The following is a 57,671-nucleotide window of genomic DNA, read 5'->3' as shown; positions in this document are numbered from 1 at the left end:
CGGGCACGGCGGGGCATCGGCCACGTCACGGCTGCGCCGCCGCTACCGCACCCCGGCGCCATCATCCCCGACCCGCGCGGAAGCGACTCCCACGGCACCCAGGACTCCTGCGGCTCCCACGGCGCCTACTGGCCGACCTCGAAGGACCGCTTCTCGATGAGCTTGCCGCCCTTGAAGCAGAAGCGGAACACCGGATCCGCGTTCCAGCTGTCTCCCGTCTCCGACGACAGCAACGTGAGGCACTCCGCGCCCTCCGGCTCGGGCGGCCCCTTGCCTTCGAACTCCGAGGTCATGAACGAGTCGCCGGCAGGCAACTTCGCGCGGACCTCGGCCTCCGGCTGACCCGCCTTCACCGCCTCGTAGTCCTCGCGGTCGATCATGGCTCGGTCCACTTCCTGCATCAGCTCCGCCAACCCCCAGACCGCAACGACCCCCAGCCCCAGCACGATCGCCACCACGACGCCGCAGCCGAGGGCCAACCCGCTGACCCGCCTGCCGCTGCTGCTCATCGCCGCCGCGACCTCCCTCTGCGCACCGGTCCAGTCGATGACCGGTCCACCGTCCCCCGGAGCGCCGGTCAGGTTCTGCTCCCGGAAGTCGCCCGCCGCATCGACGAAGGTCTCCGGCGGCCGAACACCCCCCGCCTGCCCCGCCTCAGGCCCGGCCCCGGCCTCGGCACCGGCACCGGCACCGGCACCGGCACCAGCCGACGAGCCGTCGTCCGGGCCGTACGGCAGAACGCCCGCGAGCCGGAAACCGCCGTTCGGTGCAGGCCCGGCGTGCACCATGCCACCGATCAGACGGGCTCGCTCCTTCAGGCCCGTGAGGCCCTGCCCGCCGCTCACCGCGGCTGTGCCGCTCCCGCTGCCCGTGCCCGCCCTCACGGGCCCGTTGGCGACCTCCACCACCAACGAGTCCGGCTCGTACCGCAGGCCGACCGTGATCGGCGCGCCCGCCGCGTACTTGTGAGCATTCGTCAGGCCTTCCTGGGCGATGCGGTACGCGGCGTGGTCCGCAGCCGGCGCCAGCGCACGCGGCATCCCCGAGCGCCGCAGCTCCACCGCCGCACCCGCCGCCCGCGACGCCTCGGCCAGCTCCTCGATGCCGGCCACGCCCCGGGACACGGGCCGCGCGTCCTCCAGGGGCCGGGTTCCCTCGGCACCGTCCCGCAGGATGCCCACGACCTCCCGCAGTTCGTGCATCGCCGCCACCGAGGCCTCCCGCAGCACCCCGACCCCCTCGCGCTGTCGCTCGGTCAGCTCGGAATCGACCTCAAGAGCTCCGGTGTGCACGGCGATCAGGGCGAGCTGGTGGCCGAGGCTGTCGTGCATGTCCTGGGCGATCCGCTGCCGCTCCCGCATCCGCGCCTGTCCCGCGACCATCGCCCGCTCGCGCAGCAGCTGCGCATTGTGCTGCTGGAGGGTGTGCAGCAGGGTGCGGCGCTGCGTCCAGTACCGGCTCGCCAGGCCGGGGACGACCGTCGTCGCCAGGAAGAAGACGACGGAGAAGACGATCGTCGCCAGGGACGAGAACTCGGGGTACTCGGTGTAGGCGACGTACGCGGTCAGCGCCGTGTGGAGCGCGAACGCTGCGGTGAACGCCCCGAGCGCCCGGCCCACCCGCGTCACGGCCCGGCCCGCGGACCAGCCCGCCACCATGAGCAGCATCACAAAGCCGCTCATGACCCCGGCCGCCGCGCCTGTGACGACCAACACAGTCGCCGGCAGCACCCGCCGCAGCGGGGAGAGCACCGCGACCACCAGCGCGGTCGCCACCACCCGCGCGGGGCCGCTGCCCTCCAGGTCCTCCAGTCCCGCCGCTGACAGCGACAGGACCAGGGACAGCACCACTTCGCCCGCGATCCGTCGCGGGGGCCACGACCCCGGTACGACCAGGCGCCGCCACACCGCCCGGGCCCGCTCCCTCCCAGTCACCGCCTTCACGCGGCACACGCTAAGACCGGCCCGCGGGACGGCGCACTCCCCCTTCGTCGCGCCCCTCGGCGACGAAAGTCGCGCCCCCCTCGGGAGCAGCCGGTCCGGCAGGACAGCGACCGAGTGACCAAACGAACACACAAAAAGCTCCGCAGGCCTGAGACCTGCGGAGCCGATGGTGCGCGAGGGGGGAGTTGAACCCCCACGCCCTTACGGGCACTGGAACCTGAATCCAGCGCGTCTGCCTATTCCGCCACCCGCGCATGGGTGTTGCCGCCCGGTTCTCGCACAGCCTCCGGACCGTTCTGTCCGGGTCGTGTGGAGCGCCTGCCGACATCCAGAAGATTAGCACGCTGGCAAGGGTGGGTTCACACGGCTTTCCCGGCCCCGCACAGCCTGTACCCGCACCTTTCCACCCGCCTCGGACCAGGGACGCGGCCGATTGCGGGACACTGTGCTGGGGGAGCCCTCTACGATCCGATGTGAGCGGCGCTCTGTGCCGTCTCCCGGGCCCGCTCCCCGCAGGCCCGTTACAGGCCTGTGAGAGGCGACACTCGACAGCCGGGGCAGGAAGTGGAACCACGTGTGTTTGCCGCTCGTGGATACGATCAGTAAGCAGTACCAGGACGACTTCGAGGACCGCATCAGGGAAGGAGGTGCCCCGTGGGAGTACTGAAGCGCTTCGAGCAGCGTCTCGAGGGTCTCGTGAACGGCACCTTCGCCAAGGTGTTCAAGTCCGAGGTGCAGCCCGTCGAGATCGCCGGAGCACTGCAGCGGGAGTGCGACAACAACGCCACCATCTGGAACCGCGACCGGACCGTGGTCCCCAACGACTTCATCGTCGAGCTGAGCGCACCGGACTTCGAGCGGCTGAGCCCGTACTCCGGCCAGCTCTCCGACGAGCTCGCCGGCATGGTGCGCGACTACGCCAAGCAGCAGCGCTACACCTTCATGGGCACGATCAAGGTGCACCTGGAGAAGGCCGACGACCTCGACACCGGCCTGTACCGCGTGCGCAGCCGCACGCTGGCCACCAGCGAGTCCCAGCACCCGCAGGGCCGCCGCCCCGCCGCCGCGGCACGGCGCCCCGGCGGCCACCCGGCGCAGCCCGCGGGCGCTCCACCGATGCCCGCCTCGCCGCCGCCCGGCGCGCGAGCGGCCGGCCCCTCCCCGGTGACCCAGCTGCCCGGCGCGGCCGCAGGCCCGATGCCGAGCACGGTCACCCGCCGCTGGATCGAGATCAACGGCACCCGGCACCAGATCTCCCGGGCGACCATGGTGCTGGGCCGCAGCACCGAGGCCGATGTGCGGATCGACGACCCCGGCGTCTCCCGCCGGCACTGCGAGATCCGGACCGGAACGCCCGCGACGATCCAGGATCTGGGATCCACCAACGGCATCGTGGTGGACGGACAGCACACCACCCGCGCTACGCTCCGCGACGGCTCGCGGATCGTCGTGGGCAGCACCACCATCGTGTACCGGCAAGCCGAAGGGTGAAGCGGGGGCAATGTCAGAGCTGACCCTGACGGTCATGCGGCTGGGCTTTCTCGCCGTACTGTGGCTGTTCGTCATCGTGGCCGTACAGGTCATCCGCAGCGATCTGTTCGGCACGCGCGTCACCCAGCGCGCGGCCCGCCGGGGGGAGGCCCAGGGCCGCTCCGCCGCGGGCAGCCGGCAGCCCCCGCAGCAGCGCTCACAGCCGTCCGGCCGCGGCGGCGGCCGGCAGCGGCGCGGCGCCCCCACCAAGCTGGTGGTCTCCGAGGGCACCCTGACCGGCACCACCGTCGCGCTCCAGGGTCAGACGATCTCCCTCGGTCGCGCCCACGACTCGACGATCGTGCTGGACGACGACTACGCGTCCAGCAGGCATGCCAGGATCTACCCGGACCGTGACGGCCAGTGGATCGTCGAGGACCTCGGGTCCACCAACGGCACCTATCTCGACCGGACCCGACTCACCACCCCGACACCGATTCCGCTGGGCGCGCCGATCCGCATCGGCAAGACCGTCATCGAGCTGCGGAAGTAGTACCAGAATGAGCGAGCGGAGCGAGCGGGCCGAGGCCGCGTCGGCAACCGGGCCGACACACGCCAGCGCGCTCCCGACCGGAGGGTGGGCACCGTGCGGATGTACCCCGAGCCGACCGGCGAGGTGCGCATGAGTCTGTCACTGCGTTTCGCCGCCGGATCGCACAAAGGCATGATCCGCGAGGGCAACGAGGACTCCGGCTATGCCGGCCCCCGCCTCCTTGCCATCGCCGACGGCATGGGCGGCCAGGCCGCCGGCGAGGTCGCCAGCTCCGAGGTGATCTCCACCCTCGTCCAGCTCGATGACGACGTGCCGGGCTCCGACATCCTCACCTCCCTCGGCAGCGCCGTACAGCGCGCCAACGAGCAGCTCCGCGTCATGGTCGAAGAGGACCCCCAGCTCGAGGGCATGGGCACCACGCTCACTGCCCTGCTGTGGACCGGCCAGCGCCTCGGCCTCGTCCACGTCGGCGACTCCCGCGCCTACCTCCTCCGCGACGGCGTCCTCAGCCAGATCACCCAGGACCACACCTGGGTCCAGCGGCTGGTCGACGAAGGCCGGATCACGGAGGAGGAAGCCACCACCCACCCGCAGCGCTCCCTGCTGATGCGCGCACTGGGCAGCGGCGACCACGTCGAGCCCGACCTCTCCATCCGCGAGGTCCGGGCCGGTGACCGCTATCTGATCTGCTCGGACGGCCTCTCCGGCGTGGTCAGCCACCAGACGCTCGAGGACACCCTCGCCGGCTACCACGGCCCGCACGAGACCGTGCAGGAGCTCATCCAGCTCGCACTGCGCGGTGGCGGCCCCGACAACATCACCTGCATCGTCGCCGACGTCCTCGACGTGGACGACAGCGACACCCTGGCCGGGCAGCTCAACGACACCCCCGTCGTCGTCGGCGCGGTGGCCGAGAACCCGCCGCACCTGGGCGACCACGGCGCCATGCAGACCCCGGCCGGCCGGGCCGCCGAACTCGGCCGCGGCGTACCGCCGCAGGCTCCCGGCTCCGCGGCGGACGGCTTCGGCCCGCCCGGCAGCGGCCACCCCGGCATGGCCGACTTCTCCGGCGGCTACGGCGTGTACACCGAAGAGGACTTCATCAAGCCCGCCCGCCGCGGCACATGGCTCAAGCGCTCGCTGCTCATCACGCTCGCGCTCGGCCTCGTCGGCGCGGCCTCGTACGGCGGCTACCGCTGGACCCAGTCGCAGTACTACGTGGGCGCCAAAGGCGAGCACGTCGCCCTCTACCAAGGCATCAGCCAGGACTTGGCCTGGATCAGCCTCAACGAGGTCCACGAGGACCACCCCGAGATCGAACTCAAGTACCTCCCGGCCTATCAGCAGAAGCAGGTCAAGGAGACCATCGCGGTCGGCAGCCTGGGCCAGGCCGAGGACAAGGTCCAGGAGCTCGGCAAGCAGGCCTCCGCCTGCCACAAGCGCGCCGAACAGGTCAAGGCCGAGGAGCAGAAGAAGGAAGAGGAGCGCCAGAAGGCACAGGACCAGCAGGCCGGGAAGCAGCAGGGCGAGGCAGGCGGCGAGGCAGGCAGCCGGCCCGCGACCCGCGCCGACGGCAGCAGCACCGACGTCACCAGCGGCAGCACTCCGACGCCCGGCCCCACTTTGTCGGAGGAAGAGCAGCAGCTGGCCAAGGCGTGCGAGAGCACACCGCAGTAGCTAAGGGGCCATCCACACCATGAGCAGTAGCACCAACCCGACCCACACCTCCACGATCGGCGCGATCGGCACCCCGAGCCGACGCAACACCGAGCTCGCGCTGCTCGTCTTCGCCGTCGTGATCCCGGTCTTCGCGTACGCCAACGTGGGCCTCGCCAAGAGCGGATCCATCCCGGCCGGTCTCCTCGGCTACGGGTTCGGCCTCGGTCTGCTCGCCGGCGTCGCCCATCTCGCGGTGCGAAAGTTCGCGCCGTACGCCGACCCGTTGCTGCTGCCGCTCGCCACCCTGCTCAACGGCCTGGGTCTGGTGCTGATCTGGCGGCTCGACCAGGAGCCGTCCATCAGCACCGTCGCGCTGGGCGGGGCCAAGGCCCCGGGCCAGCTGATGTGGTCCACGCTGGGCATCGCGCTCTTCATCGCCGTCCTGGTCTTCCTCAAGGACCACCGGGTGCTGCAGCGTTACACCTACATCTCCATGGTGATCGCGCTGGCGCTGCTGATCGCCCCGATGTTCTTCCCCGCCGTCAACGGCGCCAAGATCTGGATCACGATCCCCGGTGTGGGCGGCCTCCAGCCCGGCGAGTTCGCGAAGATCATCATCACCGTCTTCTTCGCCGGCTATCTCATGGTCAAGCGCGATGCTCTCGCACTCGCCAGCCGCCGGTTCATGGGCCTGTACCTGCCCCGCGGCCGGGACCTCGGGCCGATCCTGGTGATCTGGGCGCTGAGCCTGCTGATCCTGATCTTCGAGACCGATCTGGGCACCTCACTGCTCTTCTTCGGCCTCTTCGTGATCATGCTGTACGTCGCCACCGAGCGCACCAGCTGGGTCGTCTTCGGCCTGACCCTGAGCGCCGTCGGCGCCGTGGCCGTCGCCTCCTTCGCCGGCCACGTCCAAAGCCGGGTGGACCAGTGGCTCAACCCGCTGGCGCTCACGGAGGACGGCCTCGTCCAGGAGCCCGCTCAGGTCATGTACGCCTTCGGGTCCGGCGGCATGTTCGGCTCCGGCCTCGGCCAGGGCTTCTCACGACTGATCGGCGGGCTCGGCGCCAAGAGCGACTACATCCTCGCCACCGTCGGCGAGGAGATGGGCCTCACCGGCATGATGGCCGTCGTCATCCTCTACGCGCTGATCATCGAGCGGGGCGTACGGACCGCCCTCGCGGCGCGCGACCCCTTCGGCAAGCTGCTCGCTGTCGGTCTGTCGGGCGCCTTCGCGCTCCAGGTCTTCGTCGTCGCGGGCGGCGTCACCTCGCTCATCCCGCTGACCGGAATGACCATGCCCTTCCTGGCCCAGGGCGGATCCTCGGTGATCGCCAACTGGGCGCTCATCGCGGTCCTGCTGCGGATCAGCGACACGGCCCGCCGCCCTGCTCCCGCCCCGGCCCCGTCCACCGATGCCGAGATGACCCAGGTGGTCCGACCGTGAACAAGCCCCTCCGCCGGGTCGCCATCTTCTGCGGCCTCCTCGTCCTCGCCCTGCTGGTCCGCGTCAACTGGATCCAGTTCGTCCAGGCCGACGAACTCAGGACCGACCAGCACAACCGCCGCGTCGCCATCGCCCGTTACAGCCAGGAGCGCGGCGACATCATCGTCGGCGGGAAGGCGATCACCGGTCACACCGAGACGAACGGCAACGACTTCAAGTACAAGCGCACTTACAAGAACGGCGCGATGTGGGCTCCGGTGACCGGCTACGCCTCGCAGGCCTTCGGCGCCAACCAGCTCGAGCAGATCAACGACGGCATACTCACCGGCGACGACGACCGGCTCTTCTTCAACCGCACGATCGACATGATCACCGGCAAGGAGAAGGCGGGCGGCGATGTCGTCACCACGCTCAACGCCAAGGCGCAGAAGGCCGCTTTCCATGGCCTCGGCACCAAGAAGGGCGCTGTGGTCGCTCTCGACCCGCAGACCGGAGCGATCCTCGCCCTTGCGAGCGCCCCGAGCTACGACCCGTCCATCTTCGCCGGCAACTCCAAGTCCGACTCGCAGGCCTGGGTCGCGCTCAACAAGGACAAAGACAAGCCCATGATCAACCGGGCGCTGCGCGAGACGTACCCTCCCGGTTCGACCTTCAAGGTGGTCACGGCGGCCGCGGCCCTGGAGAACGGCCTCTACACGGACATCAACGAGCCGACCAAATCGCCGCTGCCCTGGAAGCTGCCGCTGAGCACCAAGAACCTCGAGAACCACGGCAACATCCCCTGCAAGAACGCCACCCTCCTGGTAGCACTGCAGTGGTCCTGCAACACGGTCTTCGGCAAGATCGGCGATGACCTCAAGCGGGACAAGATGGTCGAGCAGGCAGAGAAGTTCGGCTTCAACGAAGAGGTTTTCACCCCGATTCGCGCCAATAAGTCCGTTTACGACACGAAGATGGACCGGCCGGGCAACGCCCTGTCCTCGATCGGTCAGTTCAACACCGCCACCACCCCGCTCCAGATGGCGATGGTCGTCTCTGCCATCGCCAACGACGGCAAGCTCATGGAGCCGTACATGGTGGAGCAGTTGCGGGCTCGGAATCTCAACGTGATCGAGCAGCACACGCCCAAGGAGATGAGCCAGCCGCTCTCGCCGGAGAACGCCCAGAAGCTGCAGGAGATGATGGAGACTGTCGTCTCTAAAGGCACCGGCACCGACGCGCGGATCCCGGACGTCACGGTCGGTGGCAAGACCGGTACCGCCCAGCATGGCGTCGAGAACAGCGAGAAGCCGTACGCCTGGTTCATCTCGTACGCCAAGGACGACAACGGCTCCCCGGTCGCGGTCGCGGTCGTCGTCGAGGACGACGAAGCAAACCGCGACGACATCTCCGGCGGTGGCCTGGCAGCCCCGATCGCCAAGCAGGTGATGGAGGCGGTCATCAGCGGCAATTAGTGACGCCGGTCACCTCCTGAACCGATCCGCGCACGTGGACGTACCGGTCCGGTATCAGGTAGCGGCCGCTAGCCAGGTCCCCCACGGCGTGGCGGGTACGGTAAGCCCGAGCAGCACATCGCCGGATCCCACACCGGTGCGTCGGGAATGACGGAGAGGGCTGGAGAAGCTATGGAAGAGCCGCGTCGCCTCGGCGGCCGGTATGAGCTGGGCTCGGTGCTCGGCCGCGGAGGCATGGCCGAGGTCTACCTCGCCCATGACACCCGCCTGGGCCGCACCGTGGCTGTGAAGACACTGCGGGTGGACCTCGCCCGCGATCCGTCGTTCCAGGCCCGGTTCCGCCGAGAGGCCCAGTCGGCCGCCTCGCTCAACCACCCGTCGATCGTCGCGGTATACGACACCGGCGAGGACTACGTCGACGGGGTCTCGATCCCGTACATCGTGATGGAGTACGTGGACGGGTCGACCCTCCGCGAGCTGCTGCACTCCGGCAGAAAGCTGCTGCCGGAGAGATCTCTGGAAATGACCGTCGGCATCCTCCAGGCGCTGGAGTACTCGCACCGGGCCGGCATCGTGCACCGCGACATCAAGCCCGCGAACGTCATGCTGACCCGCACCGGCCAGGTCAAGGTCATGGACTTCGGCATCGCCCGCGCCATGGGCGACTCTGGCATGACCATGACGCAGACGGCCGCGGTCATCGGCACGGCCCAGTACCTCTCCCCCGAGCAGGCCAAGGGCGAGCAGGTGGACGCCCGCTCCGACCTGTACTCGACCGGCTGCCTGCTGTACGAGCTGCTGACCGTCCGGCCGCCCTTCGTGGGCGACTCCCCGGTCGCAGTGGCGTACCAGCACGTGCGCGAGGAGCCGCAGCCGCCCAGCACGTACGACCCGGAGATCTCTCCGGAGATGGACGCGATCGTCCTCAAGGCGCTCGTGAAGGACCCGGACTACCGCTACCAGTCGGCCGACGAAATGCGCGCCGACATCGAGGCGGCCCTGGACGGCCGGCCCGTGGCAGCCACGGCGGCGATGGGAGCGGCGGCCTACGGGGCGTACGGCCAGGACCAACCGACGACCGCCCTGCGCACCCAGGACGCGTCCCCCCAGACCTCCATGCTCCCGCCCATGCGCGAGGACGACGGCGGATTCGGCTACGACGACCGTCCGGACCGGCGCCGCGGCGGAGGCGGCAGGAAGAACAACACCTCGACGATCCTGCTGGTGATCGCAGGCATCCTGGTGCTCGTCGGCGCGATCTTCATCGGGCGGGAGATCTTCGGGAGCGGCAAGCTCTCCGGCGACACCCCTGTGCCGAACCTGATCGGCAAAACCCTGAAGGACGCCCAGGAGAATGGCGTCAACGGGGGCTTCGAGGTCGTGAAGGCCGGCGAGAAGCCGTGCGACAACGTCAAGAAGAACCAGATCACGGCACAGAACCCCAGGCAGGGCGCCACGGTGGAGAAGAACGGCGAGGTCAAGGTCACCCTGTGCTCGGGGCCCGAGCTGATCCCGGTTCCCAACGTCGAGAACATCCCTATCGGAGAGGCCAGGAAAATCCTGGAGGAGAAGGGCTTCGACTCCGAGAAGATCCGGACGAAGTCGCTCGAGTCGGACCGTGAGCCCGGCCTGGTGCTCAAGCAGACCCCGGAGCCGCAGACCAAGCGGCCGAAGACGGCAACGATCACCCTCACCGTCGCCAAGGAGAAGGAGATGATCGTCGTCCCGCCCGTCACGGGCAAGTCAGTGGAGGAGGCGCAGGGTCAGCTGGAGGGCCTGGGCTTCGAAGTCGACGTCCAAGAGGAGGAGCGCGATGACGCGGTCCCGGGCACGGTCGTCGCGCAGAACCCCGAGGGCAACACGGAGGCCAAGGAAGGGTCGACGGTCACGCTGACGGTCGCCGCGGAGTCCGAGTCGTTCCAACTGCAGAACTTCCAAGGTCAGAAGCTGAAGGACGTCAGGAAGGCACTCGAGGACGCGGGCCTGGTCGTCGGCAATGTCGGCCCGAACACAGAGGACGACGCCATCGTGGTCGCGTCGGACCCCGGCGCGGGCTCCGAGGTAGAGGAGGGTGACACCATCAACCTGGTTACCTCTCCGCCTCAGGACGGCGACGGTGAAGGCGACGGCGGCATCTTCGGCGGCCCGACCGGCAGAGGCCGGAACGGGGACTGACGCCCGTACCGCGCACAAAGCGAGGCCCCGGCACCCACTCCGCGTGGGACGCCGGGGCCTTCGTGTGCCCGCCCTGCTCCGCTGCCGACCCGGCAGGGATGCGGTGAGCGGGCTAACGCAGTTCCTTCGGGGGCGTACGGCGCACGTCCACCTTCTCCGTGCGCTCCAGCTCCGCCCACACGATGTAGCGGTAGTTGGAGGTGTAGACAGGCGTGCACGTCGTCAGCGTGAGGTAGCGGCCCGCCTTCTTCTTCCCCGACTCCCTCGGGACGGCGTCGAGCACATCCACGTTGAACTTCGAGGTCTCCGGCAGCTTTGCGTAGACCTTGTAGACGTACCAGGTGTCCCGAGTCTCGAAGACGACCGCGTCGCCCTCGTCGATCTTGTGGATGTTGTGGAACTGCGCGCCGTGCCCGTCGCGGTGGGCCGCCAGGCTGACGTTGCCCTTCGTGTCCCACGGCATCGCGGACTTCACCGGCTTGGTGTAGTAGCCGGCCACTCCGTGATTGAGCTCCTTCGTGCCGGTGCCCTTGGTGATCAGGATCTCGTCGCCGCTCATCGCTGGGACGTGCAGGAAGCCGATGCCGTCCTTGGTGTCCAGGGGGCCGGGTCCGTCCGCCCAGCGGTTGCGCACCTGGTCGCCCTTCCGTGCCGCATCCCGATCGGCCAGGATGTTGGTCCACCACAGCGAGTAGACGACGAACAGCGCGAGGACCAGACCCGCGGTGATCAACAGCTCACCGAAGACGCTGACGGCCGCGGCCACCCGGCCCAGCGTGCGGCGCCTGGGGGCGCCCGGGCGGCCCGGGCCTTGCGGTGGATGCGCCTCGGTGCCGGTTCGTGCGTGCTGAGTCGCTGCCACCGCGTCGTACTCCGTTTCCGATGTTTCTGCAGATCGATGTTCCGAGGGGCCTAGCCGACCAGGGCGTCCGGCTTCCCCTTGCTGCGCGGCCGCTCCTCGACCATCTTGCCCCAGACGATCATTCGATACGTGCTGGTGAACTCGGGGGTGCAGGTCGTGAGCGTGACGTAGCGCCCCGGTTCGGTGAAGCCGGAACCCGGTGGCACCGGCCCGATCACACCGACGTTCGACGGCGACGTCTGCGGCAGGATGCTCGCCATCTCATACGTGTAAAAGGTGCTCTGCGTCTCGACGATGATCTCGTCGCCCGGCTTGAGCCGGTTGATGTAGCGGAACGGCTCGCCGTGCGTGTTGCGATGCCCCGCCACGGCGAAGTTGCCCTTCTTGTCCCAAGGCATCGCGGTCTTCAGCTTGCCGTCGGCATAGTGGCCGACCATGCCGCGGTCGAGGACCTTGTGCTTGTCGATGCCCTCGGCGATCGGGACCTTCACATCCAGCTTGGGGATGTACATGATCGCGAAGCCCTGGCCGGGTGAGAAGGCGCCCGCCTTGCGGTCGGCGCCCTCGCCCCACTGCCACTCCAGATTGCTCGCGGCACCGCCCGCCTGCTGCTGGGCGAGAACGTTCGTGTACCAGAGCTGGTAGGTCACGAACAGCAGCATCAAGACGCCGACCGTGATGAACGCCTCACCCACCAGCCGACTGGCGATGACACCGGGCGGCTCCTTGCGTGCCCGGGCCTGGCGCCGGGCCTCGACGCGGGAGCGGGGGGGCTGGTCCGTGAGGGGCGCGCCGGACGTGGCCGCGCGCCGTCCTCCTCGGCCCCCGCGCTTGGCCGCACGCCGCCGCGCCGCCCGGCCGCCGACAATCGGCGTGCCCGTCGATTCGCCGACCTGGGTAGCGACCGAGGCGGACGACGGCACCCGCAGACCGACGGTCTCTTCATCGAAGGCTGGTTCCACGACCGGAGGCACGACGACGGTTGCACCCCCGTCAACGTGCTCCGCGACCTGATGGACGGCGCGTTGGGCAGCCTGCTGGACGGCTTGTTGAGCGGTGGCCTCCTGAACGGCTCGACGCGCCGCAGCCCGGGCGGCAGCGACCTGCTCGTCCGTCGGCCCCGCAGGCGCTCCGCCGACGCCGCCCGGTGGCGCCTGCCAGGCGTGGCCGCCGTACTCCGCCTGGGGCTCGTGCACCCCGGCGACTCCCGAGGCGGAGCGCGTCTCGTACATCGGGGCGTCCACGGCCCAACTGGGGGCGCGTCGGCCCTCCGAAGGCCCGGACGCGTACGGCTGTGGGTCCTCCTGGCCCGGCGCATAGGCCGAGCCCCCGTACCCGTATCCGTAGTCGGCCCCGTAGTTCTCGCCGTACGACGCCGACGACGGGGACTGGGGGTTCACCGATGAGGTGCGGGACCAGGGTGAGCCAGCGGCGTCCTGCTCCGGCTCATGTCCGGGTGCGCGGCCGGCCCCCTCCACGGGCCCCTGACCGAAGTCCTGGCCGGACTGCCGCCCGAAGGCGCTGCCGAGCGCCCCGCCCCGCTGGTCGCGGACCTGTCCGGGCAACGGATCGGTCAGCGGATCCTCCAGCCGCCCGACAGCCGCCTCGAACGCGTCTGCCTCGTCGTACGACTCTCCGTACGACGAGGCGGCGTCGCGTTCGGGGCGGAGCGCGGTCACGCGCCGACCCTGCCGACCACTGGCGCGAGCCCCGCCGATCGCTCCACTGCGCCTTCGTCCCCGCATGCCACCAGCCAGTTGGCCAGCATCCGGTGCCCCCACTCCGTGAGCACCGACTCGGGGTGGAACTGCACGCCCTCGACCGGCAGATCGCGATGGCGCAGCCCCATCGCGATCCCACCGGGCGCACCGAAGTCGCCGGTCCAGGCGGTGATCTCCAACTCGTCCGGGACCGTGCCGGGTTCAACGGCCAGCGAGTGGTACCGGGTGGCGGTGAAGGGCGACGGCAGTCCCTCGAAGACCCCCGTGCCCTTATGGGTCACCAGGGAGGTCTTGCCGTGCAGCAGCTCAGCAGCCCGGTCGACGACACCGCCGTAGGCGACCGCCATCGACTGCATCCCGAGGCAGACGCCGAAGACCGGCACCCCGGTGTCCGCGCAGTGCCGCACCATGTCGATGCAGACACCGGCCTGCTCCGGCGCGCCGGGGCCGGGGGACAACAGCACGCCGTCGAAGCCGTCCTGGGCGTGCGCGAGCTCGACCTCGTCGTTGCGCACCACCTCGCATGTCGCGCCGAGCTGGTAGAGGTACTGGACGAGGTTGAAGACGAAGCTGTCGTAGTTGTCGACGACCAGAATCCGTGCGCTCATGAGGCTGACCGGCCTCCGTTGTCGACCGTCACATCGTTGAACGGAAGCAGTGGCTCCGCCCACGGGAAGACGTACTGGAAGAGCACGAAGACGATCGCCAGTACGAGCACGAGCGAGATCAGCGCCCGCACCCAAGTGTTCCCCGGCAGATGCCGCCAGATCCAGCCGTACATCCTGTCCCTACTCGCCGATGAAGGAGTCGATTGCAGCACCAGACTAAGGGGCGGGGGCGGCAGAGGTGGGTCAGCTGGGCAAAGCATCCGGCTTACCCTCTTCCACGGGCTGGGTCGCGTCCAGATGCGCCCAGGCGATCAGGCGGTGGCTGTGCCCCCACTCCGGCTCGCATGTGGTCAGGGTCAGATACCTGCCGGGCCGGTCGAATCCGGCCTTGGCCGGAATGGGGTCGATGACCGCGGTGTCGGACGGCAGCGTGCGGTACGGCCTGCCGACGATGCGGTACGTGAACCAGCTGGCGCCGTCGGTCAGCAGCACCGGGTCCCCCGGGCGCAGCTTGGGGAAGTCCTTGAACGGGTCGCCGTACGTGCGGCGGTGGCCGGCGACGGAGAAGTTGCCGGTGTCGCCGAGGCGCGCGGTACGGACGTAGTGGCCGAGGCCCTTCTTGAGCGTGTCGGTGCGCGTGCCCTCCAGCACCGGCTTGGCCCAACTGCTGCCGAAACGGGGGATGTACATGACGGCGAAGGGCTTGCCGTCCTCGTAGGGGTCCTGCCGGGCCGCGGGCGGCGAAGCAGAGCCGGATCCGGACTGCGGCTCCGTCGGGCCTGGCGTGGGCTGCGGGTGCCCGACCGGACCGCTGGACCACTGCTCCTGGAGCCGGTCGATCTCGTGCTCCATCGCGCTGTCCGCCCGTACCCCGGTCCAGAACAGCACGTAGCCGACGAACAGCACGATCACGGTCCCGACGGTGACGCAGAGCTCGCTGGATGTCCTGACGATCAGCCGCACCGTCCGGACCGTCCGCACCGACACCCGCGGGCCCTCCCTCCCGTCGCCGTCACCGCTCCAGTGGCTTGGAGTACCGGAGATCCACTGTGCCGGAGTAACCGGGCAGCGTCATCGCCTTGTGCTGGTCGACTTTCCAGCCGAGTCCGTATGCGTTGACGTACAGCTGGTAGTTCTGGATCGCCGGGGAGCCGGCCAGCGCCTTCTGCAGCCGCGCGGTGTCGCCGACCGCGGTCACCTTGTACGGAGGCGAGTAGACCCGGCCCTGCAGGATCAGGGTGTTGCCGACACAGCGCACCGCGCTGGTGGAGATCAGCCGCTGGTCCATGACCTTGACGCCCTTCGCGCCGCCGTCCCACAGCGCGTTCACCACGGCCTGGATGTCCTGCTGGTGGATGACGAGGTCGTCCGGCTCGGGCTCGGGGTATCCGGGGAGGCGAGCGGTGGCGTCCGGCGGCGCGTCGGTCAGGGTGACGGTCACGCCCCGGCCGGTGATCCTGCTCGTGCCCGCGGACTTCTCCAGGTCCTCCAGCCTGCGGTCCTCGGCCGCGCTGCTGCCGCTGTCCCGCCGGGCCAGCCGGTCGACCTCGGAGCGCACGGCCGCCGCCTGGTCGTCGAGCTCAGTGTTCTTGCGGCTCCGCTCCTGAATGAGGTCGGACAGCCTGAGCATCGAGTCGTCGGTGCGCAGGTTCGTGCCCTGGGCCGTGTCGAAACTGATCCAGAAGATGAGGCCGGCCAGTGCGAAGATCCCGGCCGTGAGCAGGCGCGCCGGTCGCAACCGGCGGCGCTCCGGGGAGGTCCCGGACGGCACGGGCCGGTCGGCGGGGGAGTCCGCAGAATTGCTCACCGTACCCTTATCTCCTTCGACGCCGCGGAAGCACTACGCTAACGGACGCCCGGGGTAATGATGTGGGCCTTCATTGCTCCCGGCCCCGGAGACAGAGACCAGAATCCCTGCGCGGTCACGCAGCGCATCGACAGGAGAACCCCTCGTGCCGAAGTCACGTATCCGCAAGAAGGACGAGTTCACGCCGCCGCCCGCGGCCAAGCAGCAGACCACCAGCATCAATCTGTCCAGCGGTCGTCGTTGGGTGGCCCCGCTCATGCTGGCCCTGTTCCTGATCGGTCTCGCCTGGATCGTCGTCTTCTACGTGACCACAGGCGATATGCCGATCGGAGCCTTGGGCAACTGGAACATCGTGGTCGGCTTCGGCTTCATCGCAGCGGGGTTCGTCGTCTCGACCCAGTGGAAGTAGCGACGGTCGCGGGTGCCTGAAGGCGCGCGGCGCAAGCCTTGCCCCAGGATTGCCCACAGAGTTATCCACAGGTCCTGTCCACATGGGGAAAAGGTCGCATGATCTGTGGATAACCCCTCGGCGGTTGACGCCGGTATGACAGGTGGTACGTCCTACGACCCCGCCCAAGGTCCTGATTGTGCAGGGAAAACGCAGGTCAGTGCGATCGCGGACATACGTTCCCCACGCCATGCACAAGATCCGACACCCGCTGTGGACAACTGGCGGTCGCAGTGGCCGCCGGGCTGCTCAGCCGGCGAGTTGCAGGGTCCGTACCCACACCAGAGCGACGACCGCCAGCAAGGCCACCAGACACGTCCCGCGCTGCACGAGGGCCCGGTGCTCACGCGGAGCGTGCACCATGCCGTACGCCACCGCGGCACCGACCACCAGGCCGCCGATGTGCGCCTGCCAGGCGATGTTCGCCCAGGTGAAGGTGAAGACCAGGTTGAGCGCGAGCAGGACCAGGACCGGGCGCATGTCGTACTTCATCCGCCGCATCAGCACGGCAGTGGCACCGAGCAGGCCGAAGATCGCGCCAGAGGCGCCGAGCGAGGGCTGGGCAGGCACCTCGAGGTAGTAGGTCAGGGCGCTTCCGCCGAGGCCGGACAGCAGATACAGCGCTATGAAGCGCACCCGGCCGAGCGCTGCCTCCAGCGGGGGGCCCAGCCACCACAGCGACAGCATGTTGAAGGCGATGTGCATGATCTGCTGGTGCAGGAACATCGCGGTGACCAGCCGGTACCACTGCCCCTCGGCGACGCCCTCCGTGGCGAAGGGGCCGGGCACCCACTGACCGAGCAGGACGAAGTCGCGGACGAACGCGTCGCCGAGCGCGAGCACCGCGATCCAGACCGCCACATTGATGACGATCAGGACCTTGGTCACCAGGCTGGGATCCTGGGCGATCGTGCCGCCGGCGATGGTGCGCGGCCGGGTCGCGTACGCCGCGTGGCCGGTGCCGGATCCGGTCTGTACGCACTCCGGGCACTGGAAGCCGACGGAGGCGCTGACCATGCACTCCGGGCAGATAGGGCGCTCGCAGCGGGTGCAGCTGATGCCGGTGGCACGGTCGGGGTGGCGGTAGCAGCCGGGGGTGCCGCCGGCGTCGGCGGGAGTCCCCGGGCTTCCTGGCGCCTGATCCATCGGTCCCTCGTCTCCCTCCGCATCCGGACACCCGGCCCGGGGATCGTATTCGGGCAATACACCGCCCCGCCCGTCATACGACGGGCGGGGCCGGGTTGGTTCCCGTTCGGTCAGCCCTCGCGGGTCACCACGGTCACCGTCTCGATCTCGACGTCCTGCACCGGTCGGTCAGTGCGCGGGTTTGTCTTGACGGCGGCGATGGCGTCGACGACCTTCTGGCTCTTCTGGTCGACGACCTCGCCGAAGATCGTGTGCTTGTTGGTGAGCCACGCGGTGGGGGCGACGGTGATGAAGAACTGCGAGCCGTTGGTGCCCGGACCGGCGTTGGCCATGGCGAGCAGATACGGCTTGCTGAAGGAGAGGTCGGGGTGGAACTCGTCGCCGAACTCGTACCCCGGGCCGCCGGTGCCGTTGCCCAGCGGGTCGCCGCCCTGGATCATGAAGCCGCTGATCACGCGGTGGAAGACCGTGCCGTCGTACAGCCTGTCGGTGGACTTCTTGCCGGTCGCGGGGTGCGTCCACTCGCGAGTGCCCTCGGCGAGCTCGACGAAGTTCTTGACCGTCTTCGGCGCGTGGTTCGGCAGGAGCCGGATCTCGATGTCGCCGTGGTTGGTCTTCAGGGTGGCGTAGAGCTGCTCAGCCACGATCTGCCTTCCGTAGTTTTCTCTGACGTTCACCGATCCTCGCACGGACCGCCCGTCCGCCGCCCGACCGCTGCGGCTGATCGTGCTCGCCCAACCTTTCCGGAGGGTGCGGCGAACCCACCAGGGTAGCCACCGAATTGGTACGTACTTCGTCGACGGCATGCCCTCTTCGGAAGAACCTTCTGGCGGAGAATCTTGGGTCGTCGTGGTCGAGCGTGACCCGGATGCTCGTCCGCACATGCCGTACGGCCAACAAGCGGGCATGATCTCTTATCGGGTGGAAAGGCGAAAATCGTACGCCACCGAGGAGGAGGATCCCGTGACCCGCATCGACAGCGTGCGCGCGGCCACCGGCACCGCGAGGGACAGCGTGCTGCACGCCGCGGAGGTGGTGGCACCCTACGCCGGCACGGCCAAGAACCAGGCTGTGCACTACGCGCACGAGGCCCGCCTACGGCTGGCCCCCAAGGTGTCCCACGCCGCACAACAGGCCCGTGACACCGCACACGTCCAATACTGTGCGCACGTCCAGCCGCGCCTTCGGCAGGGTCTCCGGCAGGCCCGCGGTTCCCTGCCACCGAAGGTCGACCACGCCGCTCAACGCGCCGCCAAGGGCGCCCGCAGGGCGGCACGACAGGCCGCCGACTACACCGTTCCCCGAGTCGGGCACATGGCGGCCGCCGCCGAGCCGGTCCGCGAGGAGGCAGTGCAGCGCACCACGGCGGCGCTCGCCGCGCTCCGCGGGCGGGTAAGGCCCGCGGAGATCGACAGGCTGGTGAGGAAGCGTCGCCGCCGGGCCGCGGGCGGCCGCGCGGCGAAGCGGCTGATGGTGTTCGGTCTGCTGGCGGGAGGTGTCGTCGCCGCCTGGAGGTGGTGGGACAAGCAGGCCCACCCGGACTGGCTGGTCGAGCCCCCGGAAGCGACGGAGCTCGGCGACCGGCCGCCGCTAACGTCGGTGGACGGCAACGAAGCCCCTCTCGACCCGGAGGTCCAGGCGAAGCAGGCGGAGCGGCGCGGCGACGAGGGCTGACCCACTCAGCACACTGGCACCAACAGCCGGGCGGCGGGAGACCCGATGGTCTCCCGCCGCCCGATTTGCGCACACGTGCCATACCACAAAGCCCCCTGAAGCTGCGTTTCCACAGTTCAGCAGACATTTAGCGGGTGGAGCCTAGGGGAGTCGAACCCCTGACATCTGCCATGCAAAGACAGCGCTCTACCAACTGAGCTAAGGCCCCAAGGGTGGATGGCCGAGCCACTGCGCCATCGCGCCGGGCCGACCGCCGCAGACCAGAGTACCGGGTGTTCCGGAAGATCTCACAAACGGATCAGGGACTCCCGATCGCCCATCACTCTCCGTAGGATGTCGCGCGCGAGGTTCGCAGCAGCGAAGGGGAGTCGTCATGGACGCAGCACAGCAGGAAGCCACCGCCAGAGCCCGTGAGCTGCAGCGCAGCTGGTATGGCGAACCGCTGGGCACTCTCTTTCGCCGACTCATCGACGACCTCGGGCTCAACCAAGCACGACTGGCCGCTGTGCTGGGCCTGTCCGCCCCGATGCTGTCGCAGCTGATGAGCGGTCAGCGAGCGAAAATCGGAAACCCAGCTGTCGTCCAACGGGTGCAGGCCCTCCAGGAGTTGGCGGGTCAGGTCGCTGACGGCAGCATCAGCGCCGCCGAGGCCGCACACCGCATGGAGGAGATCAAGAAGACCTCCGGGGGTTCCGTGCTGAGCACCACCACCCAGTCCACGTCCAGCTCCGGTGCGCCGACCGTACGGCGCGTGGTGCGCGAGATCCAGTCGCTGCTGCGGTCCGTCGCGGCAGCGGGGGACATCATCGAAGCGGCGGACGTGCTCGCCTCCACCCAGCCGGAGCTGGCAGAGTTTCTCCGGGTGTACGGCGCCGGGCGAACCGCCGAGGCTGTCGCCCACTACGAGGCACACCAGAGCTGAGTATCGAGGGGCGACGAGGGGCGGACACGGCGCAATGGGTGAGGTCTTCGCCAGCCGGTACGAACTGATCGATCCGATCGGGCGAGGAGGCGTGGGCGCCGTCTGGCGCGCCTGGGACCACCGGAGGCGGCGCTACGTCGCGGCGAAGGTACTGCAGCAGAGCGACGCGCACTCGCTGCTGCGGTTCGTGCGCGAGCAGGCGCTGCGGATCGACCACCCGCATGTGCTGGCTCCGGCGAGCTGGGCGGCGGACGACGACAAGGTCCTGTTCACCATGGATCTCGTGAGCGGCGGCTCCCTCGCTCACCTCATCGGGGACTACGGCCCCTTGCCGCCCCGCTTCGTCTGCACGCTGCTCGACCAGTTGCTGGCGGGTCTCACCGCCGTGCACGCCGAGGGCGTGGTGCACCGCGATATCAAGCCGGCCAACATCCTCCTCGAGTGCACCGGAACCGGGCGGCCGCATCTGCGGCTGTCCGATTTCGGCATTTCGATGCGCAAGGGTGAGCCCCGGCTGACGGAGACCAACTATGTGGTGGGCACGCCCGGTTACTTCGCGCCCGAGCAGATGATGGGCGCCGAGCCGGACTTCCCCGCCGATCTGTTCGCGGTTGGCCTGGTCGCGCTGTATTTGCTGATCGGCAGGAAGCCCGATTCCCAGGCGATCGTGGAGCACTTCGCGGCGCATGGGGTGCCGAGCGCGCCCGAGGGCGTGCCGGATCCGCTGTGGCAGGTGATCGCGAGCATGCTGCAGCCGAACCCGCAGGCCCGGTTCCGTACGGCCACGGGGGCGCGTAAGGCGCTCACCGCCGCCGTCGACATGCTGCCCGACGCCACCATCGAGGACGAAGTGGTCGAGGTCTTCGACCACTTGGGACCGCTGCCTGCCGGCTTCGGCCCGGATGGCCCGGTCCAGGAAGAGCCCACGCAGGGTGGGCCGGTGCAGGACGAGGGGGTGCCGGGCGGGCCGTACGCGGCAGCCGATGCCGGCCCACCACCAGCCGCCGCACCCCCTTCGATGTCGCAGACCGGCAGCTTTCAACTGGCGCCTCCCGCGCCACAACCCAACCCTCCCGAGCAGCCCGGCACCCCACCGACGCCCACCCCCACGCCGGCATCTCCTCACGCGTACGAGCCCGCTGCTTCGCATCCCCCCGCCCCCTTTCCGATGGCGACGCCCGCGACGCCGGACGAGTCCCGGACGCCGACCACCGCGGTGCACCACGATTACGCTCCTACTCGTCCATACACCGCCCAGGGCCAACAGGTTCCCGTCCAGGCCCCTTCCTCGGCGTCCCCGACGCAGCCCGCCCCGCAACGCCGACCGGGACCGCCCCCGAAGGTGGCGATCCCGGTGCTGGTCATGGCACTGCTGTGCTTCGCGGTCGGCTTCTGGGCGCTGGCCGCGAGCTGACTCACCAACCGCCCGGCGGCCCGTATCGTTGATCCTGCGGCTCCGGCCGGCCCTGTTGCGGCGACTGGTGCATCTGGTGCGGCGGCTGGTGAGGTTGGTACGGCTGCGGCTGCGGCTGACGGGGCTGTCCCGTGTGTACGGGCGCGCCGGCCGCCGGTGCGCGCCGCCGGGCCAGGAGCGTCCATGCGCCCAGCCCGAGCAGCAGGACCGTCCCGGCCCCGAGACTCACGACCGCGACGAGCTGCAACCTGTCGCTCCTCGCGGCGTCCTCGGCGGTCAGGCCATGGTCGGCCATGTCCTGGTCCTTCGTGGTGACTCCGAATCCCGCCCGGACCTCATCTCCGCGGTAGTCGGGACCGCGCTGCGGGTCGCCCTTGACGTCGACGCGCAGGGTGAGATCGGCCCCATCCTTGAAGAACTGCGCCATGTCGGGGTGCAGGGAGACGGCGAGGTAGTACCAGCCGGCGAAGCGCATCGCGTTGGTCCCGCTCGTGCTGCTGAAGCGGTTGCCGTAGTCCGCAGGCGCGGTGAAAAGCCCTGCCGACTCCTGCTCTCCGTCGTACGAGGTGAAGTTGTCGCCCTTCACCAGACCGCGTGCCGGGTTGTACGCGGTCAGGCCGAGCGCATCGGGTACGAAACCGGTGGACGGATCCTCCGCGTTGGGGGAATTCGGCAGCTGCGCACTCACATTGAGCTGCTGACCCCAGTCCACGGGCACCCGGTAGAACCGCGTCTCACCCGGCCTGATCGTGTCTCGCCAGACACCCTTGCCGACCGACCCCGCGTCGTTGAAGCCGGTGCCGCCCTTGGCCTGCATCTTCGTGGGGCTGGTGAGCGGCGCGGGCGTCGCCGAACTCCAACTGCCCTCGCCCGGCTCGGCTGGTGCGGCGCCCTTCAGACCGGGCTCGGACATGTAGTGGATCTCGATCGGCCACGCACCGGGGGCGGAGGCGACGTCTCCCTTCCGTTCCACCTTGAAGACATACGGGCCCTCGGTCTGACAGTCCGTATCGGTCCCGCCGATCATCCGGGAGGCGTAGTCGGCGATCGGATACGCCATGCCGTCACCGCCGAAGGTCGCGTCGCCGCCGGTGTCGCACTCGGTGCCGTGGATGTCCTCCAGCGTCACCTTGAGTCCGTCGCCGTAGTCCGCGACGTTGGTCCCGGGCCTGGGCGCGGCCACGGCCGAGATGAAAGCACTGGACTTGGCATCCAGGTTGACGCTGTAGTACTTCTCCTCGCCCTGCTTGATGGTGTCGGTGTACGTGCCGGGGTTGAGCGGGGGCCCGTCGGTACTGCTCGCCGCACCCTCCACCCGCTCGGCGCCCTCGGCCGTCCGGTACGTCGGCAGCCGTTCCGGCCCGTCGGCCATGGCCTGCCCCGGCAGCGCCGCCATCGTGCACAGCGCCGCCATCGCCGCCAGGCCGCTGCCTCCCCACCCGCGCCGCGTCACCACGAGCCACTCCTCATCGCAGTCGTGCTCCTGCTCTTCCTCCACGCCACCCACGTACGCCGACGCGAGGCCGGGCAGGAGCGCAGTGCCCGTGCCGCCCCTTCCGCCCGCGACGGCAGCGATCTGCGGGCCAATCGCAATCCTCCACTCCCGCCCTCCCCGTTGTCTCCCGAGGTCCGTAAATCGGCCGTCTCCCAGGGCGCGTTGTGCTGTGGCCCGCTCTTCTCCTGGCCGAGGACGACGACGCCCCCGCAGACCCGTAGCTCGACTTTGCTCAAGCAAGCTACAGATTCGCTTACGCAAAGACAAGGCGGGGCGCGTCACAGCCTCGAAACAGCCGGTCCGGACAGCACGAAGCCCCGGCCGCATAGCAGCCGGGGCCTGTCAGCTCTTCGTCTCACACGCCGGAACCTGACGGCACGGAGTCGGTCGCCTCCGTCCACAGATCCTGCTCGGCGCGATCCGCCTGGATCTGGCGGTACACGAGGAGCCCGCCGATGGCGGCCAGTGCGACCAGGAGAAGCTTCTTCACCGCGCGACCTCGTCTTTCTATGACGTAGGGGACCTCTGGCGCCCGACTATACACACCGACCGATACCGTTCGGTGACCTTTGCCCGGCCCACCTCGCAGACCACTGCGGGCGGCCGTCCGCCCGATCACCGTCCGTCGGCCCCGGCACCGATCCAGCACGCTGCGGGCCTGGCTCAGGTGCACCTGCGGGCAGTAAAGGAAGGTCGACCTACCTGCCCAAGAATCACGGGGAGGTTGTCTTAAAGGGAGGTGGCCAGAAGGCCGACAGCAGTCAGGAGATGGGCAGTTCGCATACTGCGGGGCATGACAAACAGAGCCCCGCACCGCCGAACGGCTGGTGCGGGGCCCTGCGTTACGCGTCAGATAGCGAAGGCCGGGGTGTGTCCGTGGGCCTTGATCTGGACGTAGATCTTGGTGCCGTCAGGGAACTTGACGGACTTGTCGAAGTCCCACTCGGTCCGGTAGACGTGGCTGATCTCGCCGACGTACTTCGCCTTCTTCCAGCCGCCCCACGGCTTGGCCTTGTGGTGAGGCTTCTTGACGATCTTCCGCATGTAGTAGGTGCCGCCCTTCTTGGGGGCGGTGTAGTCGCCGGAGAGGTCGTAGAGGCGGTTGGTCTTCTTGTCCGCCACGACCAGCGTTGCCTTGGTGTGCGCCTTGTTCGAAACGCTGTAGAACTTCTTCGCCGCGTAGGCGGCAGGACCAGTGAGCAGGGCGGCGGCGGTCATACCGCCGACCAGCAGGACACTGACAGTGTTTCGGGTGATACACATGGTCATAGAGTGTTTTGTCTCCCCGTGTGCCGCGCATCCCAGCGGAGCCCCGTGCCCCGGGTGTCGCGGCTATCAAGATCTAACCTAGTGGTCGCCTCTGACAGCCACGTACTCCGGGACCCCGAGCTCCGCACGGTGCAGCACCTGGGCGCCGAGTGCTACGACGAACGCCCTGCGGCTGACCAGTGAACACCGAAGCCCACTCAGCGGCCTGTTGGGGGGCGAAAAGCCATCGGGTTGACGTAACGCGCAGACGTCAAAGACCCCCAGCCGTGATCGGTTGGGGGTCTGGGAGCTGGTGGGGCTAACAGGACTTGAACCTGTGGCCTCTTCCTTATCAGGGAAGCGCTCTAACCGTCTGAGCTATAGCCCCGCGCTGCACCGAAAGGTTAGCGCACCTGCGGCCATGTCCCAAAATCGGTTCCTCTGGGCCGCTGATCAGCGTTACTCGTCCTCTGCCAGGGTGAGCTCGACGCCACCGACGAATCCCGCGGAGAGGTTGTAGATAAACGCCCCGAGCGTGGCGAGTGCCGTGGCCAGCACCACGTCGATGACGGCGATGATCGAGGTGAACATGAGCACGCGCGGCAGAGACAGGAACGACTGCAGGTCGAAACCGTTGCTGTCATTCGACCCCGTCGCCTCGCTGATCGTCGCGCCGACGGTGCTGAAGACGCCCATCGCGTCCATCACCACCCACAGCACGGCGACGGCCACGATCGTGCATATTCCCAGCGCGATGGAGAGCAGAAAGCTGACCTTCATCACCGACCACGGGTCCGCCTTCGCCACACGAAGCCGCGCCTTGCGTGTCCGCGGCACCGTACGAGCTCCGGTTCGCGGCCGTCGTACGGCCTGCTGGCCTGCGTCGCCCGGCCCACCGACCGCAGGGGACGGGTACGCCTGCGGCGGGTGGTACGGGTAGCCGCCTTGAGCCTGCGGCTGTGACTGCTGCTGCCCTTGTGGCTGAGGCTGCGGCTGGGGCTGCACTGGCAGCTCAGGCTGCGCTTGAGGCTGAGGCTGGGGCTGCGCGTTCGGTTGTGGCTGTGCGGACCCGGCAGCCGCGCCACGGGCGCCCTCCGTCACGGTCGTGGACCTCGAGGACGCGTGCCCCTCGACTCCCGGACCGCCCGACTCGGCGCCCGTGGCTCCACTCACGACTTACTCCTCGTGCTCGTCGGCCTCGGACAGTGCGCCCTCGGCCGCCTCCAAAGCGGCCACTTCGGCTGCGTCGGCCAGTTCCTCGACCTCTTCAGCCTCACGACCCGCCTCGGCGTTCCGGGCGATGCCGACCACGGCATCGCGCTTGCTGAGGTTGATCAGTTGGACGCCCATGGTGTCACGGCCCGTCTCCCTGACCTCATTGACCCGTGTCCGGATCACACCGCCACTCAGCGTGATGGCGAGGATCTCATCGGTCTCCTCGACCACCAGAGCGCCGACCAGTGACCCGCGGTCCTCCACGATCTTGGCGGCCTTGATTCCGAGGCCACCACGACCCTGGATGCGGTATTCGTCGACGTTCGTCCGCTTCGCGTACCCGCCGTCGGTGGCGGTGAACACGAACGTACCGGGCCGAACGACATTCATCGAGAGGAGTTCGTCACCCTCCCGGAAACTCATGCCCTTCACACCCGAGGTAGCGCGCCCCATGGGCCGCAGGGCTTCGTCCGTGGCCGTGAACCGGATCGACTGCGCCTTCTTGCTGATGAGCAGCAGCTCGTCGTCGGCCGACACCAGCTCCGCACCGATCAGCTCGTCCTCGCGGCCGTCCGCCATCTCCCGCAGGTTGATGGCGATCACCCCGCCCGAGCGCGGCGAGTCGTAATCCTTCAGCGAGGTCTTCTTCACCAGACCCGACTTCGTGGCGAGCACCAGATACGGGGCCACCTCGTAATCCCGGACCGCCAGGATCTCGGCGATCTGCTCATCCGGCTGGAACGCCAGGAGATTCGCCACATGCTGCCCGCGCGCGTCCCGGCCGGCGTCCGGCAGCTCGTACGCCTTCGCGCGGTACACCCGTCCCTTGTTGGTGAAGAACAGCAGCCAGTGGTGGGTCGTGGAGACGAAGAAGTGGTCGACGATGTCGTCCTGCTTCAGCTTCGTGCCCCGCACGCCCTTGCCGCCGCGCTTCTGCGAGCGGTAGTCCTCGGTCTTCGTCCGCTTCACATAGCCGCCGCGGGTGATCGTGACGACGATGTCTTCCTCGGCGATCAGGTCCTCCATGGACATGTCGCCGTCGAAGGGCACCAGCTGGCTCCGCCGGTCGTCGCCGTACTTGTCGACGATCGCCGCCAGCTCCGCGCTGACGATCTGCCGCTGCCGCTCCGGCGAGGCCAGGATCGCGTTGTACTCGTTGATCTTCGACTGCAGATCGTCGTGCTCCTGGACGATCTTCTGACGCTCCAGAGCGGCCAGCCGCCTCAGCTGCATCTCCAGGATCGCGTTCGCCTGGAGCTCGTCGATCTCCAGCAGGCCCATCAGGCCCCCACGCGCCACCTCGACCGTCTCACTGCGCCGGATCAGCGCGATGACCTCGTCGATGGCGTCCAGCGCCTTGAGCAGACCGCGCAGGATGTGCGCCCGCTCCTCGGCCTTGCGCAGCCGGAACTTGGTCCGGCGGACGATGACCTCGATCTGGTGCGTGACCCAGTGCCGGATGAAGGCGTCCAGCGACAGCGTGCGCGGCACCCCGTCGACCAGCGCCAGCATGTTGGCACCGAAGTTGGTCTGCAGATCGGTGTGCTTGTAGAGGTTGTTCAGGACGACCTTCGCGACGGCGTCCCGCTTCAGCACGATGACCAGGCGCTGACCGGTACGCGAAGAGGTCTCGTCGCGGACGTCCGCGATCCCGCCGATCCTGCCGTCCTTCACCAGGTCGGCGATCTTCTGCGCCAGGTTGTCCGGATTCACCTGGTACGGCAGCTCGGTGACCACCAGGCACTGCCGGCCCTGGATCTCCTCGACCTCCACCACCGCGCGCATGGTGATCGAGCCGCGCCCGGTGCGGTACGCCTCCTCGATGCCCTTGCGGCCCACGACCAGCGCTCCGGACGGGAAGTCCGGCCCCTTGATCCGCTCGACGAGCGCGTCCAGCAGCTCCTCGTGCGAGGCGTCCGGGTGCTCCAGCGCCCACTGCGCACCCGCCGCCACCTCCCGCAGGTTGTGCGGAGGGATGTTGGTGGCCATCCCGACCGCGATCCCGGCCGACCCGTTGATCAGCAGGTTCGGGAAGCGGGACGGCAGAACCGTCGGCTCCTGGTTCCGGCCGTCGTAGTTGTCCTGGAAGTCGACGGTCTCCTCGTCGATGTCCCGGAGCATCTCCATGGACAGCGGAGCCATCTTGCACTCGGTGTACCGCATGGCGGCCGCCGGGTCGTTGCCCGGCGAACCAAAGTTGCCGTTGGAGTCCACCAGCGGCATGCGCATGGACCAGGGCTGGGCCAGGCGCACCAGGGCGTCGTAGATCGAGGTGTCGCCGTGCGGGTGGTACGTACCCATGACGTCGCCAACGACGCGGGCGCACTTGTAAAAGCCGCGATCAGGCCGGTAGCCGCCGTCGTACATCGCGTACAGCACACGGCGGTGCACCGGCTTGAGACCGTCACGGACGTCGGGCAGCGCACGCGACACGATGACGGACATCGCGTAGTCGAGGTAGCTGCGCTGCATCTCGGTCTCGAGACCGACGGGCTCGACGCGCATGCCCACGCCCTCGACGGTCGCAGGCGTGCCCTCGGGCGTGACGGTGGTCTCGGGGATGTCAGGAGTAGGAATGTCGTCGGCCATTGCTGGTCAACGTCCTTTCGAGGTTCGGGCCCGTGCCTGGCGCAGGCCGGGAGGTGCAGGCCGACTCAGATGTCGAGGAAGCGGACGTCCTTGGCGTTGCGCTGGATGAACGAGCGGCGCGCCTCGACGTCCTCGCCCATCAGCACCGAGAACAGGTCGTCGGCCTGGGCCGCGTCGTCCAGGGACACCTGGCCGAGGACGCGGTGGTCGACGTCCATGGTGGTGACCCGCAGCTCCTCGGCGTTCATCTCGCCCAGACCCTTGAAGCGCTGGACGGAGTCGTCCCTGATCCGCTTGCCGTTCTGCCGCCCCAGCTCGATCAGGGCGTCACGTTCCCGGTCCGAGTACGCGTACTCGAAGTCGTCCCGGCCCCACTTGATCTTGTAGAGCGGCGGGCGGGAGAGGTAGACGTGCCCTGCCTCGACCAACGGCCGCATGAAGCGGAAGAGGAACGTCAGCAGCAGGGTGTTGATGTGCTGGCCGTCGACATCCGCGTCCGCCATGAGAATGATCTTGTGGTAGCGGAGCCTGGAGATCTCGAAGTCCTCGTGGACGCCGGTTCCGAAGGCCGAGATCAACGCCTGGACCTCGTTGTTCTGGAGGATCTTGTCGACGCGCGCCTTCTCGACGTTCAAGATCTTGCCCCGGATCGGCAGGATCGCCTGGTACTCCGGGTTGCGGCCGGACTTCGCCGAGCCGCCCGCAGAGTCACCCTCGACGATGAAGATCTCGCACTTGGTCGGGTCGTTCGACTGGCAGTCGCTCAGCTTGCCCGGCAGCGAGGCGCTCTCCAGCAGACCCTTCCGGCGGGTCAGATCGCGCGCCTTGCGGGCCGCCACACGGGCCGTGGCCGCCTGGATCCCCTTACGGATGATGTCCGCGGCCTCGTTGGGATTACGGTCCAGCCAGTCGGTCAGATGCTCGTGGACGATCTTCTGGACGAAGGTCTTCGCTTCCGTGTTGCCCAGCTTCGTCTTCGTCTGGCCCTCGAACTGCGGCTCGCCCAGCTTGATCGAGATGATCGCGGTCAGACCCTCGCGGATATCCTCGCCCGTGAGGTTGTCGTCCTTCTCCCGCAGCAGCTTCTTGTCCCGCGCGTAGCGGTTGATCAGACCCGTCAGCGCGGCGCGGAAGCCCTCCTCATGAGTGCCGCCCTCATGGGTGTGGATGGTGTTCGCGAAGCTGTAAACACCCTCGCTGTACTGCGAGTTCCACTGCATCGCGATCTCCAGCGAGAGCATCCGCTCAGTGTCCTCGGCATCGATGGAGATCACCGAAGGATGGACCAGATCGCCCTTGCGGGAGTTCAGGTACTTCACGAAGTCGACGATGCCGCCCTCGTAGAAGTACCGGACCGAGAGCGGCCTGCCGTCCTCGTCGACGTGGTCCGGGCGCTCGTCCGTCAACGAGATGGTCAGGCCCTTGTTGAGGAACGCCATCTCCTGGAAGCGCCGCGACAGCGTCTCGAAGGAGTACTCAGTCGTCTCGAAGATGTCGGAATCCGACCAGAACGTGACGGATGTCCCCGTGCTGTCGACCGCCTCGTTCTTCGCCAGCGGCGCCGTCGGCACACCGAGCTTGTAGTCCTGCGTCCACCGGTGACCATCCCGCCGGACATCGACCGACACCTTGCTCGACAGCGCGTTGACCACCGAGACACCGACACCGTGCAGACCGCCGGAGACGGCGTAACCGCCGCCCCCGAACTTGCCGCCCGCGTGCAGGACGGTCAGCACGACCTCCACGGCCGGCTTCCCCTCGGAAGGAACGATGTCCACCGGGATCCCCCGGCCGTTGTCCACAACGCGGACCCCACCGTCGGGCAGGATCGTGACGTCGATGGTGTCGGCATGCCCGGCCAGGGCCTCGTCGACGGAGTTGTCGACGACCTCGTACACAAGGTGGTGCAGGCCCCGCTCACCGGTCGACCCGATGTACATGCCGGGTCGCTTACGGACTGCGTCCAGCCCCTCGAGGACCGTGATCGCGCTCGCGTCGTACAACGGCTTCTCGGGGGTGGCAGCGGTGTTGTTCTCGTTGAGGTTGCCGGAATCGGCCACGAAGCGCCCTTTCTGGCACAGCACAAGCCGTCTCCGGGCATGCGGGAGCGGCTGCGTCGTTCGGTGCTGGTCGACGTGTCCCGCCAGCTGGGCGGGATTGCCCCTAGTCTACCGGTACCGCCGACATGAATGGGGGTTTGCGGGCGCCTGAGTCCGCATGTGCCGCCCTGAACCGCCATGCGCCGACTCCCCATATTCGGCCCCGGGCTCCAAGAGGCTCACAGCGGCGTCCAGCGCTTCCGTGTGTCAACCCTCCACTACAGTGAGGGACACCCCGGAGAATGCGGCCTTCGCGCGGTACCTCCACATCTCCGCGCGGCCTGATCCAACCCCTCCGTGTCCGGAAGTTGCCGATATCACACCACGGCCCGGTAGCACCCGGGTCCACTCACCCATAGGTATCGCCAGGACCCCGGCTGCCCGGGGCACGCAGCGGCCCGAAGCGCTGCTGCGGCCCGCCCGGCCCCAGCACTTTGATCAACTTCACGGTCCCCTGGCCGAGATCGGCATTGAGCCGCGCGACAAGCTGCGGCGCGAGGAGTCGAAGCTGCGTGGCCCAGGCTGTCGAATCGCACTGCACGGTCAGCACCCGCGCATCCTCGTCGTACCGCTGCGGCTCGCAGTGCTGCGCCACCTCCGGACCCACGATCTGCGGCCAGCGGCCCATCACCCCACCCACCGCCGCCGGCGTCTCCCAGCCCCGCTCGGTGATCAACCGGCTGATCGCCGCCCCCAGCGGCAGCGGATCCCGGCCGTCCGCTCGCGCCCCGGACCGCAACCCGCCACGCCGCGCCTGCTTCTTCTGCTGCGCGGCGGCGCCACGGGCGCGCGCCTGCTCCTTCGCCGCGCGCAGCGCGACCCGCGCCAGATCCACGCCCGAGGGCTCGGGCTGCTCACGGGACCCAGGGGCCTGCTCGGTCATACCCGCTCCACCGCACCGTCGGCCACGGTGAACCGGGTCCCGGCCAGTACCCCGGGCACATCGTCGTCCACCGCCGCCGTCACCAGTACCTGCTCGGCCGGCGCGACCAGCTCGGCCAGCCGCTCCCGCCGCCGCTCGTCCAGCTCGGCGAAGACATCATCCAGCACGAGCACCGGCTCACCCGGCCTCCCCCCGCCTTCCACCCGCGCCGTCCCGGGCCCGCCACCCGCCTCAAAAGCAGGCTCCCCGCGCCCCATGGGACCCTCGGCACGGAGCAAGTCGTACGAGGCCAGGCGCAGCGCCAGCGCATACGACCAGGACTCGCCGTGGCTGGCGTACCCCTTCGCCGGCAGCCGGCCGAGCTGCAGGACCAGATCGTCCCGGTGCGGACCCACGAGCGTCACCCCGCGCTCGATCTCCTGCTTGCGCGCCGAGCCCAGCGCACCCAGCAGCAGCGCGTACAGCTCCTCCCGGCCGCCCGCGTCGGCGAGTTCCTCGCCCACCGAGCCGCGATAGTCGAGTGCCACCGGACCACCGCCCGGCGCCAACTGCTCGTACGCCTTGTCCGTGAGCGGCTGCAGCGCGGCGATCAAGTCCAGGCGCTGGACCAGCAGCTCGGCGCCCGCACGCGCGAGGTGCTGATCCCAGACGTCGAGGGTGGACAGATCCGCCCCCGAGCGACCGCCGTGCCGACGGGCCATCGCCGCGCTCTTGAGGAGGGTGTTGCGCTGCTTGAGCACGCGGTCGTAGTCGGACCGCACGCCCGCCATACGCGGGAAGCGGGCCGTGATCAGCTCATCGAGAAAGCGGCGGCGCTCACCGGGGTCGCCCTTCACCAGGGCGAGGTCCTCCGGCGCGAAGAGCACGGTACGCACGATGCCCAGCACGTCGCGCGGCCTTGCCTGCGAGGAACGATTGATACGAGCGCGGTTCGCCCGCCCCGGGTTGAGCTCCAGCTCGACGAGCTGCTGCCGCTCACCCTGGACGACCACCGCCCGTATCACCGCACGATCGGCGCCGATGCGCACCAACGGCGCGTCGGAGGAGACCCGGTGGCTGCCAAGGGTGGCGAGATAGCCCACGGCCTCGACCAGATTCGTCTTCCCCTGCCCGTTGGGACCCACAAAAGCCGAGACGCCCGGGCCGAGCGGGACCTCGACCCCGGCGTACGAGCGGAAGTCGGCGAGCGAAAGATGCGATACGTGCATTGCGCGCTGCGGCCTGCGCCGCCGGCCCTCCCTCGGTGCTCTTGCTGCTCTGCGTCGCTGTTATGTCTGCTCGACCGCGTGGCCACCGAACTGGTTGCGGAGCGCGGCGACCATCTTCATCTGCGGGGAGTCCTCCTGGCGAGAGGAGAAACGTGCGAAGAGCGAGGCGGTGATCGCGGGCAGCGGTACGGCGTGATCGATCGCCGCCTCCACCGTCCAGCGGCCCTCGCCCGAGTCCTGTGCGTAGCCGCGCAGCTTCTCCAGGTGCTCGTCGTCATCGAGCGCCTTGACGGCCAGGTCCAGCAGCCAGGAGCGGATGACGGTGCCCTCCTGCCAGCTGCGGAAGACCTCGCGTACGTCGGTGACGGAGTCGACGGCCTCGAGAAGCTCCCAGCCCTCGGCGTAGGCCTGCATCATCGCGTACTCGATGCCGTTGTGGACCATCTTCGCGAAGTGGCCCGCCCCGACCTTGCCGGCGTGCACGGACCCGAAGTCGCCCTCCGGCTTGAGCGCGTCGAAGATCGGCTGGACCTTCGCGACGTGCTCGGCGGCACCGCCGTACATCAGCGCATAGCCGTTCTCCAGACCCCAGACGCCACCTGAGACACCGCAGTCGACGAAACCGATGCCCTTGGCGTTCAGCTGCTCGGCGTGCCGCTCGTCATCGGTCCAGCGGGAGTTGCCGCCGTCCACTACGACATCACCCGGCGACAGGAGCTCGGCCAGTTCATCGATGGTCGTCTGAGTGGCGATACCGGCGGGGACCATGACCCAGACGACGCGCGGCCCTTTGAGCTTGCCCACCAGCTCGTCAAGGCTGTGGACATCGGCGAGATCCGGGTTGCGGTCGTAACCGATCACGGTGTGACCTGCGTGGCGGATGCGGTCGCGCATATTGCCGCCCATCTTGCCGAGGCCGACGAGACCGAGCTCCATCAGTGATCCTTTGTGACGTATGAGACGTAATAGCGGCGTTGGTGCCTGTCGTCGAGCCTACGCCCGTGCTCCCCGGTGCCTTCCACCCGCGGGGGTGCCCTACCGGAGGCAGAGGGAAGTGTGCCCCCGGACGCCCATCTGCGGACTCCGACCGCTCAGCCGCTCAGCCGCACGGGCATGATCAGGTACTTGTACGCCTCGTCCGCCTCGGCATCCAGGGCCGGCTTGCCACTCAGCAACGCGGGCTTGGTGGAGGTCGTGAAGGAAAGCTGGGCGACCGGAGAGTCGATCGCACTCAGGCCCTCCAGCAGGAATCCCGGGTTGAAGGCGATCGAGATGTCGTCGCCCTCGAGCTGGGCGTCCACCCTCTCCACAGCCTGTGCATCGTCGCTCGACCCGGCCTCGAGGATAAGGACGCCCTGCTCGAAACTCAGCCGCACAGGGGTGTTCCGCTCCGCGACGAGCGCGACACGCTTCACCGCGTCGACGAACGGAGCCGTCTCGATCACGGCGACCGAGTTGAACTCGGTGGGGAAGAGCGTGCGGTACTTGGGCAGGTCGCCCTCGAGCAGCCGCGTCGTCGTCCGGCGCCCCGCACCCTCGAAGCCGATCAGGCCCTCACCCGCGCCCGAGCCCGCCAGAGCGATGCTGACGGTGTCACCGTTGGTCAGCGACTTGGCGGTGTCGAGCAGCGTCTTGGCGGGCACCAGGGCGACGGCGGAGACATCCGGCGTCTCGGGCTTCCACAGGAACTCGCGGACGGCGAAGCGGTAGCGGTCGGTCGCGGCCAGCGTGACCGTGTCCCTCTCGATCTCGATCCGCACACCCGTGAGCACCGGCAGCGTGTCGTCACGGCCCGCGGCGATGGCAACCTGTGCGGCCGCCGCGGCGAAGACCTCACCGGGAACGGTGCCAGTGGCGGTCGGCATCTGCGGCAGCGCCGGGTACTCCTCCACAGGGAGGGTGTGCAGTGTGAACCGGGAAGAGCCGCAGACGACGGTCGCCCGCACGCCGTCGGTGGAGATCTCCACAGGCCTGTTGGGAAGTGCACGGCAGATGTCGGCGAGGAGCCGGCCGGAGACCAGGACGGTGCCGTCCTCCTCCACATCCGCCTCGACCGAGACCCGGGCCGAGACCTCGTAGTCGAACCCGGAAAGGCTGAGGGTGCTCTCCTCCGCCTTCAGAAGCAGGCCCGCGAGGACGGGCACCGGCGGACGGGCCGGAAGGCTACGTGCTGCCCAGGCCACCGCCTCCGCGAGTACATCGCGCTCCACCCGGATCTTCACCGTCAGCCGCCTCCTGCTGTTGCTGGCTCGCCCTGCTGGCCTTCGTCGTCGGCACGGGTCTCCCGCCGACGGCAGGGGAACGTTGCCGGAGACCAGTCTGACGCACACCACCGACAGTCGGTGGCGGTCGGGGTCAAGTCGGTGTCCGGGGTGTCGGGCGGTCCCGGGCTGGGTTGTGCACAGGGCCCGTTTCGAGAGGAGTTTCCCGGTAGATCTACGTGGTCGTAGTAGTAGGCCTTGTGGAAACCGTGGATAACCGCTTCAGGGCAGGTCAGCAGCGAGAATTTGTCCACCGACCCTGTGGGCGCGCACCGTGGACAAGCCGGTCGCGCTGTGGACACCGAAAAGTTCTGCACACCCGGTGCACAGCCCGGGCTCGGTTCTCCCCAGTGCCGTCCCCAGGTTTACCCACGTTCTCCCCAGCCCAACCAACCTCGTTGGTGTGACGGCTTTCACTCGGCACGGTGAGCACGAGTGTCTCGTTGCCGAACAGTGGACAGGGGTGTGGAGAAGCTGTGCACAACTGATCTGGTCCTGTGGGCGGGCAGTGGACAACGGATCGCGGCCACTGTGGGTGTACCGGCCGTCCACAGTCTGTGGAAGCCGGTTGGACACATTTCCCCATCCGGCTGACCTCCCTGGACATGCTTTCCCCCGGCCCCGCTGTGGACATCATCTGGACAACTTGACAGTCCCCAGGGTGTGGACGGCGAGGCGGCGGCCGAACTGTGGAGAAGGCAGCAGCCTCGCTGCGGATTCGAACACCCGTCGCCGCGCGATGACGAAGGGCGCCCCGGGAGGTGTCTCTCCGGGGCGCCCTCTGGCGGGTCCAGTACGACCGTGCGGACTCGTGTCAGCCGTTCTTGATGCGGTTCGTGAGCTCGGTGACCTGGTTGTAGATGGAGCGCCGCTCGGCCATCAACGCGCGGATCTTGCGGTCCGCGTGCATCACCGTCGTATGGTCGCGCCCGCCGAACTGTGCGCCGATCTTCGGCAGCGACAGGTCCGTGAGCTCCCGGCACAGGTACATGGCGATCTGCCGTGCTGTCACCAGCACTCGGCTGCGCGACGATCCGCACAGGTCGTCGACGGTCAGCCCGAAGTACTGTGCCGTCTCGGCCATGATGGCCGTCGCGGTGATCTCCGGCGCCGCGTCCTCGCCGCCCGGGATGAGGTCCTTGAGCACGATCTCGGTGAGCCCGAGATCCACGGGCTGCCGATTGAGGCTCGCAAAGGCTGTGACCCGGATCAGTGCGCCTTCCAGCTCGCGGATGTTGCGGGAGATTCGCGAGGCGATGAACTCCAGCACCTCCGGCGGTGCGTTGAGCTGCTCCTGCACGGCCTTCTTGCGGAGGATCGCGATCCGGGTCTCCAGCTCGGGTGGCTGGACGTCGGTGATCAGGCCCCACTCGAAGCGGTTGCGCAGCCTGTCCTCCAAGGTCACCAGCTGCTTGGGCGGCCGGTCGGAGGACAGCACGATCTGCTTGTTGGCGTTGTGGAGCGTATTGAAGGTGTGGAAGAACTCCTCCTGGGTCGACTCCTTGCTGGCGAGGAACTGGATGTCGTCCACGAGGAGGATGTCCATGTCGCGGTAGCGCTTGCGGAACGCGTCCGCCTTGCCGTCGCGGATGGAATTGATGAACTCGTTGGTGAACTCCTCTGAGCTCACATAGCGCACGCGCGTTCCCGGATACAGGCTCCGCGCGTAGTGCCCGATCGCGTGCAGCAGGTGGGTCTTCCCGAGGCCCGACTCGCCGTAGATGAACAGCGGGTTGTAGGCCTTGGCCGGTGCCTCGGCGACGGCGACGGCCGCGGCGTGCGCGAAGCGGTTCGACGCCCCGATGACGAAGGTGTCGAAGAGGTACTTCGGGTTGAGGCGTGCGGTCGGCTCGCCCGGGCCGGGGGCGGGTGCTGGCTGGGCGGCGAGGGGACCGGGGGCGCCGCTGGGGGCGGGCGGACCGGGGTGGGAGCGGCCAGGGGTCTGCTCGGGGAGGTCACGGCGCTGCTGTTGGTAGGGCAGGTGGTCGCCGGCGGGGGGCCGGAAGTCGGCCTGGGAGGCCGGAGCCCGCTGCGGTTCTTCGAAGTGCTGAGGGCGGTCCTGCTGCGGTCCGCCGCGGGAAGCGGGGTACCGATCGTGCTCGGGGAAGCCGCCGAGCCGTTGCTGCTGCCAGCTGTAGTCATCGCGTGGACCCGGGCCGGGGCCGGTCATGCCGCCGGTGGGCGTGCGGGCCCATGTGCTCGGTTCCGGGCGGCTCTGCTGGTACTCGGGATATGCGGGACGGGCGGTCGGCAGCGCGTCCGTGGAGCGCCTGTAGGTCTCGTATCCGTCGAAGCCGTCGTACGTGTCGCGCTCCCGGTCCCGGTCCGGGTCCGGGTTCCGGTCATGATCCAGCTCGCGGGCGGGCTCCGGGCGCCGGGGCTCCGGTTCGACCGCGCTCACGGTGATCGCCAGGCGGATGGGCTGATTGCACTCCCGGCTGAGCGCATCGCTGATCAGTGGGGAGAGGCGGCCTTCCAGGACGCCTTTGGCGTACTCGTTGGGGACGCTGAGCACAGCGGTGCCGGCGACGAGAACCAGGGGTTGGCAGTCCTTGAGCCAGCGCTGATCCTTGGCTTCGATGCCCTGGCCTTCCCCGAGCAGCTGGTCGAGGACCCGTGGCCACACTGCGACAAGATCGGCAGGTACGTCAGCCACAGGGCACGCTCTCTCACTCGCTGGGTGGGGGGTGGCGCCCCTAAGGTCCCACGAATGTGTGGTTCTCGGGACGGGCGGGAAGCATTCGGAGTTCAGCCACGGTAGTCAGGGCGACGTGCGTGGTTCAAGTCGTTGTCCACAGGGTGTGTACAAATGTGCCACGACGGGTGGCTCCGGTGGCGGCCAGGCTCCGGGCCGTTGCCGTGGTGACCGTGACTCCTCCGGTTTGACCGGATGACCTGGCCGCGCGTACCGTAACCAGGTCGAGTTGTCGATGGCTGCTGCCGCCTGCCTCCGATGGGCAACGATCACCATCCGTGATCATTGAAGCGGTGCACTCGGGCGTATTGCGAGCTACTCGTGGGCGCACGGTGACAGCCAGGCGATGTCCCGCCACTACACGAGTCATTTCTGGAGCCCCCGAGTGAGCAAGCGCACCTTCCAGCCGAACAACCGTCGTCGCGCGAAGACCCACGGCTTCCGGCTGCGTATGCGCACCCGCGCCGGTCGTGCGATCCTGGCCGCCCGCCGTGGCAAGGGTCGCGCACGCCTGTCGGCCTGAGCAGCCTGACCTCAAGGTCCATGTCGTGCTGCCTACCGAGAATCGGATGAGGCGGCGCGAGGACTTTGCGGCCGCGGTACGCCGGGGACGCAGGGCCGGGCGCCCGCTCCTCGTCGTCCACCTTCGCAGCGCATCCTCTCGTGATCACGGGAGCACAGACCCGCATGCGTCTGGGGAGACCGCTCCCCCGGCACGTGCGGGTTTCGTCGTCAGCAAGGCCGTCGGTGGTGCGGTCGTCCGCAATCTGGTGAAGCGGAGGCTCCGCCATCTCATGCGCGATCGGCTGGCTCTGCTGTCCCCGGGTAGCCTGGTTGTCGTACGGGCGCTGCCCGGTGCCGGCGAGGCGGACCATGATCAGCTGGCCCGCGACCTGGATGCCGCGCTGCAGCGTCTCCTGGGTGGGGACACCCCGGGGAACCCCCTGGGGTCTTCCGGACGTGGTCCGGGAGAGCAGCAACGGGGGAAAGCCCAGGGGAGGACGCCGCGATGAAGTATCCACTGCTGTGGTTGATCAAGCTGTACCAGTGGACCGTCAGCCCGCTGCTCGGGCCGGTCTGCAAGTACTACCCGTCGTGCTCGCACTACGGCTACCAGGCCATAGACGTGCACGGTGCGGTGAAAGGGACGGCATTGACCGCTTGGCGGATTCTTCGCTGCAACCCGTGGTCACGCGGCGGCGTCGACCACGTCCCTCCCCGAAAGCATCCAGTCTGGCACCAACGGCTGCGGAGCCGGTGGAGTACTAGCTCCGCCGCAGCGCCGGCGGGACAGCCCGAGACTCAGCCCAACGCCCAAGGAGCCTGATTCGTGGACACGGTCCTCGGCCCTCTCTATAACGCAGTTTCCTGGATCATCGTCCAGTTCCACTCGCTGTACGGCCTTGTCTTCGACAAGGACGGTGGTTTGGCCTGGGGTCTGTCCATCGTTTCCCTGGTGGTGCTGATCCGTATCTGTCTGATCCCGCTGTTTGTGAAGCAGATCAAGGCGACGCGGAACATGCAGGCGCTCCAGCCGAAGATGAAGGCGATCCAGGAGCGCTACAAGAACGACAAGCAGCGCCAGTCCGAGGAGATGATGAAGCTCTATCGGGAGACGGGTACCAACCCGCTCTCGAGCTGCCTCCCGATTCTGGCGCAGTCGCCCTTCTTCCTTGCGCTCTACCAGGTGCTGAACAAGATCGCGAACAATGACGCGGTCGGTGTGATGGACAAGGACCTGGTCGGCAGCGCGCGGCAGGCGCACATCTTCGGTGCTCCGATCGCGTCGAAGTTCATGGACAGCGCGGGCAAGATCGAGGCGCTCAACGCGTCCCTGACCGATGTCCGCGTGGTCACCGTCATCATGATCGTGCTGATGTCGCTGTCGCAGTTCTACACGCAGCGCCAGCTGATGACGAAGAACGTCGATCTCACGGTGAAGACACCGTTCATGCAGCAGCAGAAGATGCTGATGTACGTCTTCCCGATCATCTTCGCGGTCTTCGGGATCAACTTCCCGGTCGGTGTCCTCGTCTACTGGCTGACCACCAACGTGTGGACCATGGGCCAGCAGATGTACGTGATTCAGCGGAACCCGACCCCCGGCAGTCTTGCCTACAAGCAGCGCCAGGAGCGTCTGCGCGCCAAGGGCAAGCTGAAGGAGACTCCGGAGGAGATCGAGGCCAAGCAGGCGGTGGAGGCTGCCCGGGCCGCTCGGCACCAGCCGAAGCGGCAGAGCAAGGCCAAGCGCCAGACGAGTGGTGCGGCCCGTCAGGCCAAGGACACCCCGCACGCGTCCTCGGCTGCGGCGAGCGAGGATGAGAAGCCCTCGCTGGATAAGCAGCAGCAGTCGCAGCAGCCGCAGGGCGCCAAGTCGAAGCAGGCCGACGGCTCCCCCCGTAATGCCAAGTCCGGACAGCGCAAGGGCCAACAGCGGCCCAAGCACCCGTCCAAGAAGTAAGGAGGCCATCCAGTGACGGAAGGCACCACCCCGGCCGCCGAGGGTGGCGACACCCTGACCCGCCTCGAGCAGGAAGGGGAGATCGCGGCCGACTACCTCGAGGGGCTGCTGGACATCGCGGATCTCGACGGTGACATCGACATGGATGTCGAGGCCGACCGGGCGGCGGTCTCGATCGTCAGCGACGCGACCAGTCGCGATCTGCAGAAGCTGGTGGGTCGCGATGGTGAGGTGCTGGAGGCGCTCCAGGAACTCACCCGGCTGGCCGTGCACCGCGAGACCGGTGACCGGAGCCGTCTGATGCTGGACATCGCCGGTTTCCGGGCCCGTAAGCGCGAGGAGCTCGCGGAGCTGGGTGCCAAGGCGGCGCAGGAGGCGAAAGGCACCGGGGAGCCGGTGAAGCTTCATCCGATGACGCCCTTCGAGCGCAAGGTGGTCCATGACGCGGTGGCGGCGGCGGGACTGCGCAGTGAGTCCGAGGGCGAGGAGCCACAGCGCTGCGTCGTGGTGCTTCCGGCCTGATCGGACCGGACCCCGAGGTGTTCGCGGCCCCGCCTGTTCGCAGGCGGGGCCGCAATTGTCAGCCTGACAGTCAGCATGCAAGAGCGTGTACGGAAGGACGGTCCCCGTGACGGAGGCATCGGAGCTTCCCCCGGCCCCGGAACAGGCAGAGGTGGTGTTCGGCGAGCGCCTTCCGGAGGCTGTCCGGTACGCGGAGCTGCTGGCAGACGTGGGAGTCCGTCGTGGGCTGATCGGACCCCGTGAGGTACCGCGGCTCTGGGAACGGCACCTGCTGAATTGCGCGGTGCTCTCTGAGGCGGTGCCCGAGGGAGTCTCGGTCTGTGACGTCGGTTCCGGCGCGGGGCTGCCTGGCATTCCGCTGGCGCTCGTGCGCTCGGATCTGCGTATCACCTTGCTCGAGCCGCTTCTGCGGAGGACGAACTTCCTCGAGGAAGTGGTGGAACTGCTCGGGCTCGAGCATGTGACCGTGGTGCGAGGGCGTGCGGAGGAAGTGCTCGGCAAGCTTCCCCCCGTACATGTGGTGACAGCTCGTGCCGTGGCCCCGCTCGACCGTCTGGCCGGCTGGGGGGTCCCCTTGCTGCGTCCCTACGGAGAGATGCTGGCCCTCAAGGGAGATACGGCCGAGGAGGAGCTGAGGGCTGCGCGTGCGGCGCTGAGTAAGCTCGGCGTCGTCGACACCTCGATCCTGCATGTCGGTGAGGGGCTGGTGAATCCTCCTTCGACGGTGGTGCGCGTGGAGGTCGGAGAGAGCCCGGGCGGGGTGCGCTTCGCTGCCAAGAGGGCCAAGGCGGCGCGGATTGGTCGGGCGCGACGTCACCGGTAGAGCGTGACTCGCTCTGGCAAAAGCCACCAAAACCACCTAAATCGGAGTGTCGTGACGCCGTAGCGTGGCCACCCATGCATCGTGTTTCACGTGAAACGTCGATCACTGCTGCATGGAATCATCAGCCGCGGCCGTGCCGCCGCCTCACCACGCAACCGGCCGGGGCCGCTACGGATGGCTATCTCGGCAGCATCAGAACCCTCTGTCGGTGTGGATTCATCCACAGGAGAACGGGCCTCGCTGGTTCACGACCCCGAAAGCATGGGAGGCTCTGTTCATTGCGAGCCTGAAGTCGAGGAGAGTGAATCCTTGCGGTCCGACGCCAACATCGCGGGACCGATGACCGATCCGGTCCCCGGCCCCCGTGCCGAATCGGCGGGGGTGGATGTTTCACGTGAAACGCTGCCCCCCATGGACGACACCCCCATCGGCCGAGCCGCACAGCTGGCCGTCGAAGCCCTCGGCCGAGCCGGTGAGGGGCTGCCACGTCCGGAACAGACAAGAGTCATGGTGGTGGCCAACCAGAAGGGTGGAGTCGGCAAGACCACGACGACGGTCAATCTCGCCGCCTCCCTCGCTCTGCATGGCGCCCGTGTGCTGGTGATCGATCTCGACCCTCAGGGCAACGCCTCGACGGCCCTCGGAATCGAGCATCACTCCGAGGTGCCCTCCGTCTACGACGTTCTGGTGGAGAGCAAGCCGCTGGCGGATGTCGTTCAGCCGGTGCCGGATGTGGAGGGGCTGTTCTGCGCGCCGGCGACTATCGATCTTGCCGGCGCCGAGATCGAGCTCGTCTCACTCGTGGCGCGGGAGAGTCGGCTGCAGAGGGCCATCGAGGCGTATGAGCAGCCGCTGGACTACGTCCTCATCGACTGCCCGCCGTCGTTGGGTCTCCTCACGGTGAACGCTCTGGTCGCCGGTGCCGAGGTGCTCATCCCGATCCAGTGCGAGTACTACGCGTTGGAGGGCCTCGGTCAACTCCTGCGCAATGTGGATCTGGTGCGTGGACACCTCAATCCCAAGCTGCATGTCTCGACCATCCTGCTCACCATGTACGACGGCAGGACCCGGCTCGCCTCGCAGGTGGCCGACGAGGTCCGCAGTCACTTCGGGCATGAGGTGCTGCGGACGAGCATCCCGCGATCCGTGCGGATTTCGGAAGCGCCCAGCTACGCGCAGACCGTGCTCACCTATGATCCCGGTTCCAGTGGATCTCTGTCTTACCTCGAAGCGGCTCGTGAGATCGCACTGCGCGGAGTCGGGGTGCACTACGACCCGCAGCATGCGCACATCGCAGGCCAGAACGCCCAGGAGGATCAGCACAGTATGCCGGAGGGGATGCAGTGAGCGAACGACGTAGAGGACTGGGCCGCGGGCTCGGTGCGCTGATCCCCGCGGCTCCACAGGGGTCACCCGGAACGGCGCCGTCGTTGGGCGTAGGGGCTACCTCCCCGGCAGCGGTGCCGCTGCTTGGGCAAGGCCGGGGTGTCGCACCGGCCCAGGTCGACTCCCCTCCGACGCCTGGGGTTTCACGTGAAACGGACGGTGTGTCGCAGGAGGAGCTCGACGCGCTTGTAGCCGAGGCGTACCCGTCCGGTGCCCACTTCGCTGAACTCCCGCTGGACTCCATCACCCCCAACCCGCGCCAGCCGCGTGAGGTCTTCGACGAGGACGCACTTGCTGAACTCGTCACCTCCATCCAGGAGGTCGGCCTCCTCCAGCCGGTCGTTGTCCGGCAGTTGGGCCCGCAGCGCTACGAGCTCATCATGGGCGAGCGCCGGTGGCGGGCCTGCCGTGAAGCCGGTCTCGAGCGGATCCCGGCGATCGTCCGTGCGACCGAGGACGAGAAGCTTCTGCTGGACGCGCTGCTGGAGAACCTCCACCGTGCCCAGCTGAACCCGCTGGAAGAGGCTGCGGCCTACGACCAGCTGCTCAAGGACTTCAAGTGCACGCACGATCAGCTGGCGGACCGGATCGGACGCTCGCGTCCGCAGGTCTCCAACACCTTGCGGCTGCTCAAGCTGTCTCCGTCCGTGCAGCGTCGGGTCGCTGCCGGGGTGCTGTCCGCCGGACACGCACGTGCACTGCTGTCGGTCGAGGATTCCGAGGAGCAGGACCGGCTGGCACACCGGATCGTTGCGGAAGGCCTGTCTGTGCGGGCGGTCGAGGAGATCGTGACGCTGATGGGCTCACGCCCGAGCAGCACGCCGAAGGCCAAGGGCCCCAGGGCCGGTACGCGCGTGTCGCCCGCGCTGACCGATCTGGCGTCGCGTCTCTCGGATCGCTTCGAGACCCGGGTGAAGGTGGACCTGGGCCAGAAGAAGGGGAAGATCGTCGTTGAGTTCGCCTCGATAGAGGATCTGGAGCGGATCCTGGGCACACTGGCCCCCGGAGAGGGACCCGTGCTGGAGCAGAGGCTCTCGGAGGAGGCGGCGGAGGCTGCCGAGGAATGATCCCGGAAACCTCGTGAACCGAGGGCGGGCCGTGTCACCAAGGTGCGGTCCGCCCTTTGCTTTATTACCGTATGGGACAATCGCGACCTGGATACGATGCGTTCAGGTTTGGCTATCCATGTGGAGAAACCTCATCTGGAGGGCAAGCCATGCGATTAGCGAGCCGCACTGGGCTGGTGGCGGCAGGATTGAGTCTGGGGGCAGTCGGCGGATTCGTCGGCAGTCTCCTCAGGGAGCGTGGAGCGCTGGCGGCCGCCCGTGAGGCGGTGGGTGAGGGAAGCGAGGAACTGGCTGCATGGGGCGACGGCTCGTACCGCTCACACTGGACAACCTTCCGGACATTCCCAAGCGGTGCCGGTCGTGTGTCTTCTGGGAGCTCGACCCGGTCAGCGGCGAAGCCGCGGTGAAGGCCGGCCGGCCGGAGCTGGAGAAGGAGGCCTGGATCTCGGCCGTGCTCCTGGAATGGGGATCCTGCGGCCGGGTGGTGTATGTCGACGAGGTGCCCGTGGGGTTCGTCCTCTACGCGCCGCCTGCGTACGTGCCGCGTTCCACCGCCTTTCCGACCAGTCCAGTGTCCCCGGATGCGGTTCAGCTGATGACGGCGTGGATCATGCCCGGCTATCAAGGGCAGGGGCTCGGCCGAGTGATCGTTCAGACGGTGGCCAAGGATCTCTTGCGGCGGGGCTTCAAGGCGATCGAGGCATTCGGTGACGCACGCTGGAAGGAACCGGCCTGTGTACTGCCCGCCGAGCATTTGCTGGCGGTGGGGTTCAAGACCGTACGACCGCACCACCGATTCCCTCGGCTGCGTCTGGAGCTGCGGACGACGCTTTCGTGGAAGGAAGATGTCGAACTGGCTCTGGACCGGCTCCTCGGTGCGGTGCAGAAGGAGCCCGCACTGCGGCCGCTGTAGGTGAGTCCGACGAGGAACTGAACAGGCCCGCCCCCTCCGTGGGGCGGGCCTGTTTCACGTGAAACCTGACGCTCGGCCGTTACTCGCCGATGAACTCGGACAGGTCGCGGGCGATCGCTGCCTTCGGCTTGGCACCGACGATCGTCTTGGCGACCTCACCATTCTGGTAGACGTTGAGCGTCGGGATGGACATGACGCCGTACTTTGCCGCGGTGGCGGGGTTCTCGTCGATGTTCAGCTTGACGATCTCGATCTTGTCCCCGTACTCGGCGGCGAGCTGCTCCAGGGATGGTGCGATCTGGCGGCATGGGCCGCACCACGCCGCCCAGAAGTCGACGAGGACAGGCTTGTCGCTCTTGAGGACGTCCTCGTCGAAGGAAGCGTCAGTCACGTTCTTGAGGGCGCCGGCCATGGCGGTCTCCTTGGTTGTTGGTACGTGAGTCAGGTCGGTATCAGAGGGCCGCTGCGGCCTTCTCCGGCTCCGCGGGCTTCGTGTCACTGAGGGCAGCGATGTAGCGCTCCGCGTCGAGGGCCGCTGCGCAGCCGGTACCCGCAGCGGTGACGGCCTGGCGGTAGATGTGGTCCACCACATCGCCCGCGGCGAAGACGCCGGTGAGGTTGGTGCGCGTCGACGGGGCCTCCACCTTCAGGTATCCCTCGGAGTCCAGATCCAGCTGGTCCTTGAACAGTTCCGTACGCGGGTCGTGGCCTACGGCGATGAAGAGCCCGGTCGCCGGCAGCTCGGTCATCTGCCCGGTCTTGGTGTTGCGCAGGGTCAGACCGGTGAGCTTCTGTTCCCCGTGGATCTCGGCGACCTCGCTGTCCCAGGAGAAGGAGATCTTCGGGTCGGCGAAAGCGCGCTCCTGCATGGCCTTGGAGGCGCGGAGGGTGTCGCGGCGGTGGACGACGGTGACGGACTTGGCGAAGCGGGAGAGGAAGGTCGCCTCCTCCATGGCGGTGTCCCCGCCGCCGACCACGGCGATGTCCTGGTCCTTGAAGAAGAACCCGTCGCAGGTGGCGCACCAGGAGACCCCGCGGCCCGACAGTTCGTCCTCCCGCGGCAAGCCCAGCTTGCGGTGCTGGGAACCCGTGGCCACGATCACGGCCTTTGCACGGTGCACCGTTCCCGCCGAGTCCGTCACGGTCTTGATCTCACCGGTGAGGTCAACGGCCACGACGTCGTCCGGAATGAGTTCGGCCCCGAAGCGCTCTGCCTGAGCCCGCATGCTGTCCATCAGATCAGGACCCATGATGCCGTCGCGGAAGCCGGGGAAGTTCTCCACATCGGTCGTGTTCATCAGCGCACCGCCGGCGGTGACGGCACCCTCGAAGACCAGAGGCTTCAGGGAGGCGCGCGCGGTGTACAGCGCCGCGGTGTATCCCGCCGGACCAGAGCCGATGATGATCACGTTACGGACGTCGCTCACGGGTGTCTTCCTCGTCTCTGCCGACTGCTTTCCGGGTTCGGGACTCTCATCCCACCCAACGGATCCTACGGGGCCTGCATTCCCGTCGTGTCCCGTGCGCGCCGGGCGGATCAGGTCCCCGTCAGTCGTCGCAGTCAGTCGCGCCCGTACGTGGCCCTGAGAAGAACTTCGCCGACTGTTTGGGGGGTCTTCCCTGTGCAGGAAGAGTCGACGACATAGGCGTCCACCCGGGCGGCGTCGGTGACGTGGGGCAGCACGACGAGATACGCCTCGGTGCCCTTATAGGTCCCCGGCTCGGCCGCAATCGGGACATCGGAGCGACCGATCCCGGCGCGGACACAGGACGGAACCTCTGGGCCGGCCTTCTTCATCGTGGTATTGGGGGTGGACTGAGGCCCGACCTCATGTGAGGGGGCGGCTTTCCCATCTGCTTGCGAGAGCAGGTCTTGGACCTGTGACTCGAGCCCGTCGGCTGTGAACCCTGACGCGTTCAGTTGCTGCTCGGTCGAGTCAGTGGCGGTCGAGTGCTGCCCGCTGTCGCTCGCTGGGGAGTCGATGGACTGGACGATGACCCCGCCGAGCGCTGTGGCCGCGAGTGCGCACGCGGCGCCGAAGACTGCTGTACGCCAGCGGCGACGGATGCGCCTCCTGCCCGGACCAGTCGAGGCTCGCCCATGCCTTCCTGGGCGTCCGGAGGACCGGCGAGGCTCCGCCGCGGCGGTGGTTTCACGTGAAACATGGAGGGCGTCGGCGCCGGACTCGGTTTCACGTGAAACGGCGGCGGATGCCCTCGAGTCCAGCAGAGCTTCGGCGGCAAGGGCAGCCTCGATACGGCCGGCAATGTCGGCAGGCATCTGCGCCGGGCCGGGGAGGGTCCCCAGCAATCCGCGGATTTCTTCGAGAGAGCTGTGCACATCGGCACACAGCGCGCAGGTCGCCAGATGATCGCGTACTGCGGTGGCCTGGTCCGGAGGAAGAAGCCCTTCGGAGAGCGCCGAGATCTCCGCAACCTCCGGATGCTGATCCGTGTCGGTCGAGGATGTCATGCTCGCCCACCTCCGCCCTTCACGGCATTTGTGCCCCTCGGTCCTGCCGCTGGGACGGATGTACTCTGCGTCCGGTTCCTTCCCCCGCCCGGCGCCGGACTATCCCCGCCTTCGGTGCGTAGATGAGTGAGCAGGGGGAGCAATCTCGCTCGGCCTCTGGCGCAGCGGCTCTTCACCGTCCCGGTGGGAACGTCGAGGATGCGGCCTGCCTCCGCGACCGGGTATCCCTGCATGTCCACCAGGACGAGCGCAGCGCGCTGCTCGGCGGGAAGTGTGGAGAGGGCTTGGAGGAGCTCGCGGTGCAGGTCTTCCCGCTCGGCGGGTACGGCGGCGGACTCGTGGGGTTCGAGAAGCTGCTCGAATCGCTCGGTCTCGGCAACGGGGGATGTGCGGCGAGTGGCCGCCTTGCGGGCTCGGTCGAGGCAGGCATTCACCGTGATGCGGTGCAGCCAGGTGGTGACAGCCGACTGGCCGCGGAACGTATGGGCTGCGCGGTAGGCCGAGATCAGGGCGTCCTGAACGGCATCGGCGGCCTCTTCCCGGTCGCCGAGCGTCTTCACCGCGACCGCCCAAAGCCGGTCGCGGTGGCGGCGGACTATCTCGCCGAAGGCTTCTGGATCTCCTGCCACATGGCGGGAGAGCAGTTCCTGATCACTTGCGGCGCCGCCTGTCGTCCTGTTCAAGGTCGGGCCCCTCTGCTTGGCGCCTGTCTGCTGACTCAGCTCGTGATCTTGATGTCGGCGACCTTGCCGCGGTAATTGCCCTCGGCGGTCGGCGGCAGTTCCGTCAGCCAGACGAGCACATATCGCGTCGTCACGGGCTTGGGCGGCTCCAGCTTCACATGGGTGCCCGAGCCACGGGCAACCCTGCTGAACCCGTCCAGGGACGTAGGCATCGCCGATGCGTCCTCGGGCGCCGCCATGAGCTGAACAGTGGTGCTTCCGATGAAGCTGATCCGCGCTGTGCCCACCTGCTGCGGCTTCCCGAGATCGAGAATGAGGCCCACACCCGACTTCAGGCCGCCGAGATCCGGGCGCCCGACGTAGAACCGCGTCTCCCAGTAGCTCCCCTTGTCGCCGTCATAGGCCCTTCCGACCTGGTCCGGGTTCTCGGAGCCGTCTCCCAGCGGATCGAAGTCCTGCGCGGCGACGATCGAGATCGACTCGGGTGCCGTGTTCTCGCCGGGGGAGCCGCTCCCGGATTGCGAGCTGCCGGAGTCGTCGCCCCGGTTCTCGCGGTCCATGAGGGTGTCGGCCAGCTGCCAGCTACCCAGGCCGAGTGCCGCGATGAGCAGTGCGGCGACCGTCCATTTAAGGGCTTGTCCGGTGCGGGTCTGGAGCGGTGGTGGGGGAACGGGAACGGGACGGGCGGGCGCTCCGGAGCCGTTGCGGTTCGCGGGCTGGTGGTAGCCGCCCTGCTGGTACGTCGTCGGCCGGTACGTGGGCGTGGCGAAGGACGGCTCAGGCGGGCGGATGCGCGGCAGCGCCGTGACCGCCTTCGACAGCTCCTCGGGCGTGGTGCACGGGGGCTCCTGCCGCGATGGGGTCGCCCCCTCGTTCACCAGAGCGCGCATCGCGAGCTCTGAGAGCCCCCGGTGCACACCGGCCCGGACCTGGTCCGGTGCGATCAGACCGACGCCCTTGGGCAGCCCGGACAGGCCGTACGCGTTCTCCTCGTAGGGCCAGCGCTGGGTCAGGGCGGCATACAGCAGCGCACCGATGGCCTCAGTGTCGGTGCGCTGCGGGTGGTCGGTACGGATACCGCGCAGTGCCGCCATGACGGCGAGACCGCGGATGCGGTACTGGCCGGACTCGGTGCGGAGGACCGAGCTGGGGGTGAGCCGGAGGTGGGCCAGACCTTCGCGGTGAGCGGCGGCCATGGCCTGCGAGACCTGGCTGACGAGCTGATACGCCTCATGCGGCTCGAGCGGGCCGGATGCCAGGACGTTGGTCAGCTCGGTCGCGTCGGGCAGCCACTCGTGCACGACGTAGACGAGATCGTTCTCCTCGACGGCGTCGAGGACCTGGACGAAGCGGGGGTCGCCGAGAAGTGCCGCCGAGCGGGCGGCGGAGAGCACGGGACGGGCCCGGGGGTGGTCGGCGGGCAGCACATGCACGCCCACGGCGCGGCGGAGCTTCTCGTCGACGGCACGCCAGCTGCTGAATCCGTCCAGACGGGTGACGCACTCCTCGAGGCGGTAGCGTCTCGCGAGCTTGTGACCGCTGTGCAGCTCAGGGGGTTCCGCTTCGGGCGCAGGACTGGTCTCCTCGCCCTTGCTTCGCGCCGTGCCGGCGCCCTTGGCGTCCGCTTCCGCTCCGCGCCCCTCCTGGGCGTCCACCCCGTCGGCCGTGGCCTTCTCCGCCTGCGCGGTCAGCGGCTCATCGCCGCTGCTGTCAGCCACGTCGACGGCAGCCGTGCTCCGTTCCGCCACCGTCGTTCCTGCCTCCCCATCCGTTGCACGCTCTCGCACCACAGCAAAGACAATTGTGCCCACAGTCCGCCGCTATGCACGACACACGGCGGCGGTTGAAGGTTGTGCTCGGTCAGCGGCCCAGGCGGCCCCGGACCATCCCGACCATGGCGGTCAGCTCTTCGATGCGCATGCGTCTGGCCGCTGCGTAGAACGCGCCGAGCAGCACGATTGCGCCTCCGACCAGGGCGGCGAGGGAGCCGAGGGCGCCGCTGCCCAGCGCCTGGCTGATCCCGAACGCCGTGGCCCCGGCGAGGAGGGAGGCGGGGACGCAGGCCCCGGCGAGCCGGGCGTACGTACGGCGGACATGGGATCCATCCAGATCCCCTCCGAGCCGCTTGCGCAGGCGTCGCCAGGCGACACCTACGCCCACGGCGTACGCCAGGCCATACGAGGCGGCCATGCCGATCACGGCCCAACGGGCCGGGAGCAGGACGAAGCACAGAGTGGAGGCGGCGGCGTTGACGGCTGCGACAATGACCGTGTTGTAGAAGGGGGTTCGGGTGTCCTCGTAGGCGTAGAAGCCCCGCAGAACGACGTACTGCACTGAGTACGGGATGAGGCCGAGGCCGAACGCCATCAGGACGTACCCGATGCTCCGGGCGCCGGATTCACCGGATCCTGCGTAGAGGAACATGGCCATGGGGACGCCGAGGGCCAGGAAGGCGAAGGCACAGGGCACGATTGCGACGGCCGAGGTGCGCATCCCGTAGGAGATGTCGTCGCTGACGGCGGATGGGTCCCCGTCGTGCGCGGCGCGCGAGATCCTCGGCAGGACGGCGGTCATCACGGAGACCGTGATGATGGCCTGTGGCATCTGCCAGAGCAGCAGGGCGTAGTTGTATGCGGTGATGCCGGTGCCGGTGAAGCCCTTGCCCTCCGCCGCGGCTCCGGCCGCCGTGGCGAGCTGGGTGACCACGACCATGCCCAGCTGGTTGGCGAGAACGAAGAGGAAGGTCCACTTGGCGAGTCCCAAGGCCTTGCCCAGCCCGTGGCCCCGCCAGTCGAAGCGCGGCCGGATCCGGAAACCCGCCTCGCGCAGGTACGGGACCATCGCCAGGGCCTGCACCGTCAGGCCGAGCAGCGTGCCGATGCCCAGCAGCCGGACGCCCTCGGGGGTGATGGTGGACGGGCTTACCTTGGTCGCTGTGACGCCGCCGAACGCCCAGATGAAGGCACCGAAGGTGGCGATGACGACGATGTTGTTGAGGACCGGGGTCCACATCATCGCTCCGAAGCGGCCGCGGGCATTGAGGATCTGGCCGAGCACGACGTGCACGCCCATGAAGAACATGGTCGGCAGGCAGTAGCGGGCGAAGGTGACCGCCACCTCCATCTTCTGCGGGTCGGAGGCGATCTCCGTCGACATCATGCGGATGAAGAGCGGTGCCCCGAGCACGCAGACGGTGGTGACGCCCGCCAGGAGGGCCATCACGACGGTGAGGAGCCGGTTGGCGTAGGCGTCGCCGCCGTCCTCGTCGTCCTTCATGGCACGCACCAGCTGCGGAATGAACACCGCGTTGAGCGCGCCGCCGCCGACCAGGATGTAGATCATCGTCGGCAGCGTGTTGGCGACCTGATAGATGTCGCCGAGCGCGGCGACGCCGATCGCCGCCGCGATGACCAGGGTGCGCAGAAAGCCGGTGATGCGGGAGACGATCGTCCCGGCGGCCATCAGCGCGCTGGATCTGAGGATGCCGGCTGCTCGGCCGCCGGAGCGCTTGGGCGCGGGGGCAGGTTCGGACTGGGCGGGTGGTCCGTCCGGCGGCGGAGTCTGCGCGGGGCGCTGCGGTTCGTGTGGCTGCTGCTGGTCCCGGAAGAGATGGGCGAACGCATCCGGCTCGGCGGGGCCCTCAGCGGAGGCGCGGCCCGCGGTGCCGTCCACGCCCATGGACTCGGTGGTCGTTCTGTCGTCCGCGTCCGGCAGGTGACGTGGCGGTCCGTCCGGCTCCGGTGCATGGGGCTGGGCCCACAGCTGAGCATTCGGGGCATGCTGCGGCGCCCTGGGACGCTCGTACGGGGGCTGCGGGCCGGGGTACGGGCCAGGGGGCGGTGGCGGGTGTGCGGCGCGGTCGTACAGGGCATCGGTCACCGGGTCCCGCGCCGCGGGGCTCTGGTTACGGTACGGGTCCGGTACGTACGGATCGGGCGCGGCGGGCGGGGACGGCTGGCCCGTCGGGTCGCTGCCCGGGCTCAGGCCGCGGTCACCGTCGTACGGCGCGTTCATCGCTACCCCACCTCATCGTCCCGGCCGACCGGCCCCGACATCGCTCAACGGTCCACTTTCTCACCCGTGCCGGATGCCTCGCCGCTTTCCGGTGCGGTGTCCGAGGTCACGTCACCCTGCTGCTCGGACTGTGGTGCTTCTGGGCCCGGCTCCGCGGACTCGGTGGTCTCAGTCTCATCGGTGTCACTGGTGTCATCGGGCTCCTCCGCTTCGTCCGTCTCCCCCGCCGGCTCCGTGGCCTCAGCGGCCGCAGCGCGCCTGCGCTGGGTGTACATCCGGATGCCGGCGAGCACAAGCAGCAGCACACCGCCGGCCAGGACGAGCATCACGGTGGAGGTGATCTCGGTGACCTTCACCTTGAAGGTCATCGGAGCGCCGTACGGCGTACCGTCGTCCGTGGTGAGCTGGGCCGTCACCCAGACCGTGCCGTTCGCGTTGGCCGTGGTGTCGAACTTCACGGACTGGCTGTGCTCACCCTCGATCCTGATGGGCTGCCCCTCGCCCACGTCGAGACGGTTCGGCTGGCTGGACGTGAGGACCAGCTTCAGCCCTTCGACTCCCTGGACCAGCTTGTTCTGCACGGTCACCGGAATCGTCGCGCTGCGCCCCGACATGGTCTGGGGCGATTTCTGGACGAGCTGCACGCCCTGACTGAGATCGGTGAGGTAGTCCCGAACGGACTCGCGGAACACCGTGGAACCCCTGGCGTCACCACGCCAGGATGTGGACATCTCCCGCATGATCGCGTTGCCGATCGGCGTCACGACCCGTTCCGGCCGGGAGAGGATCACCTGAAAGCCTTCGAGCGCCCGCTGCGTCTCCTGGGCGTCTTCGAAGGCTTCCGTCGGCAGTTCCTGCTTGCGCAGCGAGCGAGGGTACGCGGCGGTGTGCGGCACACGCGTGGCGGCGTCCGGGTCGGGCTTCGCCTTTGCCGCGTCGCCCAGATCCAGTGGCTTGGTCCAACGGGAGCCCTGCAGCCCCTCCAGCGCCTCCGCCATGGCGCGCGCCTGGCTGGCACCGGGCATACGCTGCGGGGCGACGACGATGCTCCGCTGCTTCCCGGGGGCCTGCATGGTGAGCATGAGTGTCTGGGCCAGGAACTGCTGCACGGCGAGCGTCGTGCTCTCCGCCCCTGACATGTCGCCCTCGAAGGCCGTGGAGAGGCGGGCGTCCGCCACCACCGCCGTGTTGCCGCCTCCGATCGGACGGGCTGCGGTGGGGGTGTAGGGCAGGCCGGCGGTCTCCCTGAGGCTGTCGCTGCGGGTGATGACGCGGTGCGCGCCGGCGGACGTGGCGACGTCGACCACCGAGGAATCGATCGCTCCTTCCACGGGCCACGCGAAGTCAGTGCGGGGCTTCGTGGCGAGGATGGTCTCCACCGTCCAGGAGGCGAGGTCGGTGGCGGGTTTGAGATGACCCAGGGCGCCCGAGGCCTTCTTGCCCCGGTGGGCCAGCGAGGCAAGATCGGGATCGGCGAAGGGCAGCGCCACCACCTCACGCCCGTCCACGGCCTCCTGGAGGTCCTTGAGCCACTGCTTGGCCACGGTCTGGTTCCTGCCCGCAGTGGTGGTGCCGTCGGCGCGTTCGATCTTGTAGCTCTTCGTCATGGCATCGACGGTCGCCAGCAGGTCCGGATCGATCATCCAGGTCACCGGCAGGTCACTGCCGAGGGCCACCAGCTGCTGCAGCCGCCCGCCGGGGCCCAATTCGGAGGCGAGGGAGTCGTCTCGGAAGATCGGCGTCTGCTGGGCGTCGGAGTCTGTCCGGGCCGTGAGGCGCGTGGTGGAGATGAGCGGCCACACAAAGCTGAGCTTCGTCCTCGTGTCGGCCTTGGACGGCTGCCAGGGCAGGAACGTCCGCTCGATACCTAGAACCTGCTGGAACCGCTGCCTCTCCGTTTCCCCGGTGAGCGAGACCGCCAGCTGGTAGATCCCTTCGTCGCCCAGGTTCAGGTCCTCCACGGGGACCTGGAGGCTGAAGTCGCGGGGAACGCCTGCCGGCAGCCGGTCGATCTGGACGGTGCGCTTCTTCCCGCCGATCTCCCGTCCGTCCGGGCCGGCCGAGAAGCCGGTGCGCTTGGCCGCGGTGTCGATGGCGCTGCGGCTGTTCAGCGTGGGCCCCACCCGTAGCCCGACGTGGGCGTCCGTGATCGTGGAGCGGCCCTCGTTGGTCACCGTTCCCCTGACGGTGAGGGTGTCGTTCTTCTTCGGGGACGCTGGTGTCAAGGAGTTGATCGAGACGTTGACGGTGCGGGAGCCGACGGCGTTGTCGGCAGCGTGTGCCATAGGGGCCGGGGAGGAAAGCTGCAGGGTACCCGCGACCAGCACCACGCCCACCAGGGCGGTTGCCGTGTGCCGCAGCCACCGGCGGGCAGCAGCGGATCGCGTTCCCTGGAACTGTGCCGCCTCGGCCACGCGCTCGCCCGTCCCTCGTCGTCAGTGGTGGTCGTCGGATGTGCGTCCAGGAATGGTAACGAGAGCCGCCGTGGCGAAGTGCTGGGGTCGCCGACAAGATCGCGGAGAACCACCGGCTACGCGGAAACGAGGACGCCCCATTCTGCCGAGCCACGTACTCTGTTCTGTTGTGCCGAACGCCAACCATGACAGCCACACCCCGCCGACCTCGCAGGACCGACAGCCGACGAACGCGCTCAGTGACGTTCAGCGGCGCGCGGTGAGCGAGCTCCTACGGGTCTCCCCCGTCGCCGACGATCTCGCCGCTCGCTTCCGTGAGGCGGGACACACCCTCGCCCTGGTCGGCGGATCCGTACGGGATGCGCTGCTCGGTCGGCTGGGAAACGATCTCGACTTCACGACGGATGCCCGCCCCGAGGACGTGCTGAAGATCGTGCGTCCGTGGGCGGACACCGTGTGGGAGGTCGGTGTCGCCTTCGGCACGGTCGGCTGCCTGAAGAGGACCCGGAACGGCCGTGAAGGGGCCCGGGAGTACCAGATCGAGGTGACGACCTACCGTTCGGAGTCGTACGACCGGTCGTCGCGGAAGCCCGAGGTGTCCTACGGCGATTCCATCGAGGAGGATCTGGTCCGCCGGGACTTCACGGTGAACGCGATGGCGGTGGCGCTGCCCGAGAAGGAGTTCATCGATCCGTACGGAGGTCTGGAGGACCTCGCGGCCAAGGTGTTGCGGACGCCGGGCTCTCCTGAGGACTCTTTCTCCGACGACCCGCTGCGGATGATGCGGGCCGCCCGCTTCGCCGCCCAGCTGGACTTCGATGTCGCTCCCGAGGTCGTCGCAGCGATGACAGCGATGGCGGACCGCATCGAGATCGTCTCCGCCGAGCGGGTGCGTGACGAGCTCAACAAGCTCATCCTGGCGCCCTACCCCAGGAAGGGGCTGAAGCTCTTTGTCGACACCGGGCTCGCCGACCTGGTCCTGCCCGAGTTGCCGGCGCTGCGGCTCGAGCGCGATGAGCATCACCGGCACAAGGACGTCTACGGGCACTCGCTGACCGTGTTGGAGCAGGCCATCGCACTCGAGGAGGGCGAGCCGGACCTGGTGCTGCGACTGGCGGCGTTGCTGCACGACATCGGCAAGCCCAAGACGCGGCGCTTCGAGAGCGACGGCAGGGTCTCCTTCCACCACCACGAGGTGGTCGGGGCGAAGATGACCAAGGCGCGGATGACGAAGCTGAAGTATCCGAACGACCTGGTGAAGGACGTCTCGCGGTTGGTGGAGCTGCATCTGCGATTCCACGGCTACGGGACCGGCGAGTGGACCGATTCGGCGGTCCGCCGGTACGTACGGGACGCCGGTCCGCTGCTGGACCGGCTGCACAAGCTGACCCGGTCGGACTGCACCACGCGGAACAAGCGGAAGGCAGCGGCGCTGTCGCGGGCTTATGACGGCCTCGAGGAGCGCATTGCGCGGCTGAAGGAGCAGGAGGAGCTGGACTCGATCCGGCCGGACCTCGACGGCAACGAGATCATGGAGATTCTCGGGGTGCGGCCGGGGCCGGTGGTCGGCAAGGCCTACAAGCACCTTCTCGAGCTTCGCCTCGAGCAGGGGCCCATGGAGCGGGGCGACGCCGTGGCCGCGCTCAAAGAGTGGTGGGCTGCGCAGAGCTGAAGCCAAGGGCGCGGCTCATGTTTCACGTGAAACATGAGCCGCGCCGCTGTGTGTGTCTGTGCGGCGGCGCCGGGTGGTTGTTTCACGTGAAACATGAGCGGTCGGCTACGACGGTCGGAACTTGGCCGTCGTCGCAGCCGCGATGGCGTACAGCACGGCCACCGTCACGACCAGGGTGGCCGATCGGCCGTCCGGCGGGAGCATCAGGGCCGCCACCGCCGCCGCGCCGACGAAGGCCACGTTGAACAGCACGTCGTAGAGGGCGAAGACCCGTCCCCGGAAGGCGTCGTCCACCGTTGCCTGGATCACCGTATCCGTCGTGATCTTCACTGCCTGGGTCGTCAAGCCGAGCAGGAAGGCGGCGCCGAGCATGGGCACACGCTCGAAGGGCAGGCCGAGGCCGGGCGCCAGCAGGGCGGCGGCCGCCATGCACGCGATCAGCCAGCCGAACTCCCCGAGCCTGTCGACTGCCCAGGGGGTGACGACCGCAGCAGCGAAGAACCCCCCAGCCGAGAGGGCGACCGCGATACCGAGCAGGGCGAGCCCCTCGGACTCGGTCTCCGACCATGCGTACCGGCACAGCATCAGTACGGTCACGGTCAGCGCGCCGTAGCAGAACCGCGCCAGCGTCATCGTGGCCAGTACGACCGTCGCCGGGCGGCGCTCGGCGAGGTGGCGCAGGCCCTCCACGAGCCCTCGTACGGTGCCTGCGAGGGCCGCTGTCAGCCGGGGCTGCAGCAGCTCGGGATCCGGTCCCAGCAGTTCGCGCCCCATCCGGAGCGAGGCGAGAGCCGCGCTCAGATACAGTGCGGCCCCCAGCATGACGGTCACCGCGTCGGAGTCGAGGCCGGCGAGGCGTACCGCGAAGGCCAGCCCGCCGCCCGCGGTTGCGGCCAGTGTTCCCGCCGTAGGGGAGAGCGAATTCGCCATGACCAACCGGTCCCGGTCCACCACGCGCGGCAGGGCGGCGGACAGGCCCGCCAACACGAACCGGTTGACGGCCGTGACCGAGAGAGCGGAGGCGTAGAAGAGCCAGTCCGGTACCTCGGCCACGAGGAGCAGGGCCGTACCGCAGGCGAGTACGGAGCGGAGGAGATTGCCGTACAGCAGAACCTGGCGGCGGCGCCAGCGGTCGAGGAAGACACCGGCGAACGGCCCGAGCAAGGAGTACGGCAGGAGGAGTACGGCCATGGCTGAGGCGATGGCGGTCGCCGAGGTCTCTCTCTCTGGTGAGAAGACGACGTAGGTGGCGAGCGCGACCTGGTAGGCCCCGTCGGCGCCCTGGGAGAGGAGCCGCACGGCCAGCAGTCGACGGAAGTCGCGCAGCCCCAGCAGCACGCGCAGGTCACGCACAACAGCCATGGCGCACAGCCTCACACACGGCACGGGTCCCCGGCGGGATTGCCGGGGACCCGTGATCAGGAGCCGCAGGGCAGCGCCTCGTCGACGCCGTGCCGCGTCGGGTCAGCGCTCGACCTCGCCCCTGATGAACTTCTCGACGTTCTCCCGCGCCTCGTCGTCGAAGTACTGCACCGGCGGCGACTTCATGAAGTACGAGGAAGCGGACAGGATCGGCCCGCCGATGCCGCGGTCCTTGGCGATCTTCGCAGCGCGCAGGGCGTCGATGATGACGCCGGCCGAGTTGGGGGAGTCCCAGACCTCGAGCTTGTACTCCAGGTTCAGCGGGGCGTCACCGAACGCCCTGCCCTCGAGCCGTACGTAGGCCCACTTGCGGTCGTCCAGCCAGGCCACGTAGTCCGACGGGCCGATGTGCACGTTCTGCTCGCCCAGGTCGCGGTCCGGGATCTGCGAGGTCACGGCCTGAGTCTTGGAGATCTTCTTGGATTCCAGGCGCTCACGCTCGAGCATGTTCTTGAAGTCCATGTTGCCGCCGACGTTGAGCTGCATCGTGCGGTCCAGGATGACGCCCCGGTCCTCGAACAGCTTGGCCATCACGCGGTGCGTGATCGTGGCGCCGACCTGCGACTTGATGTCGTCACCGACGATCGGCACGCCCGCCTCGGTGAACTTGTCCGCCCACTCCTTCGTACCGGCGATGAAGACCGGGAGAGCGTTGACGAAAGCCACCTTGGCGTCGATCGCGCACTGGGCGTAGAACTTCGCCGCCTCCTCGGAGCCGACCGGCAGGTAGCAGATGAGGACGTCGACCTGCTGGTCCTTGAGGACCTGGACGACGTCGACCGGGGCCTCGGAGGACTCCTCGATGGTCTGGAGGTAGTACTTGCC

At 68.4% G+C, this 57,671-nt stretch carries 48 protein-coding genes, 3 tRNA genes and 1 pseudogene (1 of these 52 running past the window's edge); 20 read left to right on the top strand and 32 right to left on the bottom strand.

Translation table 11 applies throughout. The annotated features are described in order from the left end of the window. Positions 1-125: 125 nt before the first annotated feature. Both ACTWQI_RS06995 and ACTWQI_RS06990 read right to left on the bottom strand, forming a co-directional pair. Positions 126-1,934, bottom strand: a complete 1,809-nt coding sequence (locus tag ACTWQI_RS06995) for a sensor histidine kinase (protein WP_443268678.1) — start codon at positions 1,932-1,934, stop codon at positions 126-128. Between the two features lie 176 nt (positions 1,935-2,110). Further along, positions 2,111-2,197, bottom strand: a tRNA-Leu gene (locus ACTWQI_RS06990). A gap of 400 nt (positions 2,198-2,597) precedes the next feature. Between ACTWQI_RS06990 and ACTWQI_RS06985 the strand changes: the two genes are divergently transcribed. The 6 genes from ACTWQI_RS06985 to pknB all read left to right on the top strand — a co-directional run bounded on the left by ACTWQI_RS06985 (position 2,598) and on the right by pknB (position 10,701). Then, positions 2,598-3,434, top strand: a complete 837-nt coding sequence (locus tag ACTWQI_RS06985) for an FhaA domain-containing protein (RefSeq protein WP_443268432.1) — start codon at positions 2,598-2,600, stop codon at positions 3,432-3,434. A gap of 10 nt (positions 3,435-3,444) precedes the next feature. Next, positions 3,445-3,966 (top strand): FHA domain-containing protein FhaB/FipA, encoded by a 522-nt coding sequence (locus ACTWQI_RS06980; protein ID WP_443268430.1) that lies wholly within the window; start codon positions 3,445-3,447, stop codon positions 3,964-3,966. A 99-nt stretch (positions 3,967-4,065) separates the two neighbouring features. After that, the gene (locus ACTWQI_RS06975) at positions 4,066-5,643 is read left to right on the top strand and encodes a PP2C family protein-serine/threonine phosphatase (RefSeq protein ID WP_443268676.1); all 1,578 of its coding nucleotides are present in this window, start codon (positions 4,066-4,068) and stop codon (positions 5,641-5,643) included. A gap of 19 nt (positions 5,644-5,662) precedes the next feature. Then, positions 5,663-7,072, top strand: a complete 1,410-nt coding sequence (locus ACTWQI_RS06970) for an FtsW/RodA/SpoVE family cell cycle protein (protein ID WP_443268428.1) — start codon at positions 5,663-5,665, stop codon at positions 7,070-7,072. Further along, positions 7,069-8,526, top strand: coding sequence for a peptidoglycan D,D-transpeptidase FtsI family protein (locus tag ACTWQI_RS06965; RefSeq protein WP_443268426.1), 1,458 nt, complete (start codon positions 7,069-7,071; stop codon positions 8,524-8,526). The genes ACTWQI_RS06970 and ACTWQI_RS06965 overlap by 4 nt, the downstream gene beginning before the upstream one ends. A 171-nt stretch (positions 8,527-8,697) precedes the next feature. Continuing rightward, positions 8,698-10,701: a Stk1 family PASTA domain-containing Ser/Thr kinase gene (gene pknB, locus ACTWQI_RS06960; RefSeq protein WP_443268424.1), complete on the top strand. Its 2,004-nt coding sequence runs from the start codon at positions 8,698-8,700 to the stop codon at positions 10,699-10,701. 112 nt (positions 10,702-10,813) lie between these two features. On the opposite strand, the gene ACTWQI_RS06955 is transcribed toward pknB, so the two are convergent. From ACTWQI_RS06955 to ACTWQI_RS06930, 6 genes are all read right to left on the bottom strand, one after another. Next, a complete protein-coding gene (locus tag ACTWQI_RS06955) occupies positions 10,814-11,563 on the bottom strand; it encodes a class E sortase (RefSeq protein WP_443268422.1) in 750 nt (249 codons plus the stop codon). A 50-nt stretch (positions 11,564-11,613) separates the two neighbouring features. Next, a complete protein-coding gene (locus tag ACTWQI_RS06950) occupies positions 11,614-12,795 on the bottom strand; it encodes a class E sortase (protein WP_443268674.1) in 1,182 nt (393 codons plus the stop codon). 443 nt (positions 12,796-13,238) lie between these two features. Then, entirely contained in the window at positions 13,239-13,892 is a 654-nt protein-coding gene (locus ACTWQI_RS06945) for an aminodeoxychorismate/anthranilate synthase component II (RefSeq protein ID WP_443268420.1), read from the bottom strand. Beyond that, positions 13,889-14,065 carry a hypothetical protein gene (locus ACTWQI_RS06940; RefSeq protein ID WP_443268419.1) on the bottom strand — a complete coding sequence of 59 codons (177 nt, stop codon included), beginning with the start codon at positions 14,063-14,065 and terminating at the stop codon, positions 13,889-13,891. The genes ACTWQI_RS06945 and ACTWQI_RS06940 overlap by 4 nt, the downstream gene beginning before the upstream one ends. Positions 14,066-14,135: 70 nt before the next feature. After that, positions 14,136-14,879 (bottom strand): class E sortase, encoded by a 744-nt coding sequence (locus ACTWQI_RS06935; protein WP_443268417.1) that lies wholly within the window; start codon positions 14,877-14,879, stop codon positions 14,136-14,138. Positions 14,880-14,904: 25 nt separating this feature from the next. Beyond that, positions 14,905-15,699, bottom strand: coding sequence for a DUF881 domain-containing protein (locus ACTWQI_RS06930; protein ID WP_443268416.1), 795 nt, complete (start codon positions 15,697-15,699; stop codon positions 14,905-14,907). A gap of 145 nt (positions 15,700-15,844) precedes the next feature. On the opposite strand from ACTWQI_RS06930, the gene crgA reads away from it, so the two are divergent. Then, entirely contained in the window at positions 15,845-16,108 is a 264-nt protein-coding gene (crgA, locus tag ACTWQI_RS06925; protein WP_443268414.1) for a cell division protein CrgA, read from the top strand. 288 nt (positions 16,109-16,396) lie between these two features. Here the strand turns inward: crgA and ACTWQI_RS06920 are convergent, their stop codons facing one another. Beyond that, the gene (locus tag ACTWQI_RS06920; RefSeq protein WP_443268413.1) at positions 16,397-17,293 is read right to left on the bottom strand and encodes a rhomboid family intramembrane serine protease; all 897 of its coding nucleotides are present in this window, start codon (positions 17,291-17,293) and stop codon (positions 16,397-16,399) included. 110 nt (positions 17,294-17,403) lie between these two features. Then, positions 17,404-17,937, bottom strand: coding sequence for a peptidylprolyl isomerase (locus ACTWQI_RS06915; protein ID WP_443268672.1), 534 nt, complete (start codon positions 17,935-17,937; stop codon positions 17,404-17,406). Positions 17,938-18,256: 319 nt separating this feature from the next. On the opposite strand from ACTWQI_RS06915, the gene ACTWQI_RS06910 reads away from it, so the two are divergent. Further along, positions 18,257-18,967 carry a DUF5324 family protein gene (locus ACTWQI_RS06910; RefSeq protein ID WP_443268411.1) on the top strand — a complete coding sequence of 237 codons (711 nt, stop codon included), beginning with the start codon at positions 18,257-18,259 and terminating at the stop codon, positions 18,965-18,967. A gap of 135 nt (positions 18,968-19,102) precedes the next feature. Here ACTWQI_RS06910 and ACTWQI_RS06905 read toward each other — a convergent pair. Continuing rightward, a tRNA-Ala gene (locus ACTWQI_RS06905) sits at positions 19,103-19,175 on the bottom strand. A 165-nt stretch (positions 19,176-19,340) separates the two neighbouring features. Between ACTWQI_RS06905 and ACTWQI_RS06900 the strand changes: the two genes are divergently transcribed. Both ACTWQI_RS06900 and ACTWQI_RS06895 read left to right on the top strand, forming a co-directional pair. Further along, complete coding sequence (locus tag ACTWQI_RS06900) at positions 19,341-19,889, top strand: helix-turn-helix domain-containing protein (protein WP_443268409.1); 549 nt, start codon at positions 19,341-19,343, stop codon at positions 19,887-19,889. Positions 19,890-19,923: 34 nt separating this feature from the next. Beyond that, complete coding sequence (locus ACTWQI_RS06895; RefSeq protein ID WP_443268407.1) at positions 19,924-21,303, top strand: protein kinase domain-containing protein; 1,380 nt, start codon at positions 19,924-19,926, stop codon at positions 21,301-21,303. Between the two features lies 1 nt (position 21,304). Here the strand turns inward: ACTWQI_RS06895 and ACTWQI_RS06890 are convergent, their stop codons facing one another. From ACTWQI_RS06890 to dnaA, 12 genes are all read right to left on the bottom strand, one after another. Continuing rightward, positions 21,305-22,801, bottom strand: coding sequence for a hypothetical protein (locus tag ACTWQI_RS06890; RefSeq protein WP_443268405.1), 1,497 nt, complete (start codon positions 22,799-22,801; stop codon positions 21,305-21,307). A gap of 352 nt (positions 22,802-23,153) precedes the next feature. Beyond that, a complete protein-coding gene (locus ACTWQI_RS06885; protein WP_208809277.1) occupies positions 23,154-23,288 on the bottom strand; it encodes a DLW-39 family protein in 135 nt (44 codons plus the stop codon). A gap of 359 nt (positions 23,289-23,647) precedes the next feature. Next, a complete protein-coding gene (locus ACTWQI_RS06880; protein ID WP_443268403.1) occupies positions 23,648-24,061 on the bottom strand; it encodes a hypothetical protein in 414 nt (137 codons plus the stop codon). A 296-nt stretch (positions 24,062-24,357) separates the two neighbouring features. Beyond that, positions 24,358-24,434: transfer RNA gene (locus ACTWQI_RS06875), tRNA-Ile, on the bottom strand. A gap of 71 nt (positions 24,435-24,505) precedes the next feature. Next, on the bottom strand, positions 24,506-25,051 hold the full coding sequence (locus ACTWQI_RS06870; protein WP_443268402.1) for a DUF3566 domain-containing protein: 546 nt from the start codon (positions 25,049-25,051) through the stop codon (positions 24,506-24,508). Between the two features lie 171 nt (positions 25,052-25,222). Beyond that, a complete protein-coding gene (gene gyrA, locus ACTWQI_RS06865; RefSeq protein ID WP_443268400.1) occupies positions 25,223-27,850 on the bottom strand; it encodes a DNA gyrase subunit A in 2,628 nt (875 codons plus the stop codon). A gap of 65 nt (positions 27,851-27,915) precedes the next feature. Continuing rightward, entirely contained in the window at positions 27,916-29,934 is a 2,019-nt protein-coding gene (gene gyrB / locus ACTWQI_RS06860) for a DNA topoisomerase (ATP-hydrolyzing) subunit B (protein WP_443268398.1), read from the bottom strand. Positions 29,935-30,298: 364 nt separating this feature from the next. Continuing rightward, on the bottom strand, positions 30,299-30,832 hold the full coding sequence (locus tag ACTWQI_RS06855; protein WP_443268396.1) for a DUF721 domain-containing protein: 534 nt from the start codon (positions 30,830-30,832) through the stop codon (positions 30,299-30,301). Then, on the bottom strand, positions 30,829-32,040 hold the full coding sequence (recF, locus tag ACTWQI_RS06850; RefSeq protein WP_443268394.1) for a DNA replication/repair protein RecF: 1,212 nt from the start codon (positions 32,038-32,040) through the stop codon (positions 30,829-30,831). The genes ACTWQI_RS06855 and recF overlap by 4 nt, the downstream gene beginning before the upstream one ends. 60 nt (positions 32,041-32,100) lie before the next feature. Then, positions 32,101-32,976 carry a phosphogluconate dehydrogenase (NAD(+)-dependent, decarboxylating) gene (gene gnd, locus ACTWQI_RS06845; RefSeq protein WP_443268392.1) on the bottom strand — a complete coding sequence of 292 codons (876 nt, stop codon included), beginning with the start codon at positions 32,974-32,976 and terminating at the stop codon, positions 32,101-32,103. 155 nt (positions 32,977-33,131) lie between these two features. Continuing rightward, positions 33,132-34,262, bottom strand: coding sequence for a DNA polymerase III subunit beta (gene dnaN, locus ACTWQI_RS06840; RefSeq protein ID WP_443268391.1), 1,131 nt, complete (start codon positions 34,260-34,262; stop codon positions 33,132-33,134). An 853-nt stretch (positions 34,263-35,115) separates the two neighbouring features. Further along, entirely contained in the window at positions 35,116-36,957 is a 1,842-nt protein-coding gene (gene dnaA, locus ACTWQI_RS06835; RefSeq protein ID WP_443268389.1) for a chromosomal replication initiator protein DnaA, read from the bottom strand. 424 nt (positions 36,958-37,381) lie between these two features. Between dnaA and rpmH the strand changes: the two genes are divergently transcribed. From rpmH to ACTWQI_RS06790, 9 genes and pseudogenes are all read left to right on the top strand, one after another. Beyond that, positions 37,382-37,519 (top strand): 50S ribosomal protein L34, encoded by a 138-nt coding sequence (rpmH, locus tag ACTWQI_RS06830; protein ID WP_125638610.1) that lies wholly within the window; start codon positions 37,382-37,384, stop codon positions 37,517-37,519. A gap of 25 nt (positions 37,520-37,544) precedes the next feature. Beyond that, positions 37,545-37,922 (top strand): annotated as a pseudogene (rnpA, locus tag ACTWQI_RS06825) (ribonuclease P protein component); the annotation flags it as partial. A gap of 83 nt (positions 37,923-38,005) precedes the next feature. Beyond that, positions 38,006-38,323 (top strand): membrane protein insertion efficiency factor YidD, encoded by a 318-nt coding sequence (gene yidD, locus ACTWQI_RS06820; protein WP_443268386.1) that lies wholly within the window; start codon positions 38,006-38,008, stop codon positions 38,321-38,323. 3 nt (positions 38,324-38,326) lie between these two features. Further along, positions 38,327-39,457, top strand: coding sequence for a membrane protein insertase YidC (yidC, locus tag ACTWQI_RS06815; RefSeq protein WP_443268384.1), 1,131 nt, complete (start codon positions 38,327-38,329; stop codon positions 39,455-39,457). 12 nt (positions 39,458-39,469) lie between these two features. Beyond that, the gene (locus tag ACTWQI_RS06810) at positions 39,470-39,979 is read left to right on the top strand and encodes a Jag family protein (RefSeq protein WP_443268382.1); all 510 of its coding nucleotides are present in this window, start codon (positions 39,470-39,472) and stop codon (positions 39,977-39,979) included. 106 nt (positions 39,980-40,085) lie between these two features. Beyond that, positions 40,086-40,802, top strand: a complete 717-nt coding sequence (rsmG, locus tag ACTWQI_RS06805) for a 16S rRNA (guanine(527)-N(7))-methyltransferase RsmG (RefSeq protein ID WP_443268380.1) — start codon at positions 40,086-40,088, stop codon at positions 40,800-40,802. Positions 40,803-41,063: 261 nt separating this feature from the next. Further along, a complete protein-coding gene (locus ACTWQI_RS06800; RefSeq protein ID WP_443268670.1) occupies positions 41,064-42,149 on the top strand; it encodes a ParA family protein in 1,086 nt (361 codons plus the stop codon). Continuing rightward, a complete protein-coding gene (locus ACTWQI_RS06795) occupies positions 42,146-43,255 on the top strand; it encodes a ParB/RepB/Spo0J family partition protein (RefSeq protein ID WP_443268379.1) in 1,110 nt (369 codons plus the stop codon). Before ACTWQI_RS06800 ends, ACTWQI_RS06795 begins: the two co-directional genes overlap by 4 nt. A gap of 295 nt (positions 43,256-43,550) precedes the next feature. Further along, a complete protein-coding gene (locus ACTWQI_RS06790) occupies positions 43,551-44,168 on the top strand; it encodes a GNAT family N-acetyltransferase (protein ID WP_443268377.1) in 618 nt (205 codons plus the stop codon). A 79-nt stretch (positions 44,169-44,247) separates the two neighbouring features. On the opposite strand, the gene trxA is transcribed toward ACTWQI_RS06790, so the two are convergent. The 7 genes from trxA to ACTWQI_RS06755 all read right to left on the bottom strand — a co-directional run bounded on the left by trxA (position 44,248) and on the right by ACTWQI_RS06755 (position 53,752). Then, on the bottom strand, positions 44,248-44,580 hold the full coding sequence (trxA, locus tag ACTWQI_RS06785; protein WP_443268375.1) for a thioredoxin: 333 nt from the start codon (positions 44,578-44,580) through the stop codon (positions 44,248-44,250). Positions 44,581-44,620: 40 nt separating this feature from the next. Continuing rightward, positions 44,621-45,595 (bottom strand): thioredoxin-disulfide reductase, encoded by a 975-nt coding sequence (gene trxB, locus ACTWQI_RS06780; RefSeq protein WP_443268373.1) that lies wholly within the window; start codon positions 45,593-45,595, stop codon positions 44,621-44,623. Between the two features lie 134 nt (positions 45,596-45,729). Further along, positions 45,730-46,641: an anti-sigma factor family protein gene (locus ACTWQI_RS06775; protein WP_443268371.1), complete on the bottom strand. Its 912-nt coding sequence runs from the start codon at positions 46,639-46,641 to the stop codon at positions 45,730-45,732. Beyond that, positions 46,638-47,324 carry an RNA polymerase sigma factor SigM gene (sigM, locus tag ACTWQI_RS06770; protein WP_443268369.1) on the bottom strand — a complete coding sequence of 229 codons (687 nt, stop codon included), beginning with the start codon at positions 47,322-47,324 and terminating at the stop codon, positions 46,638-46,640. The genes ACTWQI_RS06775 and sigM overlap by 4 nt, the downstream gene beginning before the upstream one ends. Positions 47,325-47,359: 35 nt before the next feature. Further along, positions 47,360-49,072 (bottom strand): protein kinase family protein, encoded by a 1,713-nt coding sequence (locus ACTWQI_RS06765; RefSeq protein ID WP_443268367.1) that lies wholly within the window; start codon positions 49,070-49,072, stop codon positions 47,360-47,362. Positions 49,073-49,184: 112 nt separating this feature from the next. Then, positions 49,185-51,338, bottom strand: coding sequence for a murein biosynthesis integral membrane protein MurJ (gene murJ, locus ACTWQI_RS06760; RefSeq protein WP_443268365.1), 2,154 nt, complete (start codon positions 51,336-51,338; stop codon positions 49,185-49,187). A 44-nt stretch (positions 51,339-51,382) separates the two neighbouring features. Next, on the bottom strand, positions 51,383-53,752 hold the full coding sequence (locus tag ACTWQI_RS06755) for a DUF6049 family protein (RefSeq protein WP_443268364.1): 2,370 nt from the start codon (positions 53,750-53,752) through the stop codon (positions 51,383-51,385). A 169-nt stretch (positions 53,753-53,921) separates the two neighbouring features. On the opposite strand from ACTWQI_RS06755, the gene ACTWQI_RS06750 reads away from it, so the two are divergent. Further along, entirely contained in the window at positions 53,922-55,424 is a 1,503-nt protein-coding gene (locus ACTWQI_RS06750) for a CCA tRNA nucleotidyltransferase (protein WP_443268362.1), read from the top strand. 105 nt (positions 55,425-55,529) lie between these two features. On the opposite strand, the gene ACTWQI_RS06745 is transcribed toward ACTWQI_RS06750, so the two are convergent. Together ACTWQI_RS06745 and ACTWQI_RS06740 are read right to left on the bottom strand one after the other, a co-directional pair. Then, entirely contained in the window at positions 55,530-56,786 is a 1,257-nt protein-coding gene (locus ACTWQI_RS06745; RefSeq protein WP_443268360.1) for an MFS transporter, read from the bottom strand. Positions 56,787-56,888: 102 nt separating this feature from the next. After that, positions 56,889-57,671 carry the 3' portion of an inositol-3-phosphate synthase gene (locus ACTWQI_RS06740; RefSeq protein ID WP_443268358.1) on the bottom strand. Its footprint extends 300 nt past the window's final position, so 783 of the gene's 1,083 nt are visible here — the last part of the coding sequence; its start codon lies beyond the right edge, outside the window; its stop codon occupies positions 56,889-56,891.

It is taken from the genome of Streptomyces sp. KR80, from assembly GCF_052245555.1.
In the GTDB taxonomy this organism is placed as follows: Bacteria; Actinomycetota; Actinomycetes; order Streptomycetales; family Streptomycetaceae; genus Streptomyces.
This window is presented reverse-complemented; position numbering and strand designations above follow the sequence as displayed.

What these genes read in the sequence shown, in the direction of transcription:
- ACTWQI_RS06745 (WP_443268360.1), bottom strand. Translation starts at nt 56,786, where the DNA reads ATGGCTGTTGTGCGTGACCTGCGCGTGCTGCTGGGGCTGCGCGACTTC.
- ACTWQI_RS06950 (WP_443268674.1), bottom strand. Translation starts at nt 12,795, where the DNA reads ATGTACGAGACGCGCTCCGCCTCGGGAGTCGCCGGGGTGCACGAGCCC.
- ACTWQI_RS06880 (WP_443268403.1), bottom strand. Translation starts at nt 24,061, where the DNA reads ATGTGTATCACCCGAAACACTGTCAGTGTCCTGCTGGTCGGCGGTATG.
- ACTWQI_RS06895 (WP_443268407.1), top strand. Translation starts at nt 19,924, where the DNA reads ATGGGTGAGGTCTTCGCCAGCCGGTACGAACTGATCGATCCGATCGGG.
- ACTWQI_RS06900 (WP_443268409.1), top strand. Translation starts at nt 19,341, where the DNA reads ATGGACGCAGCACAGCAGGAAGCCACCGCCAGAGCCCGTGAGCTGCAG.
- murJ (WP_443268365.1), bottom strand. Translation starts at nt 51,338, where the DNA reads ATGAACGCGCCGTACGACGGTGACCGCGGCCTGAGCCCGGGCAGCGAC.
- yidD (WP_443268386.1), top strand. Translation starts at nt 38,006, where the DNA reads ATGAAGTATCCACTGCTGTGGTTGATCAAGCTGTACCAGTGGACCGTC.
- ACTWQI_RS06790 (WP_443268377.1), top strand. Translation starts at nt 43,551, where the DNA reads ATGGGGCGACGGCTCGTACCGCTCACACTGGACAACCTTCCGGACATT.
- ACTWQI_RS06920 (WP_443268413.1), bottom strand. Translation starts at nt 17,293, where the DNA reads ATGGATCAGGCGCCAGGAAGCCCGGGGACTCCCGCCGACGCCGGCGGC.
- gnd (WP_443268392.1), bottom strand. Translation starts at nt 32,976, where the DNA reads ATGGAGCTCGGTCTCGTCGGCCTCGGCAAGATGGGCGGCAATATGCGC.
- ACTWQI_RS06775 (WP_443268371.1), bottom strand. Translation starts at nt 46,641, where the DNA reads ATGACATCCTCGACCGACACGGATCAGCATCCGGAGGTTGCGGAGATC.
- ACTWQI_RS06975 (WP_443268676.1), top strand. Translation starts at nt 4,066, where the DNA reads ATGTACCCCGAGCCGACCGGCGAGGTGCGCATGAGTCTGTCACTGCGT.
- ACTWQI_RS06940 (WP_443268419.1), bottom strand. Translation starts at nt 14,065, where the DNA reads ATGTACGGCTGGATCTGGCGGCATCTGCCGGGGAACACTTGGGTGCGG.
- pknB (WP_443268424.1), top strand. Translation starts at nt 8,698, where the DNA reads ATGGAAGAGCCGCGTCGCCTCGGCGGCCGGTATGAGCTGGGCTCGGTG.
- trxA (WP_443268375.1), bottom strand. Translation starts at nt 44,580, where the DNA reads ATGGCCGGCGCCCTCAAGAACGTGACTGACGCTTCCTTCGACGAGGAC.
- ACTWQI_RS06980 (WP_443268430.1), top strand. Translation starts at nt 3,445, where the DNA reads ATGTCAGAGCTGACCCTGACGGTCATGCGGCTGGGCTTTCTCGCCGTA.
- gyrA (WP_443268400.1), bottom strand. Translation starts at nt 27,850, where the DNA reads ATGGCCGACGACATTCCTACTCCTGACATCCCCGAGACCACCGTCACG.
- recF (WP_443268394.1), bottom strand. Translation starts at nt 32,040, where the DNA reads ATGCACGTATCGCATCTTTCGCTCGCCGACTTCCGCTCGTACGCCGGG.
- ACTWQI_RS06945 (WP_443268420.1), bottom strand. Translation starts at nt 13,892, where the DNA reads ATGAGCGCACGGATTCTGGTCGTCGACAACTACGACAGCTTCGTCTTC.
- ACTWQI_RS06855 (WP_443268396.1), bottom strand. Translation starts at nt 30,832, where the DNA reads ATGACCGAGCAGGCCCCTGGGTCCCGTGAGCAGCCCGAGCCCTCGGGC.
- ACTWQI_RS06970 (WP_443268428.1), top strand. Translation starts at nt 5,663, where the DNA reads ATGAGCAGTAGCACCAACCCGACCCACACCTCCACGATCGGCGCGATC.
- ACTWQI_RS06800 (WP_443268670.1), top strand. Translation starts at nt 41,064, where the DNA reads ATGGGAGGCTCTGTTCATTGCGAGCCTGAAGTCGAGGAGAGTGAATCC.